General features: G+C 62.6%; 47 protein-coding genes, 1 pseudogene and 1 riboswitch. Of the genes and pseudogenes, 20 read left to right on the top strand and 28 right to left on the bottom strand.

Annotation, left to right across the window (positions count from 1 at the left end; translation table 11 throughout):
* Positions 1 to 277, bottom strand: a 277-nt coding sequence (locus OCL88_RS15940) for a hypothetical protein (RefSeq protein ID WP_264963131.1), incomplete at its 3' end; no start/stop codon positions are given.
* Between the two features lie 149 nt (positions 278 to 426).
* Positions 427 to 526: riboswitch (glycine riboswitch) on the bottom strand.
* An 87-nt stretch (positions 527 to 613) separates the two neighbouring features.
* Entirely contained in the window at positions 614 to 2,107 is a 1,494-nt protein-coding gene (locus OCL88_RS15935) for a PucR family transcriptional regulator (RefSeq protein WP_264963130.1), read from the bottom strand.
* 177 nt (positions 2,108 to 2,284) lie between these two features.
* Between OCL88_RS15935 and speB the strand changes: the two genes are divergently transcribed.
* The 7 genes and pseudogenes from speB to OCL88_RS15900 form a co-directional block, all read left to right on the top strand.
* Complete coding sequence (gene speB, locus OCL88_RS15930; protein WP_264963129.1) at positions 2,285 to 3,283, top strand: agmatinase; 999 nt, start codon at positions 2,285 to 2,287, stop codon at positions 3,281 to 3,283.
* The gene (locus tag OCL88_RS15925; protein ID WP_264963128.1) at positions 3,280 to 4,719 is read left to right on the top strand and encodes a purine-cytosine permease family protein; all 1,440 of its coding nucleotides are present in this window, start codon (positions 3,280 to 3,282) and stop codon (positions 4,717 to 4,719) included. The genes speB and OCL88_RS15925 overlap by 4 nt, the downstream gene beginning before the upstream one ends.
* A 12-nt stretch (positions 4,720 to 4,731) precedes the next feature.
* The gene (locus tag OCL88_RS15920; RefSeq protein ID WP_264963127.1) at positions 4,732 to 6,240 is read left to right on the top strand and encodes an aldehyde dehydrogenase family protein; all 1,509 of its coding nucleotides are present in this window, start codon (positions 4,732 to 4,734) and stop codon (positions 6,238 to 6,240) included.
* 32 nt (positions 6,241 to 6,272) lie between these two features.
* Positions 6,273 to 7,556 (top strand): D-arabinono-1,4-lactone oxidase, encoded by a 1,284-nt coding sequence (locus OCL88_RS15915; RefSeq protein ID WP_264963126.1) that lies wholly within the window; start codon positions 6,273 to 6,275, stop codon positions 7,554 to 7,556.
* 242 nt (positions 7,557 to 7,798) lie between these two features.
* Positions 7,799 to 10,378 carry an AMP-binding protein gene (locus OCL88_RS15910; protein WP_264963125.1) on the top strand — a complete coding sequence of 860 codons (2,580 nt, stop codon included), beginning with the start codon at positions 7,799 to 7,801 and terminating at the stop codon, positions 10,376 to 10,378.
* 76 nt (positions 10,379 to 10,454) lie between these two features.
* Positions 10,455 to 10,913, top strand: a complete 459-nt coding sequence (mscL, locus tag OCL88_RS15905) for a large conductance mechanosensitive channel protein MscL (protein ID WP_264963124.1) — start codon at positions 10,455 to 10,457, stop codon at positions 10,911 to 10,913.
* Positions 10,914 to 10,981: 68 nt separating this feature from the next.
* Positions 10,982 to 11,698: pseudogene (locus tag OCL88_RS15900) on the top strand (hypothetical protein); the annotation flags it as partial.
* On the opposite strand, the gene OCL88_RS15895 reads toward OCL88_RS15900, so the two are convergent.
* Positions 11,646 to 12,290 (bottom strand): PIN domain-containing protein, encoded by a 645-nt coding sequence (locus OCL88_RS15895; RefSeq protein ID WP_264963123.1) that lies wholly within the window; start codon positions 12,288 to 12,290, stop codon positions 11,646 to 11,648. The pseudogene OCL88_RS15900 and the gene OCL88_RS15895 sit on opposite strands and share 53 nt — an antisense overlap.
* A gap of 37 nt (positions 12,291 to 12,327) precedes the next feature.
* A complete protein-coding gene (locus OCL88_RS15890) occupies positions 12,328 to 12,786 on the bottom strand; it encodes a helix-turn-helix domain-containing protein (protein ID WP_264963122.1) in 459 nt (152 codons plus the stop codon).
* 914 nt (positions 12,787 to 13,700) lie between these two features.
* Here OCL88_RS15890 and OCL88_RS15885 point away from each other — a divergent pair.
* The 5 genes from OCL88_RS15885 (at position 13,701) to OCL88_RS15865 (ending at position 18,823) form a co-directional block, all read left to right on the top strand.
* Positions 13,701 to 15,041 carry an MFS transporter gene (locus tag OCL88_RS15885; RefSeq protein WP_236593384.1) on the top strand — a complete coding sequence of 447 codons (1,341 nt, stop codon included), beginning with the start codon at positions 13,701 to 13,703 and terminating at the stop codon, positions 15,039 to 15,041.
* Positions 15,042 to 15,141: 100 nt separating this feature from the next.
* On the top strand, positions 15,142 to 15,831 hold the full coding sequence (locus OCL88_RS15880; protein ID WP_193592566.1) for a GntR family transcriptional regulator: 690 nt from the start codon (positions 15,142 to 15,144) through the stop codon (positions 15,829 to 15,831).
* Positions 15,828 to 16,637, top strand: coding sequence for an aspartate/glutamate racemase family protein (locus OCL88_RS15875; RefSeq protein ID WP_264963121.1), 810 nt, complete (start codon positions 15,828 to 15,830; stop codon positions 16,635 to 16,637). The genes OCL88_RS15880 and OCL88_RS15875 overlap by 4 nt, the downstream gene beginning before the upstream one ends.
* Before the next feature lie 26 nt (positions 16,638 to 16,663).
* Positions 16,664 to 18,085: an amidohydrolase family protein gene (locus OCL88_RS15870; RefSeq protein ID WP_264963120.1), complete on the top strand. Its 1,422-nt coding sequence runs from the start codon at positions 16,664 to 16,666 to the stop codon at positions 18,083 to 18,085.
* A gap of 9 nt (positions 18,086 to 18,094) precedes the next feature.
* Entirely contained in the window at positions 18,095 to 18,823 is a 729-nt protein-coding gene (locus OCL88_RS15865) for an aspartate/glutamate racemase family protein (protein ID WP_264963119.1), read from the top strand.
* A gap of 108 nt (positions 18,824 to 18,931) precedes the next feature.
* On the opposite strand, the gene OCL88_RS15860 is transcribed toward OCL88_RS15865, so the two are convergent.
* Positions 18,932 to 19,276: a hypothetical protein gene (locus tag OCL88_RS15860; protein ID WP_264963118.1), complete on the bottom strand. Its 345-nt coding sequence runs from the start codon at positions 19,274 to 19,276 to the stop codon at positions 18,932 to 18,934.
* Between the two features lie 288 nt (positions 19,277 to 19,564).
* On the opposite strand from OCL88_RS15860, the gene OCL88_RS15855 reads away from it, so the two are divergent.
* A complete protein-coding gene (locus OCL88_RS15855; protein WP_264963117.1) occupies positions 19,565 to 20,791 on the top strand; it encodes a hypothetical protein in 1,227 nt (408 codons plus the stop codon).
* Between the two features lie 181 nt (positions 20,792 to 20,972).
* Here the strand turns inward: OCL88_RS15855 and OCL88_RS15850 are convergent, their stop codons facing one another.
* The gene (locus OCL88_RS15850) at positions 20,973 to 22,139 is read right to left on the bottom strand and encodes a protein kinase family protein (RefSeq protein ID WP_264963116.1); all 1,167 of its coding nucleotides are present in this window, start codon (positions 22,137 to 22,139) and stop codon (positions 20,973 to 20,975) included.
* A gap of 245 nt (positions 22,140 to 22,384) precedes the next feature.
* On the opposite strand from OCL88_RS15850, the gene OCL88_RS15845 reads away from it, so the two are divergent.
* Together OCL88_RS15845 and OCL88_RS15840 are read left to right on the top strand one after the other, a co-directional pair.
* Positions 22,385 to 23,503 carry a hypothetical protein gene (locus tag OCL88_RS15845; RefSeq protein WP_264963115.1) on the top strand — a complete coding sequence of 373 codons (1,119 nt, stop codon included), beginning with the start codon at positions 22,385 to 22,387 and terminating at the stop codon, positions 23,501 to 23,503.
* A 225-nt stretch (positions 23,504 to 23,728) separates the two neighbouring features.
* The gene (locus OCL88_RS15840; protein WP_264963114.1) at positions 23,729 to 24,214 is read left to right on the top strand and encodes an SRPBCC family protein; all 486 of its coding nucleotides are present in this window, start codon (positions 23,729 to 23,731) and stop codon (positions 24,212 to 24,214) included.
* Positions 24,215 to 24,343: 129 nt separating this feature from the next.
* Here the strand turns inward: OCL88_RS15840 and OCL88_RS15835 are convergent, their stop codons facing one another.
* Complete coding sequence (locus OCL88_RS15835) at positions 24,344 to 24,838, bottom strand: hypothetical protein (RefSeq protein WP_264963113.1); 495 nt, start codon at positions 24,836 to 24,838, stop codon at positions 24,344 to 24,346.
* A 213-nt stretch (positions 24,839 to 25,051) separates the two neighbouring features.
* Between OCL88_RS15835 and OCL88_RS15830 the strand changes: the two genes are divergently transcribed.
* Entirely contained in the window at positions 25,052 to 25,438 is a 387-nt protein-coding gene (locus OCL88_RS15830; RefSeq protein WP_264963112.1) for a 2-phosphosulfolactate phosphatase, read from the top strand.
* 528 nt (positions 25,439 to 25,966) lie between these two features.
* Here OCL88_RS15830 and OCL88_RS15825 read toward each other — a convergent pair.
* The 7 genes from OCL88_RS15825 to OCL88_RS15795 form a co-directional block, all read right to left on the bottom strand.
* Positions 25,967 to 26,185: a hypothetical protein gene (locus OCL88_RS15825; protein WP_264963111.1), complete on the bottom strand. Its 219-nt coding sequence runs from the start codon at positions 26,183 to 26,185 to the stop codon at positions 25,967 to 25,969.
* Positions 26,186 to 26,298: 113 nt separating this feature from the next.
* Positions 26,299 to 26,802, bottom strand: a complete 504-nt coding sequence (locus OCL88_RS15820) for a hypothetical protein (protein ID WP_264963110.1) — start codon at positions 26,800 to 26,802, stop codon at positions 26,299 to 26,301.
* Positions 26,803 to 27,102: 300 nt separating this feature from the next.
* Entirely contained in the window at positions 27,103 to 28,272 is a 1,170-nt protein-coding gene (locus tag OCL88_RS15815) for a hypothetical protein (protein WP_264963109.1), read from the bottom strand.
* Between the two features lie 415 nt (positions 28,273 to 28,687).
* Entirely contained in the window at positions 28,688 to 29,035 is a 348-nt protein-coding gene (locus tag OCL88_RS15810) for a hypothetical protein (protein ID WP_264963108.1), read from the bottom strand.
* Between the two features lie 32 nt (positions 29,036 to 29,067).
* Complete coding sequence (locus OCL88_RS15805) at positions 29,068 to 30,441, bottom strand: NAD(P)(+) transhydrogenase (Re/Si-specific) subunit beta (protein ID WP_264963107.1); 1,374 nt, start codon at positions 30,439 to 30,441, stop codon at positions 29,068 to 29,070.
* Positions 30,438 to 30,767 carry an NAD(P) transhydrogenase subunit alpha gene (locus tag OCL88_RS15800; RefSeq protein WP_179012981.1) on the bottom strand — a complete coding sequence of 110 codons (330 nt, stop codon included), beginning with the start codon at positions 30,765 to 30,767 and terminating at the stop codon, positions 30,438 to 30,440. Before OCL88_RS15800 ends, OCL88_RS15805 begins: the two co-directional genes overlap by 4 nt.
* Positions 30,767 to 31,927 (bottom strand): Re/Si-specific NAD(P)(+) transhydrogenase subunit alpha, encoded by a 1,161-nt coding sequence (locus OCL88_RS15795; protein ID WP_264963106.1) that lies wholly within the window; start codon positions 31,925 to 31,927, stop codon positions 30,767 to 30,769. Before OCL88_RS15795 ends, OCL88_RS15800 begins: the two co-directional genes overlap by 1 nt.
* 184 nt (positions 31,928 to 32,111) lie before the next feature.
* Here OCL88_RS15795 and OCL88_RS15790 point away from each other — a divergent pair, with 184 nt between their 5' ends.
* Both OCL88_RS15790 and OCL88_RS15785 read left to right on the top strand, forming a co-directional pair.
* On the top strand, positions 32,112 to 32,723 hold the full coding sequence (locus tag OCL88_RS15790; protein WP_193592556.1) for an NADPH-dependent FMN reductase: 612 nt from the start codon (positions 32,112 to 32,114) through the stop codon (positions 32,721 to 32,723).
* Positions 32,724 to 32,833: 110 nt separating this feature from the next.
* Positions 32,834 to 33,238 carry a hypothetical protein gene (locus tag OCL88_RS15785; protein ID WP_201433847.1) on the top strand — a complete coding sequence of 135 codons (405 nt, stop codon included), beginning with the start codon at positions 32,834 to 32,836 and terminating at the stop codon, positions 33,236 to 33,238.
* On the opposite strand, the gene OCL88_RS15780 is transcribed toward OCL88_RS15785, so the two are convergent.
* Positions 33,235 to 33,912, bottom strand: a complete 678-nt coding sequence (locus tag OCL88_RS15780; RefSeq protein WP_201433848.1) for an HAD family hydrolase — start codon at positions 33,910 to 33,912, stop codon at positions 33,235 to 33,237. The genes OCL88_RS15785 and OCL88_RS15780 overlap by 4 nt on opposite strands.
* Before the next feature lies 1 nt (position 33,913).
* The gene (locus OCL88_RS15775) at positions 33,914 to 34,180 is read right to left on the bottom strand and encodes a hypothetical protein (RefSeq protein ID WP_236593385.1); all 267 of its coding nucleotides are present in this window, start codon (positions 34,178 to 34,180) and stop codon (positions 33,914 to 33,916) included.
* A gap of 302 nt (positions 34,181 to 34,482) precedes the next feature.
* On the opposite strand from OCL88_RS15775, the gene OCL88_RS15770 reads away from it, so the two are divergent.
* Positions 34,483 to 35,265, top strand: a complete 783-nt coding sequence (locus tag OCL88_RS15770; RefSeq protein WP_264963105.1) for a VOC family protein — start codon at positions 34,483 to 34,485, stop codon at positions 35,263 to 35,265.
* Between the two features lie 91 nt (positions 35,266 to 35,356).
* Here the strand turns inward: OCL88_RS15770 and OCL88_RS15765 are convergent, their stop codons facing one another.
* On the bottom strand, positions 35,357 to 36,466 hold the full coding sequence (locus OCL88_RS15765; protein ID WP_264963104.1) for an EAL domain-containing protein: 1,110 nt from the start codon (positions 36,464 to 36,466) through the stop codon (positions 35,357 to 35,359).
* A 238-nt stretch (positions 36,467 to 36,704) separates the two neighbouring features.
* On the opposite strand from OCL88_RS15765, the gene OCL88_RS15760 reads away from it, so the two are divergent.
* The gene (locus OCL88_RS15760) at positions 36,705 to 37,049 is read left to right on the top strand and encodes an iron chaperone (RefSeq protein WP_166186765.1); all 345 of its coding nucleotides are present in this window, start codon (positions 36,705 to 36,707) and stop codon (positions 37,047 to 37,049) included.
* A 4-nt stretch (positions 37,050 to 37,053) separates the two neighbouring features.
* On the opposite strand, the gene OCL88_RS15755 is transcribed toward OCL88_RS15760, so the two are convergent.
* The 11 genes from OCL88_RS15755 to OCL88_RS15705 form a co-directional block, all read right to left on the bottom strand.
* Entirely contained in the window at positions 37,054 to 37,857 is an 804-nt protein-coding gene (locus tag OCL88_RS15755; RefSeq protein WP_264963103.1) for an IclR family transcriptional regulator C-terminal domain-containing protein, read from the bottom strand.
* 33 nt (positions 37,858 to 37,890) lie between these two features.
* Positions 37,891 to 38,559: a 3-oxoacid CoA-transferase subunit B gene (locus tag OCL88_RS15750; protein ID WP_264963102.1), complete on the bottom strand. Its 669-nt coding sequence runs from the start codon at positions 38,557 to 38,559 to the stop codon at positions 37,891 to 37,893.
* Positions 38,560 to 38,561: 2 nt separating this feature from the next.
* Positions 38,562 to 39,248 carry a 3-oxoacid CoA-transferase subunit A gene (locus tag OCL88_RS15745; protein WP_264963101.1) on the bottom strand — a complete coding sequence of 229 codons (687 nt, stop codon included), beginning with the start codon at positions 39,246 to 39,248 and terminating at the stop codon, positions 38,562 to 38,564.
* A 5-nt stretch (positions 39,249 to 39,253) separates the two neighbouring features.
* A complete protein-coding gene (locus OCL88_RS15740) occupies positions 39,254 to 40,483 on the bottom strand; it encodes a thiolase family protein (RefSeq protein WP_264963100.1) in 1,230 nt (409 codons plus the stop codon).
* Positions 40,484 to 40,601: 118 nt separating this feature from the next.
* A complete protein-coding gene (gene pcaC, locus OCL88_RS15735) occupies positions 40,602 to 41,069 on the bottom strand; it encodes a 4-carboxymuconolactone decarboxylase (RefSeq protein WP_370583556.1) in 468 nt (155 codons plus the stop codon).
* Complete coding sequence (locus OCL88_RS15730) at positions 41,066 to 41,869, bottom strand: alpha/beta fold hydrolase (RefSeq protein WP_201433851.1); 804 nt, start codon at positions 41,867 to 41,869, stop codon at positions 41,066 to 41,068. The genes pcaC and OCL88_RS15730 overlap by 4 nt, the downstream gene beginning before the upstream one ends.
* Positions 41,862 to 43,280: an adenylosuccinate lyase family protein gene (locus tag OCL88_RS15725; RefSeq protein WP_264963099.1), complete on the bottom strand. Its 1,419-nt coding sequence runs from the start codon at positions 43,278 to 43,280 to the stop codon at positions 41,862 to 41,864. Before OCL88_RS15725 ends, OCL88_RS15730 begins: the two co-directional genes overlap by 8 nt.
* On the bottom strand, positions 43,277 to 43,891 hold the full coding sequence (gene pcaG / locus OCL88_RS15720; protein ID WP_264963098.1) for a protocatechuate 3,4-dioxygenase subunit alpha: 615 nt from the start codon (positions 43,889 to 43,891) through the stop codon (positions 43,277 to 43,279). The genes OCL88_RS15725 and pcaG overlap by 4 nt, the downstream gene beginning before the upstream one ends.
* A gap of 4 nt (positions 43,892 to 43,895) precedes the next feature.
* Positions 43,896 to 44,765: a protocatechuate 3,4-dioxygenase subunit beta gene (gene pcaH, locus OCL88_RS15715; RefSeq protein ID WP_062098587.1), complete on the bottom strand. Its 870-nt coding sequence runs from the start codon at positions 44,763 to 44,765 to the stop codon at positions 43,896 to 43,898.
* 54 nt (positions 44,766 to 44,819) lie between these two features.
* Entirely contained in the window at positions 44,820 to 46,688 is a 1,869-nt protein-coding gene (locus OCL88_RS15710; RefSeq protein ID WP_264963097.1) for a bifunctional sugar phosphate isomerase/epimerase/4-hydroxyphenylpyruvate dioxygenase family protein, read from the bottom strand.
* On the bottom strand, positions 46,688 to 47,584 hold the full coding sequence (locus tag OCL88_RS15705) for a shikimate dehydrogenase (RefSeq protein ID WP_264963096.1): 897 nt from the start codon (positions 47,582 to 47,584) through the stop codon (positions 46,688 to 46,690). The genes OCL88_RS15710 and OCL88_RS15705 overlap by 1 nt, the downstream gene beginning before the upstream one ends.
* Positions 47,585 to 47,772 lie beyond the last annotated feature (188 nt).

The raw sequence follows: 47,772 nt of genomic DNA, 5'->3' as shown, positions 1-47,772 counted from the left end.
GGGGCGTGATGGTGTCGTAGTAGCCCTGGCCGATCATCTGGACGGCAGTCTTGTTTTTGGCCGCGAGCTTGCGGAGTTCGGCCAGGACCTGGGTTTCGCTGAGGGCCTTTTGCAGGGTCAGCGGCGAGGACTGGCGGATGGAATCGGGGACCGCAACGTCAACCAGGCCATCAACGGAGTCGTAGCCGATGGCCTTGAGCATGGTGTCGATATCGGCCTGGCGGCGGGCGCCGATATGCCGGTCCGCGAACGCGGTTGGGGAGGATTGAACAGTCAAGAGGAACTCCAGGATTCAGGCGCCCGCTGAGCGCCGTGGTGAATATGGGTTCCTCCCCGCTCTGTATTGGACCTGAGAGATTCCGTGGACTTGGTTGTCCACTTGCACCGTCGGTGAGCCCGGTTGCCCGGACTGCTTTCCAGAGTTGCCTCGCCGCGGCGGTACATGGGCCTGAGAGATTCCTGGGGAGGATTTGCTCCTACGGCGCCTGACTGGATGTACCCGGCAGGACTCTCCCGCCGCAGATCAAAAGCGTGTGCGCCACCTCGGTGACACGCTTCACACCATAGCGGGTGATCGCGAAGAAAGGCAAGACGCGCAGGTCAGGGCGGCGTACTAGCCTTGCATAGCCTCATGGATCTGCAGAGCCAGCCACAGCTGGGCCAGGGTCGATGTTTCACCCATGTCCAGGCCCGTCAACTCGCCGATTTTGCGGATCCTGTAGATGATGGTCTGCCGGTGCGTAAAGAGCGCGGAGGCAGTCTTTTGCCACGACCTTTGCGAGTCCAAATACGTCTTCAGCGTGACTATCAAATCGCCGTCCATTCGCTGCTCATAGTCGAAGACCGGGCCCAGAAGACGCCGCACCAAGGCAGTACCTTCCTCGTATCCGGTCAGCCCAAGCCAGCTCGGCCCTTCTGCATACCGGGCCAAGCCGAGCCTGTTTGCGTTGGCCGAACCCAGCGCCCACAAAGATTCCTGCAGGGCCTGCTGAAGTCCGGCGACCGAAGCCTGCGAACTCACCCCGATACCCGACTCAGGCCCGGCGCAGTGAACCAGCAATCCGTCCTCCACGTCGGCGGCCAACACCACATGCAGGCGATTGTTTCGACGCAAAGATGCTGCGGGAACTCCGTGCCGCCATAGTTCAACGTGCACGTTCGCCAGCCTGTCGCCGTCGTCCGCGGACAACGAGGCGACCACAAACTCCTGGGGAGGCACCCCAAAAGCCGTCAGACGCCGCTCGATCTCCCCGGTTCCGAGCCGGCCGTCCAGCGCCTGCAGAAGGAATTCACCGGCCAGGCGGTGGCGCCCTTCCAACGAGAGGACGATGCGTGCCAATTGCAGTCCCAGGACGGTTGCGGCATGCAAAAGTACGACGGCGTCAGGGTGCGGTTCGCTGCCGGGCAGCACCACCAGGAGCGCATTCGCGTGCGTGGGAACGTCCATGGTGAGCACATGCCGCCCGCGGATCCGGTGCCACTGAAAGTTCTTCCCTGCCACGGATACTCGCCCCGGGTGCGGTGACCACTCCTCCACAAGGAAGTCCGGCAAGGGCTGGCCCTCTGGATGCCACGGATCCAGGCAGCGCCGATCCACCACGAACAACTCCGAATCCAGTTCCGTAGCGAGCCGCAGAACGAGGCTTTGCCAGTGGTCCTCCGATGCTCCGGCTGTACGAAGCAGATCGTAAACCCGGGCTGTTTGCCTGAGGCGACGGGACTCCTCGAGCAGCGAGGACTCGGCGACAGACCTCGCGATGGCGATAAACGGGAGCGGGTACGGGATGTTGATGAGGGGCAGGGCAAGCCGATCACAGGCCTGCAGGAATTCCGGTTGAAGCTCCGGTGCATGCATCTTTTCGCCGATCGCCAGCGCACTTGCCCCGGAATCAACCAGCGCCTCGGCGAGTGCCACCTGGCCCGGCGCATCCGCGGGGATGGACATCCCGTTGGTCATCATGAGCTCTCCACCGGTGATCCACTCCCACAGCCTGGGCAGGTCCGAGGTGTGCGCCCACGTGATGCGGTTGTCCCGTCCCGTGGCACCTGCCAGAAGGGTGAGTCCGAGTTGCGGCTCGGCCACGAGTTCGGCGACGGTGATGGCCATTATTCGATTCCTTTGGGGCGTGAACGTCGGTCCATTCGAGGTGTTTAGACGTTTGTCTAAACACCTCGACCATTTGTAGTCAATGTACCGCTATCCGCCGTGATCCGCGTCACCAAGAATTGAGTTATGCACTTCCCGCTCAAAGGCGAGCGCCCCAGCAACCCGAAGGATCAAGCCATGACAACGCACCAGCCCATTGGCCCCGTGGACGCTACCAAGGTTCCCCGCTACGCAGGCCTGGGCACCTTCGCCCGGCTCCCCCAAATCGACCGTGTCCCGGACTACGACATCGCCATTGTGGGCGTGCCGTTCGACGGCGGAACTTCCTTCCGGCCCGGCGCACGTTTTGGTCCTGCCGCGGTCCGTGAAGCATCGCGGCTCCTGCGCCCGGGCTACCATCCCGAGCTCGACGTCGAGCCCGTGTACGAAGCCCAGGTTGTGGACGCCGGCGACATCGCCTGCACGCCCTACGACATCACCCGCGCTGTCCGCGAAATCGAAGAACAGGCCCTCCCCCTCATCAGTGAATCGAAGCGGCTCGTGTCCATCGGCGGCGACCACACCATAGCCCTTCCGATGCTGCGGGCCTTGAATAAGGTCCACGGGCCGGTGGCACTGCTGCATTTCGATGCCCACCTGGACACGTGGGACACCTACTTCGACCAGCCCGTCACCCACGGCACCATCTTCCGCAGGGCCTTCGAAGAGGGCCTGCTGGTGGAGGACAAGTCCATGCATGTGGGCATCCGCGGACCGGTGTACGATCGCAACGATTTCATCCGCGATCACGAGTTCGGTTTCCAGATCATCCGTTGCTCCGACCTGGACGTCATCGGAGTTCCGGCCGCGATCTCCCGCGTCAAGGAGCGCCTCGGGGATACCCCCGTGTACGTTTCCATCGACATCGACGTGCTGGATCCGTCTTACGCTCCCGGCACCGGCACCCCTGAGATGGGCGGCCTGCATTCGCGCGAACTCCTGGCCCTGCTGCGGGGACTCGACGGCATCAACATTGTCGGAGCGGACGTGGTGGAGGTCGCTCCGGCGTATGACCATGCGGACATCACCACAGTGGCCGCGGCAACGCTGGTCTTCGACTTGCTGGCTTTGATGGTCAACCGGAGCAAGTCCACGGAACTTCGCGAACTCGAGACGGCTTCACGGAGCGCATCATGAACACCCCGGCACCGGCAGAAGTTCCACGGCTGGAGGACAAGACCATCCAGCCGATCCCGCTGAACGAACGTCATGGCAAAGCCAGGGACCTGTTCACCATCTGGTTCGGCTCCAACATCATGATCATGACCATCGTGACCGGCGGCTTGGCCACAACGGTGTTCGGCCTGAGCTTTGTTCCGGCGGTAGTTGCGATCATCATCGGCAACCTGCTGGGCGGCATCTTCATGGCGCTGCACTCAGCACAGGGACCCCAACTCGGAGTCGCGCAGATGATCCAGACCCGGGGGCAATTCGGGTCGTTTGGTGCCTTGTTGATCGTGGTCATCGTTGTGATCATGTACGTGGGATTCTTCGCGGCCAACCTCGTCTTTGGGGGCGAAGCCATGGCGGCCGTTAGCCCGGGCATCAGCGTCGACGGGGGCATCGTCATCATCGGCGTCGTCAGCGTCATCGCTACGATTTTTGGCTACCGGCTCATTCACGCCTACGCCCGCGTCCTGAGCGTCGCGGCCGGCCTCGCCCTTCTGCTGTCCTTTGGCTGGATTCTGCTGGTCCACGGGCTGCCAAGCAACTTCCTGGAGCAGGGGAACTTCAACTGGGTGGGTTTCATGGGCACTATTTCGGTCTCGGCCCTGTGGCAACTCGCGTACGCCCCGTACGTCTCGGACTACTCCCGCTACATGCCGCAAGGCACAGGATCCGCTCCGGCCTTTTGGGCTTCCTACTCGGGCTGCGTCCTCGGAACCCTCTTCCCCATGATTCTCGGCGCCTTGGTGGGCACACTTGCTGTGACCATGAGTGCCGGCGATGTTGAGATTGTCGGCAGCCTGGGCGCGCTGCTTCAACCGTGGACCTTGATCATCGTGGGAATCTTCTGCCTGGGCGTAGCGGCGTCCAATGCCATGAACCTCTACTGTGGCGTGCTCTGCGCCCTGACCATTTGGCAGACCTTCAAGCCAACATGGCTTCCCCGGGCGAAAACCCGCAGCGTTGCCGCCGTCGTACTCTTTACGCTGGCCGTGCTGATCGCGCTGTTTGCCCGCGACAATTTCATCCTGTTCTACACGAATTTCCTGTCCTTCCTGATGTACGTCCTGGTCCCTTGGACCGCCATCAACCTGGTGGACTATTACCTGCTGCAACACGGCGACTACCGTGTGGAGGATTTCTTCAAGCGCGACGGCGGAGTGTACGGGCGGTTCAATTGGGTCGCCATCGGTTCATACGTAGCAGGTGCCTTGATCCAGGTTCCGTTCTCTGCCACCGCCGTGTACACCGGACCTTTGGCAGCAGCGATGGGCGGCGTGGACATCTCATGGATCGTCGGCCTGGTGGTCGTGGCGCCTCTCTACTACCTCGCGGCCAGGATCTTTCCGAAGAAGACAAAAGCCGCCCCCTTTCCTTCCCCTACAGTCACCGCAGACCTCATCTGAAAGCGAATCATCATGACTACAACCCAGCCCGAAGCATTCACTGTTCACCGCGCCGAGAACAACACCTCCGATGTCTCAGCCATCTTGCCTCCGGCGGGTCACTTCATTGCCGGCACCTTCGTCCCCGGTGCTGCTTCCACAGCCCCGATCGATGTAGTGAATCCCGCCACCGAAGAAGTCATCGCGTCTGTTCACGCCGGTACCGCCGCGGATGTTGACGCTGCGGTCGCGGCCGCCGTCTCGGCGCAGCGGACCTGGGGCAACACCACTCCGAAGGAACGGGCAGATGTCCTGAACCTGATCGCCAACATCATCGAGGCCAACCGGGCAGCGTTCGAGGCCATCGAGTCCGCGAACACCGGCAAACCCGCTGCTGTGGTGGAAGACGACGTCACCAGCACCATAGATACGTTCCGTTTCATGGCCGGGGCGTCCCGAACGCTGACCTCCATGGCAGGCGGCGATTACGCTACAGACCACACCTCGGTGATCCTTCGGGAACCGGTGGGCGTCGTGGGAGTCATCACGCCGTGGAACTACCCGCTTCTCATGGCGGCGTGGAAGATTGCGCCCATCCTCGCAGCAGGCAACAGCCTCGTCCTGAAGCCTTCGGAACAGACGCCGCTCTCCACTTTGAAGCTGGCGGAGGTCTTGGCCGGGCGCATCCCGAACGGCATCCTCAATGTTGTGACAGGCCAAGGCCGCACTGTTGGGCAACGAATCTCCGAGCACCCGGACATCGCTTTGGTGGCCCTCACGGGAAGCGTCGTGAGCGGACAATCCGTGGCAGAGACCGCGGCACGTTCGGTCAAGCGCGTGCACCTTGAACTAGGCGGCAAGGCTCCCGTGGTCGTCTTCCCCGACGCCGATCTCCGGGCCGCTGCTGCCGGGGTTCGGAACGCGGGCTTCTGGAACGCCGGGCAGGACTGTGGTGCGGCCTGCCGCGTGCTGGTGCATGAGTCGGTGGCCGAGGAGTTCACACGAAACCTGGTCAGTGAAGTCAGCACCTTGGTGGTGGGAGCACCCGAGGCGGGTGACGACGTCGAGATTGGACCGATGATCTCCCGCCCGCACTTTGAACGGGTAAAGGCGGCCTTGTCCGAAGCCCGGGCCGCCGGGCTGACCATGGCTGTTGGCGGTTCCGCGCTCGACGGAACGGGTTACTTCATTGAGCCGACCGTCATCACGGATGTTCCCGCAGGTGCAGCCATCGCCACGCACGAGATCTTTGGTCCCGTGGTCACCGTTGAGACCTTCTCTTCCGAGGAAGAGGCAGTCGCCCGGGCCAATGAAAGTCCCTACGGCCTGTCTGCCTCGGTGTGGACGCGCGATTCGAGCCTGTCCCTCCGGATACCCAAGCAACTCGACTTCGGCACTGTATGGGTGAACGCACACCTGGTGTTGGCCTGCGAGGTACCGTGGGGCGGCTTCAAGGGATCCGGCTACGGACGTGACCTTTCGCTCTACGCACTGGATGATTACTCCCGGACCAAGCACGTCATGATCAACCACGGCGCGTGAACAATACACCCCATAAGCAACGGAGCTTAGCTATGACCACAGTGAACCCGGTCGCACCTGCCGCGGCCATCCCCTCGGCACCCTTCCGGACGGAGGTGCCGTGGACCAATTGGGGAGGCAACCAAACTGCTACCCCGGCTTTCACAGTCCAACCACGCAATGAAGAAGAAGCCCTCGACGCCGTACGTTTCGCCATCCGTGAGGGTCTGCCGGTCCGGGCAGTCGGCTCTGGGCACTCGTCCTCGCCTTTGGTCCAAACAGGCGGCGTGTTGATGGACATGTCCCGGCTCTCGGCCATCACGGGCACTGATCAGTCAAGGCGTCGTGCGAGGGCACTGGCCGGGACCACGATCAACGCCTTTGGGGACGCACTCTGGGAGCAGGGACTGGCCCTGAGCAACCAGGGGGACATCGACAAGCAACAGATCGCCGGAGCCTTGGCCACCAGCACCCACGGTTCGGGTAAGGACCTTGGCAGCTTCTCCTCCAAGCTCCGCTGGGTGAAGCTCATCAACGGTTTCGGCGAAATCGTGGAAATCGGCGAGGGCCAACTTCGTGAACTCCGTGCAGCCCAGGTCGCTTTGGGTACGTTGGGGGTGTTCCTGGAAGTCGAACTCGAGGTGGACGACAGTTACTACCTCCAAGAGCAGATCACCTACCCTACGTGGGAAGAGACCGTCTCCACGTGGCAGGACGACATCGATTCGAACCGCCACTATTCGTTCCTCTGGTGCCCCGAAGCCGACTCCTGCGAACTGCTGGACCTGCCCGGCTCCCCGGAACACAACATGGCTAACCGGAGCTACACCAAGCGGTACAACGCTGTTTCCGTGCCGGACGAACCGGCCATTTCGACGCGCGAAGGGGCCAGGCTGGACCGCTCTTACCGGATCTACCCTGGTGGCTTCACCACGCAGTTCCACGAGCTCGAGTACTTTGTCCGGAGCGAAGACGGGCTTGCGGCTACCGAGGCCATCCAAGACCTGATCCGCACCAAGCATCCGGACCAGAAGTACCCTGTGGAAGTCCGCTGGGTGAAGGCCGATGACGCCTACATGTCCCAATTCCAAGGGCGTGACAGCACCGTCATCACACTCACCACCAAGCCAGGAACGGACTACTGGCAGTTCTTCCGGGACGCAGACGCAGTGCTGCAGGAGTTCGAGCCGCGTGCGCATTGGGGAAAGATCCACTTCATGACCCGCAGCCGCCTGGAGCGCCTGTACCCGGAGCTCGACACCTTCCTGCAAATCAGGCGCGAGTTCGACCCCCGCGGTCTCTTCCTCAACGATCACACGAGGGCGCTATTCGGCTAGGCCACAACGGGAAGTGATAGAGCATCCGCGCTGGGGCGGCGGGAAGTGATAGAGCGTCCGTCAGTCCGTTGCTCTATCACTTCCCCTCCCCTTTTCCGGCTTGCTCTATCACTTCCCCTCCCCTTTCCCGGGTTGCTCTATCACTTCCCCTCCCCTTCCCCGGCTTGCTCCAAGGCTTCACATTCCGGAACCGCACGCAAATCCATTTGAGTTAGGTTAGGCATACCTTCTATCTTGCCTTGGTGAGTATTCAGCCGAATTTGGCCGGAGTCTCCTTTGCCGCACACTTGGCATCGTTTGGAGACCGGCCCGCAGTACACCTCGGAACAGACACAGTGAGCTACGCCCAACTGGCCTGCCGAGTCCAGGAGATGGCGGCGTCGTTTGGCACCGCCCGACGCTTGGTCGCCCTCGAAGCCGACAACACACTGTCGTCGTTGACGGTGTACCTGGCAGCCCTCTCGTCAGGTCATCCGTTGCTCATCCTCCCCTCCGGCGGAGGCCCTGCCGTTGAGTCGCTGCTGGCGGCTTACGAGCCGGATCTCATTGCGCGCTCCGTCGACGGCGGGACAATCCTTGAAGAACGCCGCTCCGGCAGCAAGCACGATCTCCATCCCGAACTCGCCCTGCTCTTGAGCACGTCCGGCTCAACCGGATCACCCAAACTGGTCCGCATCTCCGCAGCATCGGTGCAGGCGAATGCGCAGGCCATTGCGCAATACCTGCACCTCCGCCCGGAGGACACGGCGGCCACCACGCTTCCCCTGTCCTACTGCTACGGCATGAGCGTCGTGAACAGCCACCTCCTGGTGGGTGCCTCGATTGCCCTCACGGATCTGTCCGTGGTTGATCCGTGCTTCTGGGAGCTGATGCGGTCGCGGTCTGTCACGTCTTTCGCCGCGGTTCCCTACACCTTCGACCTGCTCGAACGCGTGGGCTTCGAAACCATGGAGCTACCCAGCCTTCGGTACATCACCCAGGCGGGCGGACGCCTGGACCCTGCTCGCGTGCGCCGTTATGCGCAGCTCGGCCAGGAGCGCGGCTGGGACCTCTTTGTGATGTACGGCCAGACTGAAGCGACCGCACGGATGGCGTATCTCCCACCGGATGAGGCCGCAGATAACCCCCACGCCATAGGGGTCCCCATTCCCGGAGGATCCTTCCGGCTGGAGCCCGTGCCCGGCCTGGATGAGAGTGAGCTCGTCTACTCAGGGCCGAACGTGATGCTGGGTTACGCCGAGCAGCCATCGGACCTCGCCCGGGGACGGGACATCACCGAGCTCCGCACGGGCGACCTCGCACGCAGGGGGCCGGGAGGCTTGTACCAGATCGTCGGGCGGCGGAGTCGCTTCGTGAAGATCGTGGGGTTGCGCGTTGACCTGGGACGGGTCGAAAAGATCCTGGCTGATTACGGCGTCACGGCAGCAGTTGCCGGGTCCGACAGTGGCCTCGTGGCCGCGGTCGAAGGTAAGCATGAGCTCTCCATTCTCGCGAAGACCGTGGCACAGGACCTTGGCATACCCCGGGCGGCGTTGACCCTCTGCTCCGTCGACTCGATTCCACGGCTGGTCAACGGAAAGACGGATTACCCTGCCGTCCTCGCCCTTGCATCGCAGGAGCCGCAAAGAAACCCACCCGCAAAAGCCTGCAATGACCCCAAGACCATCTTTGCCGATGTTCTTGAGCGGACCGACGTCAAGGAAACGGACACGTTCGTCTCATTGGGCGGCGATTCGCTCTCCTACGTAGCTGCGTCGGTCCGCCTGGAAAGTGCCTTGGGCTACCTTCCCGACGGGTGGCACCTGATGCCGGTGTGCGAACTGACTCCCAAAGAACCGGAAGCGAAGCCAGCAGGGCCCAACAAGGCGGCACACAACCCACAGCCGGGGACGGCACCGCAGCGTCGCAGGTTGATTGCGCGCATGGAGACCGGGATCGTCCTGCGGGCAGTGGCCATCATCTTCATCGTTTCCACCCATGTGGGCCTCTTCGACTGGGAAGGGACGGCCCACGTCCTGATAGCGGTGGCTGGATACAACTTTGCCCGGTTCCAGCTGTCGGGCCCACGCCGGGCACGGCTCAAGCGGCAACTGAAGGCGGCGGCACGGATCGCCCTGCCGAGCATGGCGGTGATCGGCGTGGCCTTCGCCATCACGGACGACTACGGTTGGCACAACATTTTCCTGCTCAACACGCTGGTGGGTCCCCAAGGCTGGACCGACATGTCGCGCTTCTGGTTCATTGAGATCCTGGTGCATATCCTGGTGGGCCTGGCGGCTCTGCTGGCCATCCCCGCCCTGGACAGGGCACAGCGCAGGTGGCCGTGGCTGCTTCCGCTCAGCCTCGCAGCGATTGACCTGCTACAACGCTTCGACGTGATCGAACTCCCCTACCCCGGGCAGGGGCCCGTACTGTGGCTCTTCGCCTTCGGCTGGGCCGCCGCTTTGTCCAAGACGTGGTGGCAACGCTCGGCCATGACCCTCGTGGCACTGCTGACCATTCCCGGATCGTTCTCCAGCGAACCCCGCAGCGCCACGGTCCTGGTGGGGTTCCTCATCCTGCTCTGGATAACTACCCTGCCCGTGCCTCGCGGCCTTCACCGGATCACTGCGCTGCTGGCCACGTCTTCCATGTACATCTACGTGACGCATTGGCTTGTTTATCCACTGTTCGCCGAGGCCAGCCTCGGCCTGGCAGTTGCGGCATCGCTAGCAGGTGGCATCGCCTACTGGGCGTTTGCCACGAGGGCCATGGGTGCCGCCGAAAGGTGGCTTGGCCGCCGTCGACCTTCACGTGCCTCCACCGCGGAGGCCGTCGCGTGACATCGCCCTGATACTTGCGGGTGGTAGTTTGTTCTCTGCTTTGAGCGATGAGCACCGACTGATCAGAGGACATGACATGTTTAAGGGTTTCAAGGACTTCATTCTCCGCGGCAACGTGATCGAGCTGGCGATCGCCGTCGTCATTGGCAGCGCCTTCACCGCACTGGTGGGCGCGTTCACCAACAACATCATCAACCCGGTGATCGCAGCGGCCGGCGGCGTCAATGCCGATGGCCTGGGCTTCCGGATCTGGCCTGACAACGAGGCCACCTTCGTGAACCTGGGGGCGGTCCTGACCGCTCTGGTGACGTTCCTGATCACCGCTGCCGTGGTCTATTTCATCTTTGTGGCGCCCATGAACAAGATCAACTCCATGGTCAAGGACCGCCTGTCCACCGAGGAGCCCGAGGAAGAGCCGTTGCCTGCCGACACTGCCCTGCTGGCCGAGATCCGCGACCTCCTCAAGGACGCCGCCGCCGTCCGCAACACCAACCCCGACCTGGACGACGATTTCGACACGGACCGCATCCGCTAGGACCGCCCGCGAAAGCTGCCGCCAGACCGTGACGCGGCAGCAACGCCTACGAACTACCCGGACGGCAGTCGGCCGCAAAGGTCTTGCGGCGGTGGTTGCACGCCCCGGCACTCAAGCATCGGCGCCGCTTGAACTCTACCCCGTCACTGTGGCGTGCCCGTACCCTGCTCCTTGACCAGCCCGGATCCCTGCAAAAGATCACGCAGCCCCTAGCGAAGCTGGAGACCAACATCCTTAGCATCCACGACCACCTCATGGATGGCTCGGGCCTGCAAGACACAGTGATGGACGAGTTTGTACTGTCCGCACCGGGGAACCGCGCCGAGCAAGAGCTGCTTCAGGCAATGCCCGACGGCGGCGGGCATGAGTCCCACGTTTGGCCCACCACCGCGCTGGCCATGGCAGACGGCCAAACCGATGCACTGAGCCTTGCGGCCCGGATTGCAGGGAACCCCACTAAACTTCCCTTGGCCGTTGCCGAACTGTTGTCCGCCAAAGTGGTACCGGCGGATCCGGAACGTCCGGCACCCGAGGCGGGTACCGCTGTCGCACCTTCCGCTGACGTTCTCAAGATCCCCACCGCGTGGCACGGGCCCTTGGTGTTTATCCGACCGAGTGAGCCTTTTACGCCGGAGACCGACGGACCTTTCTGCTGCGCCTGGATCCCGCATCAGAGGAGTGGCTGCTGGAATCCATCAGCTAGTGACGGACCTGAATCGCTCCCGGGCCTAGCTAGGTTGAAACCTGGACCTCATCTTCCTGAGACTCGACCGGTTTTTGTGTAGTCAGGATTTTCATATCCACGTGCTGCAAGTGACCCCGGACTCTGGCAGCAAACTGTGGAGCTCCGCCCTTCTTGAGCCGAAGCGGAAGGTCGACCCCCTCATCAGAGGAGCACTTCTGGTGAAAATAGCACAGCTGTGATTCAGTCACAGCCTGAACTGCCTGCGGAGCCGCGTCATCGACGAGGAGCAGGAAGTCGTCAGGCTCATATATCTCGTACGTAAGATCGTCGCTGTACGGAAAGTCTTTGCCGTTCTTCGTGACAATTATGTCCACGGCGCCATGGACGGCTGCGGCATGGATATGGGCGTCCCCAATGTCGGGATACTGCCTGGTCTCATCGATTTGGTAGCCAGTGATCTGCCCTCCAGTGAACGCCTTCTCGAATCGCCGGCGAAGACCGCCGATCTGTTCTTCAGACCAGAGCGGGTGTTTCTTACGGAGGTGATACAGGGTTTCCACCATGATGTCTTCTGTCCACACCACGGTGAACAGATCTGGTGCCTCGCACTGCAAAAGGCCAATCCAATCTCGAAGCGTTCGCGAGTAGAGGATGTTGGCGTCCACTAGGACAACGGTGACCGCCGAGCTCATAGACTGCACTTTACAGCTTCGGCGGTCACCACTCGTGTTAGTCCTCGGCTCCCAATTCGTCCTCGAACGCGCGGAGTTCATCCAGGCCCTGACGCCGCATTACTGCCCTGGCGTCCCTGTAGTTGTGGACGTCCTGGGTGAAGACGCGAGTATGCGATCCAACCTTGTGCGCGGGTAACTCATTTTTGGCGATCAGCTGCATCAGGGTCGGGCGGGAAATTCCAAGCATCTTTGCGGCCGTCGTTGTGGTCAGCTCTTTAGGAAGGGTCCCGATCGTTATAGTCGCGCCCCGGCCCATCGCCTCCACAACCTTGCCAAGGAGGGCGGTCAGCTCCGCCGGCACTTCCACAGTTTCTCCCGAGCCGTTCTTTAGTGCCAGGGATAGAGAGTCGTTGGTCTTTTCACGCAGCCGTGCAACCAGCGCTCGAGCTTGAGCATTCTCCTGATCGGTTGTGGCGACTACTGTCTTTTCAGTTCTGTCCAATAGCGCGGACATGGTTCGCCTCCCTCGGCGTACTTTCCTTAACGTTCCATCACACTATGGCACTTGCACTTATAAGTGCAAGTGGATGTGAGTAACAGAACAACGGCAGTCCACGCGACTGTCGCCTGGCGAGCACCCGGCCGGCTTCGACGAGCTCATGCCAAAAACCCTGGCCACAGCCATCTTTGACAGGCTCCCGCGCCACACCCACGCCTGCCAAACCAGCGGCGACGTTGGAGCGGCGCCTTTCTCGTAGACCGCACCGCCAAGCAGCAACCCTGACGCGGCCCAAATCCGCGCACGAGAACGATGAGCCCAAACGGCCCGCTGACCCCGTCAGCCGTCACCATGCTGGCTCGATTCGCAGATTGGGCCCGACGCCGCCGAGGCGCAAACTCAGAACTACAAGAACACAGAGCCTAAAGCCGATGCACAAGACGAGGAAAATACCAGCCAAGCCAGCATGGCCCACAAGTGACTGAACTGGTGGAGATTCTGGCATACAGCCCGGCCGCACACTTCATCCCTTCAAGTGAGCGGTATCCCAAGCGACTGCGATCGCATTGCCGCAGTATCTACTTATAATCCGGTGAATCCACCAAGGTTCGCCGGGTTTTCGCATGTCGGAAGCGGAGCGGCAGCGATTGATAACCACTGAGCCATCCACCGAAAAAAACCGTCGGTCACAATTCGTCGGAAGACTAGGTATACCAAACCCCTTGACAGTGGCCCCCGCCACACCTAACTTTGATTTTGGGATCCCAAAACGGGATCCCAAAAGATCCACCACCGGCTGCGGGCACGTTCCACCGAAGAGCAGGCACCGCAACAGTTGCCGCCGGTAAGGGTCACGCCGCAGCGATATCCCGCACCGGCTCACCCCAAAGACATTCCCCATCCCGTCGACTCCTACTGAAGGAGAAGCTGTGTCTACCGAAAACGCCCAACTGGCAACCCAGGACACCGACCAAAAGCCCGGCAAGGACGGCGTGCAGCGACGCACGAACGTCCGCTGGAAGCTCTTTATCCTCTTGTTGGTCCTGGTTGCGGTCAATTACATCGACCGTGGTTCCATCTCCGTAGCCCTCCCCATCATCCAAAAAGAATTCAACCTCGCCCCTGAACTCGTGGGCCTGCTGCTGTCAGCGTTCTTCTGGACGTACGCCCTCATGCAAATCCCCGTGGGCTGGCTGATTGACAGGTTCGGCCCCCGCAAAGTTGTCACCGCATCATGCGTCGGCTGGGGTGCTGCCACGGCCGCATCCGGCCTTGCCGGCGGATTCCTCAGCATGTTCATCGCCCGTTTGGGTATTGGCGTCACCGAGGCGGGCGTCATGCCTGCCGGGGGCAAGCTCAATGCCATCTGGATGCACAGGAAAGAACGTGGCCGCGGCGCCACCATCCTCGACGCCGGCGCTCCCCTGGGTGCCGGTCTGGGCGGCATCCTCATCACCTGGCTGATTGCGTCCACCGGAAGCTGGCGGATGGCATTCATCATCGCCGGTGCTGCCACCATCCTCATGGGCCTGGCCGTCTGGTGGTACATCCGTGACAACCCCCGCCAGCACAAGGGCGTGAACGATGCCGAAGCCAGCTACATCGAGGAATCCCACGCCGAGGAAGACGCCGAGGCCGCCCGTGAAGGGGCACAGGGCAAGCGCGCCCTCCTGCCTTACCTGAAGTTCCGTTCCTTCTGGGCCATGTGCTTCGGCTGGCTCGGCTTCAACGGAGTGTTCTACGGCCTGCTGACGTGGGGTCCGCTGTACCTGGCACAGGCAAAGGGCTTTGACCTGAAGACCATCGGCTGGTCCACGTTCGTGATCTTCGGCGCCGGCTTCGTCGGCGAGATCCTCGGCGGCGCCATTGCGGACAAGTGGCGGGCCTCCGGCGCTTCGGCCAACAAAGTCATGCGCACCCTGCTGGGTATCTCCAGCCTCGTCGTAGTCGGCGGCCTGGTTGGCGTGACGATCGTCCCGGACCCGATCACCGCCGTCGTCCTCCTCTCCGCAGTCCTGTTCTTCCTCCGCTGGGTAGGCCTCTTCTGGTCCATCCCGTCCATCCTTGGCGGCCGTACCAACGCCGGTGTGCTGGGTGGAGCGATGAACTTCAGCGGCAACATTGCCGGGTTCGTCACGCCGATTGTGGTAGGCCTGATTGTCGGGGCCACCGGCTCCTACACCTGGGCACTGCTGTACTTCGTTGGATCCGCTGTGGTCATGGGCATCTCCGTCCTGGCCCTCGATTACAACAAGCGGCTCCCGGTCTGACTCGCACTCACCGGGCCGGCCGGAGGGTCCTGAACCACCCAATGGCCGGGCACCGCCGGGACCGGGCGCATTGCCTTACACATCACGAAATGGAGCTCACATGCTGACCGCAGAAGACACGAACAACACGGACCGCCCCCTCCGGGAATCCGTGCGTGACACGCTCCGTTCCAGGATTTTCGAAGGGCATTATGCGCCCGGTACCCGGCTGGTGGAGCGGGACCTAGCTGCCGAGTTCAACGTTTCCCGGCTCCCCATCCGCGAGGCGCTCCGGATGCTCCGTCAAGAAGGCCTGATCCGCGACCGTGCTGGGCGCGGTTCGGAGGTCAGCGGCTTGAGCGCCAAGGACGTGGAAGACCTCTTCGACGTCCGGCAGTCACTCGAAGTCCTCGCCTGCCGGCTGGCCGCCAAGCGCGCCACCGCAGAAGACCTCCGCCACCTCGAGAGCCTCCTCGACCAAGCCGAAAAGTTCCTCGCGAAAGGCTCCATCCTGGAAGCCCACCGCGCCAACAGCGAATTCCACGATGCCATCACCCGCATCGCCAACAACGACTTTCTCCGCTCCGCACTGGAACCCCTCCAAGGCCGCATGCACTGGCTGTTCCGCCACGTCAGCGACCTGCCCGAACTCATCCGCGAGCACCGCGAACTCTACGCAGCCATCGCCAGCGGCGACCCTGACCGCGCGGCCCACCAGTCGGCGTCGCACGTCAGCAAGTACCGCGACCAGTTCCCGGAGGAAACCGGCGCGGGCGTGCCCGAACCCAGAAAACTAAGAAAGAAACCATGAAACTCTTGGTCATCAACCCCAACATCAGCGACGACGTCACGGCGCTCATCGAGGCAGAAGCCCTGCGTTCAGCCGGCGAGGGTACCAAGCTGGTAGTCCGGACCGCCGGGCACGGCGTCGAGTACATCGAGACGCGCTTTGAATCCCTGATTGCCGCCGGCGCGGTTGCAGAGCTGATTGCCGAATACACGCACGACGACGGCACTTCAGCTTCGGACGCAGGCGCAGGTTCCGCCATTGACGGCGTCGTCGTGGCCGCGTTCGGCGATCCCGGCATGCCGGCCCTGAAGGAACTGGTGGACATCCCCGTCATCGGGATCACGGAAGCGGCCCTGTGCGCCGCAGCCCTGCAAGGCCAGCGCTTCTCCATCATCGCTATCTCCGACCGCATCCAGGCCTGGTACCGCGACTGCGTGGAACGCTTCGGTTTCGGCGGCCGCCTCGCGTCCATCCGTTCCATCAACCAATCCCTCAATTCCATCGGCTCGGTCCAGGCAGACTTCAAAGAAACTTTGCTGGCACTGAGCCGGCAGGCCGTCGCCGAGGACGGAGCCGACGTCGTGATCCTCGCCGGCGCCCCGCTCGCCGGGCTGGCCCGCGACCTGGAAGGCCAAATCCCCGTCCCGGTGGTAGACGGCATCTCGGCAGGCATCCGCATGGCCGAGGCCGTGATCTCACTCAAGTCCGGCACCCACCGGGGTGGCTCCTTCGCGGCTCCACCTGTCAAAGCGCGCCGCGGCCTCTCCCCTCACCTCGACGCCGCCATGACCGCCGCGCAAGCAGCGCACCTCTCGGCCACGTCCTAAGAACCCTTCAGAACAGGAGGACGAAGATGTCCCAACTCCCAGACCTCGTGATCGCCAACGGCACGGTGGTGAACAGTTTCGGGCGGCAGTCCGCCCACGTCATCGTCGACGGCGGAAAAGTCACCGCGCTGCTCGACGCCACGGAACCCGTACCCGCAGCGGCCCGTACCGTGGATGCTGCAGGCATGCTGGTGATTCCCGGCGGCGTGGACGGTCACTGCCATGTTGCACAGGTCACCGGCCGTTTCCGGACGCTGGACGACTACGCCACCACCTCCACCGCAGCACTGTGGGGCGGAACCACCACCATCATCGATTTCGGCATCCCCCGCGACGCCCAGGAAACACCACTGGAGGCAGTGCTCAACAAGAAACGCCTCGCTCAGGAGTCCCGCTGCGACGTTGCCCTGCACGGCTCAGTGATCGCCTGGGACGAGACCGTACCCTGGCAGCTCGAACAACTCGCCGCCGAGGGCGTCCGGTCAGTGAAGATGTACACCACCAACCGCGGCACCACCATGGCTGACAACGACACCATCCTGAAGGTCATGCGGGAAATGGTGCGCCTGGACGGTCTCACCTACATCCACGCTGAACACGATGCCATCATTGCGGATTGCACCGAGCAGCACGCCTCCGATGGCCTGATCGGAATCGAACACCTGCACCGCACGCGGCCCGAACTCGCCGAGGAAGTCTCCGTCAAGGAAACACTGGCCATGGCCGAATACACCGGAGCCCCCGTCTACTTCGTCCACCAGTCCACGCCCGGCGCAGTGGACCTGGTGACCGCCGCCCGCGAGCGCGGCCAGGAGGCCTACTCGGAGACGTGCCCGCACTACGTCACACTGGATGAGAGCGTGTACGGATCCACGTTCCCCGAGTGGTACGCCTGCTGCCCGCCGATGCGCAACGCCGAAACCGTTGCTGCCCTGAAGGAACGCCTCGCCTCCGGTGCCATCCATACGGTCTCCTCGGACCACTCCTGCTACGACCTCTCCCAAAAACGCGAGCGCACGGACGATATCCGTTTCATGCCTCACGGCTTGCCCGGCGTCGAGACCCGGATGCCCGTTGCCTTCACGGCCATGGTCACCGAGTCAGGCGGCTCCGTGGAGGACTTCGTGGAGGTCTTCTCCGCCGGCCCCGCGCGCATCAACGCGCTCCCTCGAAAAGGCGCCATCGTTGAAGGCTTCGACGCCGACCTGGTGATCTTCGATCCCGCCGCACAGCGAACCGTCGACGGCGGAGCGCTGCACATGGGGACCGACTTCTCGCCTTTCGAGGGGAAGACGCTGAACGGCTGGCCCGCCGTCGTGGTTTCTGCCGGTCGCGTGGTCCTGGACGCCGCCGGCTTCCACGACCCCGGAGCCGCGGGCCGCTTCATCGCCCGCAACGGCTTCACCGAACACCGTTCCCTTTCTGCACCTGTTTCCGCTTCCGCCTAGGAGACCCCCATGCCTTCACTTGACCGCCCCACCCGCATCGGCATGATTGTGCCGTCCTCCAACACGTGCCTGGAACCCCAGACCTACCGGATTCTCGGCGACCGCCGGGACGTGACCATCCATTCCACCCGGATCCCTGTTACCCGCATTGCGCTGGATGATTCCTCGGACAAGCAGTTCGATTCGTCCGTGATGAGGGCTGCCGCCGAATTGCTGGCCACGGCGAACGTTGATGTCATCGCTTGGAACGGGACGTCGGGATCGTGGCTCGGCGCCGCGCATGACCACGCCATGGTCCGGGAGATCACCGAAGCCACCGGCATCCCGGCCACGACCTCGACGCTGGCCTACCTCTCCGCGTTTTCCGAATTCGGGACCGAGCGGATCGGGCTGTTCACGCCCTACACCCCGGATGTAAATGATGCAGTCATCGCTTCCTACGCCCGCGAGGGGATCAAGACCATCGACCACCGACACCTGGACCTGAGCGACAACGAATCGTTCGCACGGGTGACGGACGACGAGATGCTGCCGGGTTCGCTTGAGCTCGCAGCATCCCATCCTGATGCGTTGGTGTACCTCTGCACCAACCTGTACGGCGCCAACATCACGGCGGAGGTGGAGGCACGCACCGGAGTACCCGTTCTCGATTCCGTGGCGGTTACCCTCTGGCACGCTTTGAAGCTGGCCGGGGCGCCGCTCCTGGACCCCAAGTGGGGGAAGATGCTGGCGGGCTGACGCCCTCGGGGGCGGCGTTCCGCACGCTCATCGAGAGCACTGGCCGTTCCAGCCTGCCCGGTGAAGGATCCTTTACCGGGCAGGCTGTCTTCTATGAGGGCTTGGGTGTTAGGTCAGCCGCACCCTGAGGGCAAGGGCCACCTCATCAGCGGGACCACATATCTCGGGCGTAGACAGCTGGAATAGTGCATCCGCCAAGAAATCGCGATCCTCGGGCTTCAGTGCAATATCTTCTCGGCCCTGCAGTTCCTCAGCCCACACACAAAGATCATCTGCGCTAATCTTCCCGGCCCAAAATTCATCAAGTGCATGGCCGATATCCCGAGCAAAGGCAGTGGCGAGCTCTTCCTGCGATGGCCATTCAAAAGTCGACAATCGAGCCAAGGCCTCCTGCAACGGGCACCGCAACTGGATGAGGTCATATACTGCCTCTCGTCTTTGTACCTGCGACACTAAGTAAGTTCCTCCTTCAGTCCAGCAATCGCGGAAACTAATCCGAACTGGCTAGAAGTCTGTCACGCTATCCGACGTCTGCTTGAGGATCCCTGACCGAACGAGTTGACCGTGAGTGAACGGCGCCTCAGAAGTAGCCTTGGCTGGAGCCGTTACCGCATGTTGAAGCCACTGCAGCGACCCGAGGGCACCAGGGTACAGACCATGGTGATTCGACGGGAGTTGGTGGAAAATGCGGTCGCCACTTCCGTGGGAACGGCTCTGTTCAGGATGACAGGGGATGGATGCATGAAGGCTGTAGATGAATCCGCACGATGGCGCGTGCTCCTCTTGGCGGGCAGTGGAACTGAGCTTCTGCCCGGCCATCACTTTGCGCTTAAGGGACTGCCGTCCGAACCGGCGCCTGTGGATGTCGAACTCTGGACGCGCTTCGAGGACCAAGGACTAACGGATCTGATCCCCCGGGAACTCATTTTTCAGATCGATCTGACATCTGACGGAATCGATGAAGCGTTGGCTTATGCAGGGGCGGCGGCGAGCGGACTCGCAGCAGTCTTGTCCTCGGCCGTCAATGCTTTCGTTCCAGTACCGGAGCCATTCCTGGCCTTTCAGTCGGGGGCTGAGCTGACGACCCGGGAATTCTGGCAACGAGAAGTTGGCCTGCAGGAGGGAATTCCGAAGATCGGCAGAAGGCTCGATGAAGGGCTTCTCGGCCAGTTGCTCCAATCCTTCCTAGCCTCCCCAGAGTCGGCCCGTCTCAGCCGAGCGATCGGACAGTACCACGCTGCGCTCCAATACTGGAACACCAGGGGCCAAGCTTTCGCACTAGCCCACGCCTACATGGCTCTCGAGGCTCTTGCGCCTGCCGCCGAGCGGGCCCAACGGGAGGCGCTCGGCTTCGAGTCTCGCGAGGACCATGCGCAGCACAGAGGGATCGATGTGACGCGTTCGAACTGGATCGAGATGCTCCTAGCGAGAGTGCGACGAGACGTCATCTGCCAAGGAGATATAGACACTTACGATGCGGCACGAAGGGCAAGCGACGGACTAGAGCACGGGAGCATAGCACTGTCAGAGTACCGAGCGAATGCCAATCTCCACGCCCGAAAGCTCCTTGATTATGTTCGAGCAGGGGTACTGAACCTTCTCGTTCTTGAAGCAGAAACGCGCGCTGGGCTGTTGTCCAAGAAACTGGTCGACACAAGCCCGCTTTGGATTGAGATGAGGGGACATCTCATAGGCCAAGTGATGGACCCAGAGGGGATGGGAGAACCACCGAATTCGTTCCCCTTTATGGAATGGCGAGTGTCTCTCGATGACGTCAAACGCGTCGAAGACGACCGTTTAGAGGTAAGTCCGCGGATCGAACTGACGATGCATTTTGCGGAAGGTGTTCAGTTTGTGCCAGCCGAGCATAGGCTCGGTTTCGGACTGAATAGTGCTGCCGCCTTCAATGTTCGCTGGGGGATGCAGGACACGGCCGAGGAGAGCGAAGACCCGTCGGGACGGGACTGACACACGAAACGTGGCGTCCTGCCATCGGTTTTTGCACGGCCAGAAGCCTCGAGGCATTTTCGTCCAGTTTGAGGATCCTTTACCGGGCATTCACTCGGTTAGGGTAAGCAGGCCGCCGGCAATTTTGGCCACTAGGAGAACCAAAGGGAGAGTGTGCTCGGCCGAGGTGTCAGAGGCCAGCTCATGCCAGAAAGGTGTCTTTGTCCAGAGCGGCCACTGCATCGATTATCTCTTGAATTCCCTTGTAACGCTTCTCAGTGGTCAGGTCTGTGCATTTTCGGACAAGAGCCCCGAGGTTGGCGCCGGCCACGTATGGGGCTTCCTTTCCGGTGAAAATGAAGGAGAGGATGAATCCCACCGAGTAGATCTCGTTGCTAAGCGTGTAGTCCTTGAAGCTGGTGAGAGTTGGGTCGAGGATGGTCCCTTTCATCTCGGTCCCTGTCCGGGTGAGTAAGGAACTTTGAGTTTTGTGTAGACCAAAGTCTGAGAGCTTCACCTGGACTACTCCTGCGTCGTAGGTCTTGACGAGTACGTTCGTGTAGCTCAGGTCTCTGTGGAGGACGTTTTTGTATGCGAGATAGCTGATGCCGTAAAGGAACTGCTGTGCGATACGTTGCCGCTTGCTGAAGTCGAACTTCGGGTTGCCATTATTAATGGAGATGTATTTTCCGAGGGTGTAGTCGCAAAACTCCATGGCATAGCTGATCCTGGTTTCGTTGTACCCGTAGACCGCCAACACGTAAGGGGAGCTCAGGTCAGCTAGAACGTCATATTCAGCCCTGAACCTATCCAGCTCGTTCTGAGCCAGGTTCTTCTTCGCCACCTTCACGGCAACGGGCATCTTGTACTCAAGATCCTTGTACTTATAGACAAGCGCGTAGGAACCCTCTCCAAGGGGTTTCAGCGGATAGTCTTTGCCGGACTTTTCGATGCGAACGATGTCTGCCGCGACGGTAATAATGGCCTCGTAGTCCTCAAGAGGTATCTCTTCGAAATCTGGGGGCATGGCGCTTCCCCCACTAGGGGACAAAAAGGTACGGCAGCGTTCGAGCGCATCTTGATAGGACTTTCTCAGGCTTACCTCAACATCAATCCTCTTGAGGTTCGTCCTGAGCTGTCCCAGCTCACGCATGACCTCAAGAAGGTCCCGGCTCTGTTCGGCGTTGTAGTGCCCTCCTCGCTCCCGTTTGTGGTTCATGTAGCCAAGCAGCGAGTTGAGCTTGTCGTGGAAGTAGGCAAAGGCAGGTCGGAGTGCCTGCCTTTGATCTTGGTAATAGCGGGCGTACCGGTCATCGTACGGATAGGCAGAGTATTTGTTCTCTATGTCCTGAAAGACGTCTGCTGGCACTACCAAAGGTTTCCCCCAACGATGAGATGGCTATCTATCTATTCTCGGGCAATTGGGCCGACGCTTCCGACACTGCACTGACGGAGGGTTGATAGACAAACCGGTGGCTCTCCGGACGTGGTGCGATCAGGTAGATCAGTAAGCGTTGCGTGTGGCTCTCTAGCCCAGCTTGCGTCGTTCTCTCTTTGGCTCACGATTGTCGACCTACTATTGCTCAAGACGGCCATTGAAAGCGGGAGGTAACCGTGGGAACCATCGCGTGGAAAAATTGGCGTGCCGCCAGGGGACGGAAACAGCAGGGAGCACCGCAATACGAGGTGCTCCTGTATTCCGACGCCTCAGTAAGGGGCGGCCCACTGGTTCTCGGCCCTTACTCAATCCTGAATACCTTGGCAGATCCATCGCCCATGATGCCGGCAATGGCCATGCGCGGGGAGCACCTTGTCAAAATGCCCGACTTAGTGGATCCGCAAACGAAGGAGCTTCTCCCAACAAATTCCAAGGCTTACCACGGCGGCACTGCAGCTGACGAGATGGCAGCACTCCTCTCGTTGAGCTGCGGCGTCCGCTGCCGCGTAGGCGGCACTTCCCGCGACTGGACCATCAATGGCAACGATCCCTACGGACAGCCTGTCTTCTGGGATATGCACCCACTCCGAAGGCCAGGTTCTTCAGGACAGGAGCTCCTGCCCAGGATCACTACACGGAAGGTAGACCTAAATGGCATCCAAGACTTGCTTCTCACATTCCCAGAAATCGCGGAAAGTAAGGCAATCGCCTTAGTCCGAGCCGCCCGCATGTATTCAAACGCTTTGTGGTGGTCTAATGAGGATCCTAACTTTGCCTGGATCCAGTTCGTCGGTGCTATCGAGACCGCAGCTAACACCCGCAGGTCAGGCCTTCAGGGCGGCGCCGCAATAAAAGCCCTCGAAGAACTTGAACCCAAACTCTGGGCGGCCCTCGAAGCGGCCGATGGCTCCACGAAACAGGATGTCGCCGAGATCATGGTCCCTAACCTCAAGGCACAAAAGAAGTTCGTTAGCTTTGTCGCGGACTATAACCAAGGTCCTCCCGAAACACGACCGGCGGAATTTCAGCAACTCGATTGGCTCAAGCTGGACTCCCACATGCAGGTCATCTACGGACACAGAAGTAACGCCTTGCATGACGGAACACCGTTCCCGGCGCCGATGCTGCAGAAACCATATGGCACTTACGAGGAGGGGTGGAGCGAAAGGCCTCTTGGGATCACTGCGTCAAGCGGCGGTTCCTCGTGGGATGCCCACGAGTATCCGATGACCCTACAAACTTTCGAGGAGCTCGTTCGCGGCTGCCTCGTTGAATGGTGGAAACGTCTGTCTTAGGGTCCGTCAGTTCGGACCGGGAATTCGGCAGGGCTTTCCCCAAAGCCCAGCTAGCTGACACGATTTCCTTTAACTTGGACCCACCCTAAAGGCCGTGCCCGTAAGCCGGTGGGTCAACGGACGCCTGACCTGCCCGGTAAGGATCGTTGACCGGATTAGAGGATTCGCTCTGGAGAACCTGAGATGACCACCCACCGGCTCACTGTGACGAGATACACTCGCGCCATGAGTCCCTGGTTCAAGAAAACACCAGCAACGTCGCCCCTAGCCGAGGCGCCCGTGTATCACGTCTCGGCGTCCACCAGTATCAAGGCTTCACCCCAAATGGTCTGGGACCTCATCAAACCTGCGGAGAAAGCACCACTCCTTTCGCCGGAAACTGTCTGTGGTTTTCGTGCTCCTGACGTGGAGGGCCTCGGCGAGATCCAGGTATTTATTTCGGTGGTTGCCGGTGTTGAGCACGTGACTGCTGTGGAAGTTATGGAGGAGATTCCTGGGGAAATGGCAATTACCCGCACCATAGGGGACGAAGATCCAGCAGCCCGAATGCGCTTTACCATGCACAGCGCGGACGACGGCACATCAGTTTTGGAAATCGGGAAGTATTTCACGCTGCCGCCCGACGAATCCGAGAATCTAGCCAAGTATGAGAGGAACTACGGACTCCTGAGCCAACAGTACGTCGACCGAGTGAAGACGCTCCTCGAGTAGCCCAGTCGTCCGCTAGCGGACGGTTCTCCGGACGCTTTGCACATGCGAACGTTGGGTAGGGCTGGATGGTCTTCCGCGGCGCCCACGCATCGACTGTCAACTGGACGCGGAAACCTGGGGTACAACCGCTCAGGAATGGACAACAACGTCGACTGGACCAGTACCAGGTTGGGCCCAGGCTAATCGGCCAGCCGTCTCCATGAACTCATTGGCACCTGCCAAAGCACCTTTCAGGTGATCGCCCTTCTCCTCTATCGCAACAATGAAAGGGACTTGCTGGGTGCGCCACCGATCGAGAATATTTGGAAACAATGACACGAAGTCACCCGCGATGGGTGAGGAGTCATCAGCTCCGCGGACGAGTACTAGGTGCCCCCGCGTGTTCCCGAACCATTCAAGGTCCGAAATAAGCGATATCGCGGCGTCAAGTCCCCGTGTCGGGAAGGGGTACATGAACTTCCGAGCGAGGTATTGGCAGAGCGCTGTTTGGTCGGTGATTCCTGTTAGGTCCAGTTCAAAAACCATCATCCCGTGCAGCCGGGCATCAGCTTTAAGCTGCTCGCGGACCGAGCCGGAGACGCCCAAGTGAACGGCGAACTGTTTGCCAATCTCGTCGACTTTCATCGGTTTCCCCTTTCCACACTGATGGGTACAACTTGGAGTCTGGCACACGTAGCATGAGGCAGCCCAAGGAACCGGGACCCCGGGGCCGGAAGAGCACGGTTTCAATCCATCTCGCACCGATGTCTCGGTGAAGGATCCCTATGCGGACGGGAGGCCGTCAAGGCTCCTGGCGATGGGGAAAACGGCTCGCAGCGTCCGTGCAATCATGATCCTGTGATGAACCAGCTGCGTATTCGCGCCGAGACTACTTCGAACGGTGCAGGTGCACTCACACCTGAGGTCGACGGAATCTCACTCGTAACCCTCGTGGGCTCTTACGAAGCCACACGCGGCTACGACCCCGCAGGTGAATACGACGGTCTTGTCCCGGAACATTTCGATTTCGGCAATCTCTTGCGCTATTGCCTCGGGACCAAGGCCAACCAATGGCCAAAGCCCGGCGAAGCATGGGTGTTGGGGTGTCAATGCGGAGAAGTTGGTTGCTGGCCACTCGCAGTCAGGATAACCGTCGACAGCAGCAACGTGATTTGGTCCAACTTCGCACAGCCCCATCGATCGGGCTGGGACTACGGAACCTTCGGCCCCTTCAAATTCGACTGACGACAATACGAGAAAGCCGTAGCCGACGGAGTCGCCAGGCTGAGGGACGCAACCTAGCCTTTCTCTTAATCCGTTAGCGGATGTCTGTAAAGCAGTGGGCGGGTTGACATGAATCGAACGGCATTCGGTAAGGGTAGCTCACCACGTAACGAGGACCCAGTCCCCAGGGAGATCTCCATGGCTGAGAGCGTCCAGTGCAAGGCTACGGGCTTCTTCCGTGTCGGACCCTGAGTAGGACCACCAGGGCACCTCGAGGAGCATGCCGTCACTTTGGTAGTCCCTGATATCCAGTCCGAGAACCAGCCGACCTGAGTCGGCAAGTGCTTCAATGGCGGCTGAAGCTTGGGATATTGGCCAACTCACTTCACCGTTAGGGTCGCACCGTGCTCCACGTTGAAGGTCTTCCGTAAGGAACGAGAGGTCTTGGAAAGTCATAGCTGGATCATAGGGCCCGTTCCCATCGGCGTCCCTCTGGAGCGCCCGTTAGCCGATCCCTTACCGGACATCCCAGTTCAAAGAAGTAAGTGGCTATTTGCCGGCTCCTGCAACGCGGTTACGCGCTTGTGCGAGCAACTCGTTGTAATTTGCTTCGAAGGGCGCGACAAGAACTGACTCAAGGTCAGATTGCATGTCCCATAGGATGCGCTGCTCGGCCTCATGAGTAACAACTGGGGCCTGACTGTCGTTCAAACGACATAGCCAATCGAACAACACCAGTGCTTGATCTTCATCGAGTTCGATTTTCACTGGCTCCGACATGCCTACATCGTCCCTTTCCCGACACAACCTCGGGCCGTTAGCTTATCGCTGCGGGCCCACCGCCCGGCGTGAAGCCGGCAGAGGATCGGCCTGCACGCGGGTCATGAGGCGGCATCTGCTAGTCCGCGCCCATGTTCACGCAAAAGGGCCAAGTGATCATCTGAGATCGCCCGGATCGGTTGGTCTGGGTCCAGCGGACAGAAAAATTCGCCTGCTGAAGTTAGAGCGGCGAGAACACTTCCCGACATGCTCTCAGCCAGAAACAGATGCGGAGGGTCTGCGAATGGATAGCCCTCGCTGCTTATCCAAGCCACTCTGCAGCCGGCATCGATGACCGTTTGCAAGGTCGCGTGAACCGCTTCAGTCCATTCTGGCTCATACGGAAACTCGGAGATTTTTACGTCCCACAGCTTCACTTCCCAAGACTCGCCGTGAAGGCGAGACTCTGCCACTTCAGTTCCGGCAGGCCAGATATCGACAGGGAAGGACTTTCCAAGCCAGCGCTCGGGATCGACGAGCCCGAAAACGACGAATCCTCGCTTTTCTTCCTGCCCGTCTTCGACATTCCAGAACACGGTCATCGTCGCACGTGCAGGGATCGTCATCGAGCTAAACCCGCTTTATCGAGTTGGTTCGTTGGAAGTGCTCTGAAGATGCGCATTCCTGGATTCTCGCGTTTCTTTGGGTGTGATGACGGCTGCGTGACGTCTCGGAACCTTATCGAGGGACAATGAGACAGCTCGCCCAGTGTATTCAGGCCGGCCAGGGCGTCCGGTAAGGGATGCCTCGCCGTACGCGCGCGTCTGAGCTGCCTTACGGTCTAGCTTGCTGGACCGTGCCGGTTCTGCGTCTGAATCGCAGTTGGCCGGCTCATGGCGCCCTTAGTGGCGGCGGTATGGTGGCAGCTACCGGCTGCTGGGGTAGGCAAAAATCATAGGGTGCGGTGAGGTCATCGGGCAACCAACTGGAGGTCGGCCCTGGGAGTAGGGCCATGATTTCATCGCGGTTGAGGGGTTTGTCGCCGTAGCTGTGAAACATCGCCCGTCCGCCTCCTCGACGTTGCCCGTCAGGTGAGGCCTTACAAGTTCAGAGTAGAGGGGACCGAAATAGCTCCACCAGACGGGGTGCGCAGGAAGGCCACGCCACATGCCCCGAGTCCATTGGTTCGACGCCTCCTCGGTCTGCTTTACTTTTTCGGTGGTCACGTGGCTTCGCGTGATTTCGGCGCTTGCAAAGAAGGCCCCTAAGCGTTCTGAAAGTGCCAGGAAGAACGGTCTCAGCCTGCGCACTGTCCCTTCATGCTTACTTGCATAAGCTGACAGGCTCAGAGAGATGGCTCCCACGTGCAGTGCTGATGAATCCACATCGTCGACGAGCTTCGAGAATCCGAGGTTCTGCACAAAGGCCGAGCCAGTCGCTTGCAGCCACGGCATCTTATTGGACTGCAGCGCCTCCAGGAACGACGCGTCGTCGTCCGGGCGCTCCAAGGACCTGCGCCCCATGCTCAGTTGGTAATTTCCGGGCAGGGCCTGGGGAAGGTGCTCCCTGCACACATCGAGGTATTTCTGTCCCAGAGTGACTGGGTCCTCATCCTGGATGAAGTACCACTGCGCGGTGACATGTTTGATGGACTCCCCGGGGGACAGATGCTTGTAGTATTCCTCGTAAGCGGTGAGCGGGGGCGTCTTTGGCTCTGGCCACGTCCTGTCGGTCTGTGCATCTATGGCCACCCCGCTGACAGCCCTGGCCAGCTTTTTCGCGAAAGCCCAGGCGTGGGGGATTTCAGCTGCAGGACCGCCGCCCTCGACGCTGATGTCGTACCGGTACTTGATGCCGTGGATTACGACGCTTGCTTGGCGTTCGTCAATGTCCTCCCCAGTGTCAGGGTAAGGACCTTCGACTGTGAAACTGTAGTTCTGTTGAGTGCCACGGTGGATCAAAAAGCCCCAGGTCTGTGCATCCGAAGGCCCGCTTTCAGCGGGGTCGAAGCTAAGCCCGCGAATGTTGCTCATGCGCGTAGCGACGTCGTCGTGGCTGAGCGCCTCTGAACCGTAAACAAAGAAATCGTAGGACACCGGCTCAGCCTAGCTTGCTGCACGTGGGAGGTCTGGCTGTCCCACATCCTTGGTTTTGAACACTCTTGGTCAGACACTTCCCCCGGATCCGTATGTCGCCTACGAAGTCGGCTGCAAGGGGCGCCCGTAAGCCGGTCGTTCACCGGCCGCTCCGTCACCGCCCTTCGGCTCTCCGAGCTTCCAGGTGTTTCCGCCATTCTCGGATTCCCGTATCCCCTGCCCGATTTACTGCCCGGTGAAGGGGCCCTAAACGCTACAGTCCGAGGCTCGCACCGGAGTACCCGTTCTCGATTCCGTGGCGGTTACCCTCTGGCACGCCCTGAAGCTGGCCGGGGCTCCACTCCTGGACCCCCAAGTGGGGGAAGTTGCTGGCGGGCTGACACCCTCCACTGCGTAACATCCGGGGCGCCCGGGCTCAGTCCTTGTCGATCAGGTCCAAGAGCTTGCCCAGGGCGTCCCGGATGTCGTCGTAATCATTCTGGCCGGCACGGCTTTCGGCTGAGATGACACCGCAGCGATGGATCTTCTTGAAGTCGCCGATGGGGAACTTGTAATGCCCCTTCTGGTCGTCCGGATGGTCGTCGTCCACGCCGAGGTACCACTTGCCGTACTCAGCGAAGTCGTGCTTTTCGAGGAACGCGTTTTCTTCCTTGGTTGAGGGCGCGTGCTCGCTCCAGTCGTCCCGCTCGTCCTTGGCCATTTTGCCGTCCTTGATCAACTTCTTGGCGTGGTCCAAGGCTTTCTTGTTGAGTTTCACTGCCATCGTCCGGGCTCCTTATCAGTACGCGGTTTTGTTTACAGCGCTTTCACGGCGCCGAGCACTTTGGTCAGGGAATCCTTGGCGTCCCCGAACAGCAGGGTGGTTTGTGGCTCGTACAGGAGATCGTTCTCGATGCCCGCGAAGCCGGGCCGCATGGACCGCTTCAGGAACACCACTTGCCGGGCATCGGCGACTTCCAGGATGGGCATCCCATAGATTGGTGAGCCGGCGGTGGTCTTGGCTGCGGGATTAACCACGTCATTGGCTCCGACCACCAAGGCCACGTCCGCGGTCTTGAATTCCGAGTTTATGTCTCCCATTTCCTTCAGGGACTCGTAGGGCACATTCGCCTCCGCGAGCAGCACGTTCATGTGCCCGGGCATGCGACCGGCCACGGGATGGATCGCGAAGTCAACCTCCGTCCCGCGGGATTCCAGGGCGGAGGCAAGCTCTGCCGCCGTGTGTTGGCCCTGGGCTACGGCCAAACCGTAGCCAGGCACGATGATCACCCGTTGCGCATAGCCGAGGAGCACAGCCACGTCTTCTGCGCTGGAAGAACGCACCGGCCGTTCGCTCACGGCCGTGGACCCCGCCGTCGAGCCTCCCTTGAAAGCGCCAAACATGATGCCTGCCACGCTGCGTCCCATGGCCGCGGCCATGGCGCGGGTCAGGATGGTGCCGGATGCCCCCACCAACGTGCCCGCCACCAGGAGCAACACGTTTCCCAGGACCAGGCCGGAGGCCGCAACCGCCAGGCCGGTGAAGGCGTTCAGGAGCGAAATGACGATCGGAACATCGGCGCCGCCAACCGGAAGGACCAGCAGCACGCCCGCAACCAGCCCCAGCACCAGGAGCACCACGGCCAAGCCAATGGAACCGCCAAGGATCACCACTACGCCGACGGCTACGGCAGCCAACAACACCAGAGCCATCAACACCGGCAGGCCGGGGAACGTGACCGGCCGCGTGGTCATGAGTCCCTGCAGCTTCGCGAAGGTCACGGCCGAACCGGCAAACGACACCGCCCCCACCAACAACGTGAACACAATCGCCAAGCGCACCCACGGATCATCCGTGTGCGGCAGCTCCAGCAATGCCACCAGGGCTGCCGCGCCGCCGCCCACGCCGTTGAACAGAGCCACGAGTTGCGGCATCTGGGTCATCTGGACGCGCCGGGCAACCGGCGCTGCGATGCCGGCACCCACCACGATCGCGCCCAAAATCCACGGGATGTTGTCCAGCTTCACCGATAGGAACACCGTCACTACTGCCAGCAGGGCGCCGAAAGCGCCGATGAGGTTGCCGCGACGGGCCGTCTTGGGCGAGCTCAATCCCTTCAGCGCGAGGATGAAACAGGCAGCCGCAGCAAGGTACAGGAGGGCAGTCCAGGTGGGGTCGAGGAGCGTCATGGCCGCCGCTCCCCTGCGCTGCCGGCAGCGTCAGTGCCCGACGGCGGACGCTGCCTTCCGCGGAACATCTCCAGCATGCGGTCGGTCACCACGAAGCCGCCCACGAGGTTGGCCGTGGCGAGCACAACCGCCAGGAGGGCAACCGCCAAGACCCACGGGTCTGAAGCCTGCCCGGCCACGATGATGGCTCCCACCAGGATGATGCCGTGGATGGCGTTGGCCCCGGACATCAACGGGGTATGCAGGGTGCTGGAAACCTTGGATACCACCTCGAAACCGACGAACACCGCCAGCACGGTGATCGTCAGCAGGCTCATACCGTCCATCAACGCGCTCCTTCTGTTCCCAATGCAGCGAGGGCCTCCGCCGTTGGACCGTGCCGGATGGCGCCGTCGTGGGTCAGGCAGGTTCCGGCCACCACTTCGTCGTCGAAGTCCGGGGCCACCGATCCTTCGCGGGTCATGAGGGCCAGAAGGTTGGCCACGTTCTTGGCGTAGAGCCGCGAAGCGTCCGCCGGCATGGCTGAGGCGGCGTCCTTCATGCCTACCAGTGTGACCTCGCCCTGCCCGTCGGCGGTGGGAATGTGGATGTCCTGGCCGGGAATCACGCCCTCCACGTTGCCTCCGGACTCCGCGGCCAAGTCCACCACCACGGACCCCGGGCGCATGCCTTGGACCATCTCGCGGGTTACCAGCATGGGCGCGCGCCTCCCGGGCACCGCAGCTGTGGTGATGAGGACATCGGCTTGCGCCACGTGCGGGGCCAGCAAAGCCCTCTGTAAAGCACCCCGATCAGCGCTGAGCTCACGCGCGTAGCCGCCGGACGCCTCCGCAGTTTCGAGGTCCAGTTTGATGAACGTTCCACCCATGGAAGCCACCTCATCGGCCGAGGCGGGCCGGATGTCGTTGGCCGAGACCCGTGCTCCCAACCTCTTTGCCGTGCCAATGGCCTGCAACCCGGCCACACCCGCCCCCAACACCAGCACGCGGGCAGGCGGGATGGTCCCTGCAGCAGTCATATAGAGGGGAAAGAAGCGCGGCAAACGCATCGCAGCTTCGAGCACGCAGCGGTATCCGGCAACCAGCGCCTGGGATGTCAGTGCATCCATGGACTGGGCCCGGGAGATGCGTGGAACCAGTTCCAGGGCGAAGGAGGTGATGCCGCCGGCGGCGAGCGCGCGAACGGTAGGCAACTCCGACGACGGCGACCCCAGCCCCACGGTGACGGCGCCACGACGGAGGGCTCCCGCCGTCGTCGGGTCCATGGGACGCACGTGGCAGTAGACATCGATCGTGCTGAGGTCCAAGGAAGGAACGACGGCGGCACCCGCCGCCTGGTAGTCGGCGTCGCTGTGGCCGGAGGCGACGCCGGCATCTGACTCGATCTCGACGTCGAGTCCCAGCCCTTTCAGCTGCTTGACGGTTTCCGGGGTGGCCGCCACCCGCCGCTCGCCGTCGAGCGTTTCGCGTGCAATGCCTGCTCTCACCGCCACCCCTCTCCGGAGCTGTCCAGACCATGATTGCCACGAGTCTATGACCGCAAAGCCTCTGGCGGGAGTAGGGGGCTGCGCTATGTGCGCAACTCAACTAGGGTCGGACGTGAGCTGGGGCAACCAGCCTCCGCACGTCGACGAGCCGGTTCCGGCCGTGCCGTCGGAAAGGAACGCCGCCGTGGATTCATTCAAGATCGGCTATTTCGTCGGAAGCCTCTCAAGTACCTCCATCAACCGGACCCTCTCCAAGGCCCTGATCAGGGTCTCACCGCCTGAACTCGAGTTCCACGAGATCGCCATCAAAGACCTCCCGCTGTACAGCTCTGACTACGACAACGACTTTCCGCCTGCAGGCCGCGCGCTTAAGGACGCAATCGCGGCGTCGGACGGCATCCTCTTCATTTCCCCCGAATACAACCGCTCCATTCCCGGGGCTTTGAAGAACGCTATCGACTGGGGTTCGCGGCCTTGGGGGACCAACTCGTTCGCCCGCAAGCCCACGGGCATCATCGGTGCTTCGCCGGGCGGCATCGGCACCGCGGTAATGCAGTCGTCCATGCGAAGCGTCCTCAGCTTCCTGGACGCACCGCAGTTGAACGCACCTGAGGCGTACATACGGTTTGTGGCAGACGCGTACGACGACGATGGCACGGTGAGGGACGAAGGTACCGCCTCGCTTTTGCGCCACTACATGGAGGAGTACAGCGCGTTCGTCCAGCGTGTCCTGGCCGCCAACGCCCCCGGCCACATCGGCGACCGCGAGCCCGATGCTGACAAGCTGAACCGCTAGGGAAGGAAAAGGGCCGCACATCTCCCGGGTGTGCGGCCCACTTCTTGCGATTTAGTCAGTATGCTTATTACTGTGAAGGTCCTCGGACACGCCCCTACCCAGGAGAAACGATGCTTCGCAGAATAACGTCAACCGCATTCGCCCTGACCCTGCTGTTCGGCTCCGTGCTGTCGGCCGGCGCCGCCAACGCCGCCGGACCCGTTACAGGGCATGTCGGCAACAACGTTGCCGCAACCACCCCGAGCCCCTCCCCCGAGGCCACCAACCCGTCAGGCCCGTCAACCCAGACGCCGACCAATCCCGGACCGTCGCAGGGCGCATCCGAAACCCCGAACCCGGCCAGCAGCGGTCCGGCCAATCCCGGCACGGGCGAATCGGATCCGCAGGAAGAGAACCGCACCAGCGTCATTCCGTGGATCCTTGGAGCCGCAGCCCTGGTCATCATCATCCTGGTGATTGTGTGGGCCATCCGCGGACGCGGCCGGAACAAGGAAGTACGGGACGATCAGCGCTAACGGGCCAGTTTCCCGATCGCACTGCTTTCGAGATTTTCCAGAAGGTGCCGCGGGTTGTCGTAGACTTCCGCGGCACCTGCGTCCCGCAGTTCCGCCTCGCTGATGCCGCCGCACGTCAGCCCGATGGCAGGAACGCCGATACTCCCGGCGGCCTTCACATCCCATACGGCGTCACCGACGAACACCACGTCCTGGGGCTTGAGCCCCAGCTTGTCCAAACAGGCAAGGAGAATATCCGGATCCGGCTTGCTCGCCTCGGCATCATTGGAACTCGTCCAAGCGTCGATCGACGTTCCCGCGTCCAGCACCTTACGGCTCACGTCCAAATCGCGCTGCTGCGCCGAGGAAGCCAGACCCACGGCCAGGCCGGCGTCGGAACAGGCCGCCAAGAGGTCCCGTGCCGCGTCGAAGGCGCGCAGGGATGGCCAGAACGTCGAGAACACGGCGCTGTGCGCCGACTTCAGTTCCTCTTCCAACTCTTCCGTGCAGTCCGGGACCAAGTGCCGGACCAGCTTGTCTCCGCCCATGCCGACGCAGCGGTGAATGTCGGAGAGCTGCACATCCAAGCCCTCGCGCCGGAAGGCCTGCCACCACGCCAAGGCGTGGAAATAGCTGGAGTCGATCAGCGTCCCGTCGACGTCGAACAGGACACCCTTCTTCTTGGACCCGGCCACGTCAGACCACCTCGACCTGCGCAGGAGCGGGGCCGGCGAGCGCCCGGTCCATCATGAATTCTTCCGACTCAAGGAGCGCGTAGCGATCCGCCGAACCCTGCCGCAGCAGGCCGGTGCCGGCTACTTCCCGGAGTGCTTCCACAGCCCTCACGGCTTCTTTCTTTGAGGAGTAACGCTTGGACAGCCCCATTAAGGTGTCCTCGCCGTCCACCATCAGCACGCGGTAGCCCCCATCGGGAGCATCAACCAATTCCAGATGTCCTGCCAACCCAAACCTCCTCGTTCTGATGCCTCCGCTTAGTAAGTTTACTTAGTATATCGCGGCTCGCGCAGTCCCATGACATGCACGACGGCGGGCGGCAGCGTGCGCTTGCCCGCTTCCGTGCCGGCGGCGAGACCAAGCATTGCGGTCGCCGGGCCCGACGACATGGAAAATCCGACGACATGGAAAATCCGTGTCACGAATCCGGTTGCGCCCACACAAGGAGATTGGCTGCTTCCCCGGAACACCCGCGCATGGTGTTCCAGGGAGGCAGCTGACCTGTTTGCAGCGCATACCGAGGAGTCAGCATGTCCACCAAGATTTCCAAATGGCCCGCCGGGACGCCCATGTGGGTAGACCTGTCAGTCGACGATGTGGAGGCTGCCAAAACCTTCTACACCGGCCTGTTCGGGTGGGAGTACCTTTCGGCGGACGATGAGGCAGGGTATCTCCTGGCTCAGCTCAATGGCCATGCCATTGCGGGCCTCGGCCCCAAGGATGATCCGGCCATGCCTTCCGCATGGACCACTTTCATGGCCTCCGACGACGTCAATGCCACCGCTGAGCGGATCCGTGAGTCCGGCGGCCAGGTGCTGATGGCGCCGTTCGACGTCATGGATTCCGGCAGGATGGCCATCGCCGCGGACGCCACCGGAGCCGTCTTCGGCGTATGGCAGGCCGGAAACCACATCGGCGCTGAACGCGTGAATGAACACGGCTCATTGTGCTGGAACGAACTCCACACCTCCGACTACGCGGAGGCCCGGGCCTTCTACGCGGGGGTCTTCGGTTTCACTTACCACGAGGTCACGGGAGCGGACATGGTTTACGCCACCTGCCTCCGGGACTCCGACCGCCGGGAAGTGGCCGGTATTCACCACGACACCCAAATCCCGCAGAGCGACCCCGCGTACTGGCTCACCTGGTTCGCCAGCGATGACGTCGCACTGACGGCCGCGCGGGCACAAGAACTCGGTGCAACGCTGCTGGTCCCCGTGTCCGATACACCCTTTGGCCGGATGGTCATTGTTGAAGCGCCGCAAGGGGACGTCTTCGGAGTTATCGCCGTGGCGCCGGCCACGACTGAGTGACAGCACGCGGTGGCCGGGATGGGCCGTGACCACCGCATGACATGAAAAGCCCGACGGCGGCAGCACCGCCGTCGGGCTTTTTACAAGGCTGCTAGCCGACCGACTGGGCTTCCGCTTGGGAGTGCAGGGACCAGGATGACCAGTCGAGGGGGTGCACCGACGGGCGGCCGAGCAGGTAGCCCTGAGCCGCGGCAACGTTGAGGGCGGTTGCTTCCTGCAGCTCCCCGGCCGTTTCGATGCCTTGGGCCACCACGGAGGACCCCAGTTCCCGGGCAAGCGCAACAACCGCACGGGCGCGGATGCGTTGCCCTTCAGAGTTGTCGATGCCCTCGATCAGGTGGCGGTCCAGTTTGAGGATGTCCGGACGAAGTTCCTCGATCTTGTCCATGGAAACAAAACCCGCACCGGATGCGCTGACCGCAAGGCGCAGTCCACGGCGGCGCAACGGACCCAATCCATGGTCATCGTCCCAGCCGTCGGCCAACTCCAGGCTGCCCGTCAGCTCAATAACGATCCTGTCCGGCGCCAAGCCGGCCCCTTCCAGGAGCTTCCGCACCCGCGGGTCCGCTGCCGTTTCCGGGCTGAGGTTGAAAGCCACGAACATGGTGTCCGGGAAATCCTCCGCAGCCGCCAAGGAGCAGGAGAGCGCCGCGATTTCCAGATCCGTTCCGAGGCCCGCCTCCGACGCTTCACGGAACCACACATCGGCCGCCGCACCATCCTGCTCCACGAACCGGATCAGCGCTTCAACGCCGATCACGTCCCCGGAAAGCAAACCGTGTATGGGCTGGAAGGCCGTGAGCAGCAGCTTGTCCCGCAGCACAGACTGGATGCGCTTGCGCACCTCGGTGTCAATCGGAATGGTGACTGTCTGGGGAGCTTCCGCAGTTTCACGGTTCAGGCTCATCGAGTCTTGGTGAACAACGGGAACCGCGCCGGTCGCCGGCTGGGTACGCGTCACGATCAAGTGCTCAAGGAGGACGCTCTTGGGATCGTCGGGATGTTGCCTGAACCGCTCTTGGAGGTTGCTCCGGCTCTGCTGGCTCCGGGGATCCGTCTCAGCGAGGATGGACTCGATGATTTCCAGGGCCTGCTGCCGGACGCGGGTGTCGTCCACGGCAGGGACCGCGCTGACCGCGCGTTCGTTCGGCGGGCCTTCCAAGGCACCGCCAGGGGGAAGAGAGAGCCCACTTCTAGACATCGACTTTTCCTTCAATGTTAATTTGTGCCGACTGCGCCCAGTACACAACCGGCTCAGCTCCGTCCACGGGCACCTCCCAGCGGCGCACGGAACAAAGCAGCCCAGTCGTGCGTCAGCGCAACCAGGCTTGTGAGGAATCCTACAAGAGACCCATGGCAACCATGAAGACCGTTTGCAGGGTTGTTACCTAACTGAGTGCTGTCTGTTGAATTCCCGCCTGAAGAGGGAGCATGGCCCTATGGGAACCGTCACCGAATATCTGCAGACCGTCACCGACCCTCACCGCTCCCTGCTGCAGCGGATCGTGGAAATTGCCCGTGAACTGGCGCCCGACGCGGAGGAAGGCACAAGCTACGGCATGCCTGCTCTTATGGTGGACGGCAAGGGCTTTGTCAGCGTCCTGGAAACCAAGAAGCACCTTGCGCTTTACCCGTTCAGCGGCCAGATCCTGCCGGAAATGTCCGAGGAACTCGGCGGATACTCCTGGTCTCCCGGGACCCTGCGCTTCTCGGAGGACAATCCCCTCCCCGATTCCCTGGTGCGGCGGATCCTGGAAACCCGGCTGGCGGCGATCCGGAAGTAGGGCGTCAGTGCTTCGCCGACACATCCTGGGAGATCACCTTGGCGGTGGCAACCACGGCTTCCCGGACTGAATCCAAGTACGCCTCCGGGTCAGGCTGGGACGCAACCGCCTGCGCTTGCAAGGACACGTTGATGGCCGCCACGTTGTCGCCGTTGTTGTGGTTCCACACCGGGGCCGCGATGGACATCAGCCCGATTTCGAGTTCCTGGTCAAGCAGGCACCAGCCTTGCTGGCGGACGCGCTCGACGGCGGCCCTCAAGTCAGCCGCATCGGTGATGGTTAGCGCCGTGAGCGGCTTGAGCTCCGCCGTCGAAAGGTATGCCTCAAATTTGGCCTGCGGAAGCCCGGCCAGAAGGACCCGGCCCATCGACGTCGCATAGGCCGGAAAGCGGGTGCCCACCGTGATTCCGACATTCATGATGCGCTTGGTGGCCACGCGGGCAACATAGAAGATGTCGTGGCCATCAAGGACGGCGGCCGACGTGGACTCCCCCAGTTTCACACTGAGTTGCTCCAAATGCGGCTGCGCCAACTGCGGCAAAGACAACGCCGACAGGTAGGAGTACCCCAGTTGCAAAACCTTGGCTGTCAGAGCGAACGTCTTGCCGTTGGTGCGGACGTAGCCGAGCTCCACCAGGGTGTAGAGGAACCGCCGCGCCGTCGCACGGGTCAGGTCGGTACGCGCCGCGACTTCGCTCAGAGTCATGACCGGGTTGTTGGCGTCGAACGCCCTGATAACAGCGAGCCCGCGGGCCAGCGACTGGACGTACTGGTCGCTGGCTTGCGGGGCAACTGCGGAGTCGGTCATGGTCATCAATCCTAGTGGCGCTGAAGCCGGGGCCTACTCAGCCCTTTTCAGGGGCAGCGGTACCAGTTCCTGGATTTCTTCGAAGGTGCAGCCGAAGGTTTCGCGGACGGTGACGCCGTCGGGTCCGGTGAGGAACACTGCCTTGTCGGTGTACACGCGGGTGACGCAGCCGACGCCCGTGAGGGGGTAGGTGCACTGCTCCACCAGCTTTGAGGCACCGTCGCGGGTCAGGAGCGTCATCATCACGAACACGTCCTTGGCGCCGGTGGCCAGGTCCATGGCACCTCCGACGGCGGGGATCGCGTCGGGTGCGCCGGTGTGCCAGTTGGCCAGGTCACCGGTGGCGGAGACCTGGAAGGCGCCCAGGACGCAGATGTCCAGATGGCCACCGCGCATGATCGCGAACGAATCGGCGTGGTGGAAGTACGAGGCTCCGGCCAGTTCCGTGACGGGGATCTTGCCGGCGTTGATCAAGTCACCATCGATCTCGTCCCCAACCGCCACAGGGCCCATGCCCAGCATCCCGTTCTCCGTGTGGAGCGTGATGTTCTGGTCCTCGGTGAGGTAGTTGGAGACGAGCGTGGGCTGGCCGATGCCCAGGTTCACGAACGAGCCCGGGGTGATGTCGCGGGCCACCAACTGGGCGAGCTCGTCACGGCCGAGGGGCTTTTCGGAGGTTTGGATGCTTGTTTGCGTGCCCATGCTCAGGCCACCTTTCCGTTCGATGCTGCAGAGTCAACGCGGACCACGCTGTTGACGTAGATCCCCGGGGTCACCACGTTTTCCGGGTCCAGCGAACCCGTGGGCACAATCTCGGAGACCTGAACGATGGTGTGCTTGGCCGCGGCTGCCATGATCGGGCCGAAGTTCCGGGCCGTCTTGCGGTACACGAGGTTGCCCTTGCCGTCAGCCTTCAACGCCTTGATCAGCGCCACATCGGCGTGGATCGGCGTCTCAAACACCTGCCATTTGCCGTCCAGGAACCTGGTTTCCTTGCCCTCGGCCAGCATGGTGCCATACCCGGTAGGTGTGAAGAACCCGCCGATCCCGGCCCCGGCGGCGCGGATACGTTCGGCCAGGTTGCCCTGCGGAACCAGCTCCAGCTCGATCTCACCGGCGTGGTACTTCGCGTCGAAATGCCACGAATCGGACTGCCGCGGGAAGGAGCAGATCATCTTCCGCACCCGTCCTTCCTTAATCAGCAACGCCAAGCCCTGGTCTCCCTGGCCGGCGTTGTTGTTCACCACGGTCAGGTCCTTCGCGCCGCAGTCCATGAGCGCATCGATCAGTTCGAACGGCTGCCCGGCGTTGCCGAACCCGCCAATCATCACCGTGGAACCGTCCTTGATCCCGGCCACGGCCTCGCCAACAGTGTCAATGAAATTCAACATCGCCCTTAACCCTTTACTGGTTGTGCCGACGGGGCGGCAGTGACGTTTTCGAGCACCACGGCCAGGCCCTGGCCCACACCGATGCAGATCGCCGCGACGCCCCACCGCTGCCCGGAGGCCTGCAGCGACCGCGCCAAAGTACCCAGGATGCGGGTACCGGAAGCACCCAGCGGGTGGCCCATCGCGATCGCGCCGCCGTGACGGTTCACGATCGAGGGGTCGATCCCCCACGCGTCCACGCACGCCAGCGACTGCGCGGCGAACGCTTCATTGAGTTCGACGGCGCCAACCTGGTCCCAGCCGATGCCGGCCTTCGCGAGGGCCTTGTTCGCCGCCTCCACCGGGGCGTACCCGAAGAACTGGGGATTGTTGCCGTGGGCACCGCGGCCGGCAATGCGGGCCAGCGGCTCCAGCCCAAGAATGCCGGCAGCGTTCTCGGAACCGATCCACGCCGCTGAAGCACCATCAGACAAAGGCGAGGCGTTCCCGGCGGTGACCGTGCCGCCGTCGGGCCCTGAACCTTCGGGACGGAACACCGTCTTCAACCCCGCCAGCTTCTCCGCCGAAGAACCTGCACGGATTCCCTCGTCCCGGACCAGGTCCGTGCCCGGAACCGCGGTGACAAGGTTGTCGTAGAAGCCTTCGTTCCACGCGGCGTCGGCCTGGTTGTGCGAGTCAGCAGCGAACTGGTCCTGCCGTTCGCGCGTGATCCCGTACTTCTCGCGCAGCCGTTCGGTGGCCTCGCCCAGGGAAATGGTCCAGTCCTTGTTCATCGCGGGGTTCACCAAACGCCAACCCAACGTGGTGGATGCCAGGGTCATGTCCCCGGCCGGATAGGGCTTGGACGTCTTCGGCAAAACCCACGGCGCACGGGACATGGACTCCGCGCCGCCCACGAGGACGACGTCGGCGTCCCCGGCGTTGATCTGCCGCGATGCGATGATCGCCGCGTCCAACGACGAGCCACAGAGCCGGTTCACCGTGGTGCCCGGGATGGAGACCGGCAGCCCGGCCAGCAGCGTAGCCATGCGGGCAACGTTGCGGTTTTCCTCACCCGCGCCGTTCGCGTTGCCGAACACCACCTCGTCGATCCGCTCCGGATCCAGCCCCGGCGCCCGCTTCACGGACTCCCGGACCACGTGCGCAGCCAAATCATCAGGACGGACGGCAGCAAGACCGGAGCCGAACTTGCCAAACGGCGTGCGCACGGCATCGTACACAAAAGCCTGGTTCATAAGATTTCCTTCATTTCGTGGTACCCAACTGGGTCGCATTTGTGCGCGTTTTGAGGGGTCTAAACGCGCACTAATGCGACCTGGTTGGGTGCGGGGGCGCTAGTTGGGTGCGGGGGCGCTAGTTGGGGGCTGGGGCGGCGTCGATGTCCGCGAAGACCTTCTGGGCCGTCTTGAACGCCGAGTTGGCCGACGGGACGCTGCAATAGATGGCCGTCTGGAGCAGGATTTCCTTGATCTCGTCCCTGCTCAGGCCGTTGTTGAGGGCTGCCCGGATGTGCATGGCCAGTTCCTCCCAGTGACCGTGCGCCACCAAGGCCGTGAGGGTGACGGCCGAACGCATTTCCCGGCTCAATCCCGGCCGCGTCCAAATGCCACCCCAGGCGATCCTGGTGATCATGTCCTGGTAGTCCTCGGTAAAGGAGTCGATGCCGGCGTTCGCCCGGTCCACGTGCGCGTCACCCAGCACTTCGCGCCTGACTACCATGCCGGCGTCGTAGATTTCCTGGCCCGTGGCCTCCGGCTGCACTGCGCCGTAGCGGGACGCGTCGCCGCTCCGCTGCGGGTTTCCCGCAGAAATGCTATTCACAGTCCGTTCTCCTTCATGAAGTTCCGCATCAAACCAGCCACAACGTCGGGTGCTTCGGCCGGCGCCAGGTGTGCGACGCCGTCGAGCGCTTCCGCCACCGCAAAAGTGCCACCCGCCTTGATCCCGGCCACCACTTCCTCCGCGAACGACGGCGGCGCCACGGAATCCTCGACGCCGGCAATCGCCTGCGTGGGGACAGTGATGCTGCCAAGCTGCTCGCGGACGTCGAAGGCGGCAAGCGCTTCGCAGCAGAACGCGTAGCCGAAGCGGTCGGCGTCGCGGAGGGCGTGCAGGAGGCGGCTGCTGACATCCGTGCGTCGATCCATGAAACCAGCGGCGAACCAGCGCTCGGCCGAACCCTGGATCATCACCGGCGTGCCCAGGGACCGCACCGTTTCCGCGCGTTCCAGCCAACCCTCAGGGGTGCCCAGCTTGGCGCCGCTGCACTGGACCGAGAGGCTCCGCAGGCGGTCGCCGTGCTTGATGCCCAGCTGCAGGCCCGTTGCCCCGCCCAGCGAGACGCCCGCGTAGTGGAACCGGACGCCAGGAGAAACAGAGTCAACAAGGTCGACGACGGCGTCAGCCAGTTCCGCAACGCCGAAACCTTCGGTGGCGGTCGGCGACATGCCGTGGCCGGGGAGGTCCCAGCCGATGACGTCGTACTCGTCGCCGAGCAGCGCGGCGGCCTCGGTCCACAGCACGGTGGAGGTACCCAGCGACGGACCCACCACCAGGAGCGGCTTGGATCCCGGCTCGCGCTGTGGGGAGAGCAGCACGGCCTTGACGATTGGCTTAGCCACGGGTGGTTCCCTTCGTTGAAGCAGTGAATTCGGGGTAGGCGGCGAGGATGCGGCGGCTGATCTCCGCTGCCTCGCCGAGGTAGCTCGCGGGATCCAGCAAGGCATCCAGCTCCGCGTCGGGCAGCGTTGCCGGCGGGACCGCCTCGCGCAGGAGCTTGCGGTACGTGTCTGCTTGCTGCGAAGCCGGCGCCTGGAGTGTTTGATCGACGACGGCCTGCAGCTTCTGCTTTCCGTCCTCGCCGAGCAGAGGTGCGACGGCGGCAGTCACGCCTTCGCTGAGGAGCAGCGGGCCTGAGATCTCCAGGTTCCTGCGCATGGCCTCGGGGAACACCCGCAGGCCTTCCGTCAGCTCCCGAAGGTGTCCGGCGGCACCCAGCGCCAGCGCGAGCAAACGACGCAGGGCCGGCCATTCCGTATGCCAGGCACCGTCCGGCCGCTCGTCATTGAAGGTTGCGGCAGCCGCATGAAGTTGTGAAGCCAGTGCCGGAGCCTGCAATGCCGCGCTGCGGATCAGGACGGAGAGGACGGGGTTCTGTTTCTGCGGCATGGCCGAGGAAACGCCACGTCCGGCGGCCAGGGGTTCGCCCAACTCCCCTACCTCGGGGCGGCTCAGGAACACGAGGTCCGCTGCGATCTTGCCGAATGAATCGAGCAACGAAGCCAGCGAATGCCCCAGGCCCGTGACGGCCAGGCGGTTGGTGTGCCAGGGTGCGGCGGCCGGGGCCAGGCCGAGCTTGGCGGCGACGGAATCGGCAAGCGTGAACGGCGTCTCCGAAGAGCCTGCCGTCAGTTTGGTGCCCGAAGCCAGTGTTCCGCCGGCGCCGCCGAACTGCACCGGCAACTCCAGAGAGGCCAGTCGAGATCCGGCAGCGGCCACCCCTTGGAACCACTGTGCGGCCTTGAGCCCGAACGTGTACGGGAGCGCATGCTGCGTCAGGCTCCTGCCCACGCACAGCGTGTCCGCATGCTGTGCCGCCAAGGTGGCGAGCGCCGTCGTCGTGCCCTTGACCTCAACCAGCAGCGCCGAAACGGTGCGGCTGGCCAGCAGCATGAGTGCGGTGTCGAGCACGTCCTGGCTGGTCAGCGAGGTGTGGACGGCCTTGGCTGCGCCGACGCCGTCAGTGTCCATGCTGCGCACGCGTGCACGGAGTTCGCCGAGCAGCGGGATCACCGGGTTGCCGCCGCCTTGGGCACGTTCTGCGATGGCGGCGATGTCATAGTGACGTGGATCGGCGGCCTCGGCCACCACAGCTGCCGACCCTTCCGGGGCCAGCCCGGACTCCTCAAGAACGGCTGCCCAGGCAGCTTCGACGTCGAGGATCGCCGCGATCACGGCGCGGTCGCCCGTCAGTGCCGTCACCGCAGGCGAGGCCGTGACGGGGCTGAGGAGGCCGAAGTCGCCGTCGGTCATGAGGTTGCCAAATCCCCGGAAGCCAAATCCCCGCTTGCCAAATCCAGCGAACCGTCCTGCTGGAAGTCCAGGAACACGGTCTCGCCCTCGCCCTGCAACCTGATGTCCCAGGTGAGTCCGCCGTCGGGGTCACGGCGGGCGATGAGGGTCTTGCGGCGTTCAGGTTCCAGGGAGCTCAACAGGGGATCGTTGGCCAGCGCTTCCTCGCTGTCGGGAAGGTAGACGCGGGTGAAGAGGCGGTTCATGAGGCCGCGGGCGAACACTGCCACGGAGATGAACGGTGCCGCTCCCGCCTTCAGCGGCCCGGGGTTGACGGTGGTGAAGGTGTAGACGCCGGAGTTGCCTACCGCACCGCGGCCCCAGCCGGTGAACGTGTAGCCGTCGCGGATCAGGGAGCCCGTGCGCTGGACGATGTTGCCCGCGGAGTCCGGCTGCCAGATTTCGAGGATGGCGTCCGGGATGGTGTTGCCCGCGCCGTCGTACACGGTGCCTTGGAGCCGGATGCTGCCTGGGCTGCCCGGCGCAAGGAGCTCGTTGTCTTTGTTGAAGGGCAGGGCGTAGCCGTAGAAGGGTCCCACCGTCTGGCCCGGTGTGGGTGTCAGCTTGCTCATGTGCTTACTCCTCGTCGCCGGCGTCGCCGTATGCTTCGTTTTCGGTCCAGGTCCGCTTGGAACCGGTCAGGATGATGTCCCACTTGTAGCCGAGTGCCCATTCGGGGCTGGTCAGCTCGTGGTCGTACGTCGCCACCAGGCGGTCCCGTGCATCCTGGTCCACGATCGACTGGTAAATGGGGTCCAACGGGAACAGCTGGTCGCCCGGGAAGTACATCTGGGTAACGATGCGCTGCGTGAACTCCGAGCCGAACATGGAAAAGTGGATGTGGGCCGGGCGCCATGCGTTGAGGTGGTTCTTCCACGGGTACGCCCCGGGCTTGATGGTGGTGAAGGAGTAGGAGCCGTCGGCACCGGTGATGCAACGTCCGACGCCGGTGAAGTTCGGGTCGAGCGGGGCGGGGTGCTGGTCACGCTTGTGGATGTAGCGGCCGGCGGCGTTGGCCTGCCAGATTTCCACGAGCTGCCCCGCAACCGGGCGACCGTCGCCGTCGAGGACGCGGCCGGAGACGATGATGCGCTCACCCTGGGGTTCGCCGTTGTGCTGGATGGTCAGGTCCGACTCCAGCGCGTGCACGTCCTGGTGACCGAAGGCGGGCGAGTAGAGCTCGATCGTTTCCGGGTCGGCATGGTGCAGGCTCTTGGTGGGGTGGCGCAGGATGCTGCTGCGGTAAGGCGCATAGTCCAGGCGCGGCATGGTTTCAGGAGCCTTGCCGTTCTTCAGGGCCTGGGCGTACTTGTCGCCGATCGCCTTGATCTCGGCACTGAGGTCCGCCTGCGTCTCCACCTTTCCGGCGTCGTGGGCGGCGTGTGGCTCGGCCGGCGGCACGAGTTCCTCTGATTCAAGGGCTTGCGCGGTGTTGTCTTGCGGCACAACCGGCTCCTTTCTGTGGCTTCGTTATCAACTTCGTTGTCAGGGTGCAGGCAGCTATGCCCGGTGGAGTGAGTCGTATTGGACGGCGTGGCGGACTGGCGCGTTCGGGGCTCCGTAACCGTCGTAGTTGCCCCGGCGCTCCACCATTTCGAAGAACACGCTGCCCACGGTGGCGGTGTAGAAGTGGAGGAATTCCCCGTTGGCGTCCCGGTCATACAGGAGGTTGAGCTCCTTGAGGGTGGCCAGGAAACCCGGTTCAAGATCGAACCGCGCGTCCAGGTCCTCGTAGTAGTTGGCCGGAATCTGCAGGAACTCAAGGCCGCGTTCCCGTGCTGACCGGGCTGTTGCCACGAGGTCATCCACGGCGAAGGCGATGTGTTCCTGATAAGTCTTTGGCGCCGAGGCCTGCTGCACGGGCGCAAGGTTAAGCACCAGCCGGACCGCGCCGTTGCTGGCCTGCATCACTTGCGAGCGCACCAAGCCGCTGGGGCTGGGCACCTCGGCGAACGGCTGCGGTTCCAGGGCGAGGGCGCTGGTGTAGAAAAGGACAGCTTCATCAAAGTGCTGCCAAGGCTGGGCGAGGTTTACATGGTCAATGACCGCTGTCTGGGCTGCCCGCGGGTGCTCCAGCCCTTCGCCGAATTCCTGCGTCCACGCCGCTGTGCCGTCGGGGCTGCCTTGGCACAGAAAGATCTCCGTGGAGTCCGGGGCGGAGATGCCTTGGAACACTTCCTCGTCAGCCTGGACCTTGCGGGCCACCACAGGGGCCTTGAGCTGCTGGGCGCGGGCGGAGGCAATCACTGGAGAGTCGACGTCGAACCCCAAAGCGGCGATAGCCGGTTCCGTGTGCAAGGCGGCCTGCTCGTTGATGATCACGCGGGCCTGGCCCATGGTCCAGAGTTGGACGTCCTTGGTGCGGTGCCGGCCCTCGAACTCGAAGCCAAGCTGGCCCAGGAGTTTTTCCAGCTGCGCGGTGTCGTCGGCCTTGACCTCGGCGAAGTTGAACCCGGCGGGCTCGTTCACCTTGGGCAGGGTGGCCAGTTCCATGGGATAACGACGGCGGCCGGCGGCTTTTTGTTCGGATGCCCCGGCGGCGGCGTTGCCCGACAGCCACTTGGCGCTCTGTTCCTCCAACCAGATGAGTGAGCGCATGGCATCCACGGCCGTGCGCTCCACGTCCGACTGGCGGAACACGTCATTGAACACCTCCAGGGATACCGGGCCGGTGTAGCCGGCCCGGACCACGTGGCCCATGAACTTGGCGAGTTCGAACTGGCCCTCCCCTGGGAAAACCCGGTAGTGGCGGCTCCAGGACAGCACGTCCATGGAGAGCTTGGGGGCGTCGGCCACCTGGACAAAGAAAATCTTGTCCGCGTTGATGTCCTCGATGGGCGCGGTGTCCCAATCGCGGGAAAGGATGTGGAACGAGTCCAGGCACGTGCCCAGGTTGGGGTGGTCCACTGCCTCCACCAGGCGGTAGGCGTGCTCGTAGTCGTTGACGTGCTTGCCCCATGCCAGGGCCTCGTAGGCCACCTTGACGCCGTGCTCCCCCGCCAGCGCGGCAAGCTGCGCGAGCTGTTCTGCCCGCAGTTGGTCATCGTCGATCGTGGCCGTAGCCACGTTGGAGCAGACCAGGATGGTGTCCATGCCAAGGCGCGCCATGAGCCTGAACTTGGCCTCGGCCCGCTTGAGGTTGGCTTTCAGCAGGTCCGGAGTGACGCCGTCGAAATCGCGGAACGGCTGGTAGAGGTCCAGGCCCAAGCCGAGGTCGGCGGCCATCTTGCGGATATCTTCAGGACTGAGTGGCGACGTGACCAAGTCCTGCTCAAAGATCTCGATGCCGTCGAAGCCCGCAATGGCGCAGGCCTGCATCTTCTCTTTCAGTGTGCCGGAGAGGCAGACGGTGGCGATCCCGGTGCGCATCAGTGGGCCGCCTTCACGAGTGCCGATTCTTCGGTGGCGATGAGCTCAAGGAAGTGATCACGCATGCGGTCGCGGTCGGCGTCTTTTCCGGTGAAGAGCTTGAAGGCGTCCGCCGCCTGACCGACCGCCATGCGGCCGCCGTCGAGCACGTCGCAACCCTTGGCGCGCGCTTCGCGGACCAGCTGCGTTTCGATAGGGCGATAGACGATGTCCGCCACCCAGTGGCGGGGTTCCAGCAGCTCGATGTCGAGCGGCAGTCCGGGATGGGCAGCCATGCCGATCGGGGTGCAGTGGACCAGGCCGTCGGCGAGGGGCATGACGTTTTTCAAGTCGGCCGGCGTGTGCGCGGTGATGTTCGCGACCGGGAAAAGTCCACTGAGCTCAGTGGCACGCTCGGCCGCGCGGCTGGCGTCCATGTCCACAAGGTCCAGATGCTTGACGCCGGCTTTGAGGAGCGCATAGGCGACCGCGGACCCGGCACCTCCCGCGCCCAACTGGACGACGCGGTCCAGCTTGGCTGCGGACAGCCCGTCGGTGAGTGCCGAACCGAAGCCGGAGAAGTCCGTGTTGTGGCCGATGAACCGGCCATCCCGGATCAGGACGGTGTTGACGGCGCCCAGGCGATCGGCGTCGTCGGACACTTCATCAAGGTGCTGCAGCACCAGCTGCTTGCACGGGTGCGTGATGTTGAGGCCGTTGAAGCCCATGCGGCCGGCGGCTGTGAGGAGATCCCCGACGGCGGTTGCCGGCAACGCGAGATCCAGAAGGTCGATGGGGCGGTACAGCAAGCGAAGGCCCTGCACATCGGCCTCGCGTTCATGCATGGGCGGAGTCAGCGACGGCATGACGCCTTCGCCTATCAGGCCCACCAAAACGGATTCGGCTCGGTTGCTCATCCTCAAGCTCCTTTTACTTCGGCACCGCGGACTTTGGATTTTCTGGGTCCACGGGGCCGGGTGATATCGAGATTACTACAAATGTTCATATTCCGCACGCATGTTCTTATAGCGAACATTTCCAGCGTGCGCACCCAACTAATACGAAAGTAGGGGTGGGTTAGGCTGCGGTGACCGGGGTGATCGTG

Origin of the sequence: Paenarthrobacter sp. PAE-2, from assembly GCF_026013155.1 — a bacterium.
Taxonomy (GTDB): Bacteria; Actinomycetota; Actinomycetes; order Actinomycetales; family Micrococcaceae; genus Arthrobacter; species Arthrobacter ureafaciens.
This window is presented reverse-complemented; position numbering and strand designations above follow the sequence as displayed.

Coding starts and splice junctions, on each gene's coding strand:
- OCL88_RS15935 (WP_264963130.1), bottom strand. CDS start 2,107: ATGGCCATCACCGTCGCCGAACTCGTGGCCGAGCCGCAACTCGGACTC.
- speB (WP_264963129.1), top strand. CDS start 2,285: ATGACAACGCACCAGCCCATTGGCCCCGTGGACGCTACCAAGGTTCCC.
- OCL88_RS15925 (WP_264963128.1), top strand. CDS start 3,280: ATGAACACCCCGGCACCGGCAGAAGTTCCACGGCTGGAGGACAAGACC.
- OCL88_RS15920 (WP_264963127.1), top strand. CDS start 4,732: ATGACTACAACCCAGCCCGAAGCATTCACTGTTCACCGCGCCGAGAAC.
- OCL88_RS15915 (WP_264963126.1), top strand. CDS start 6,273: ATGACCACAGTGAACCCGGTCGCACCTGCCGCGGCCATCCCCTCGGCA.
- mscL (WP_264963124.1), top strand. CDS start 10,455: ATGTTTAAGGGTTTCAAGGACTTCATTCTCCGCGGCAACGTGATCGAG.
- OCL88_RS15895 (WP_264963123.1), bottom strand. CDS start 12,290: ATGAGCTCGGCGGTCACCGTTGTCCTAGTGGACGCCAACATCCTCTAC.
- OCL88_RS15890 (WP_264963122.1), bottom strand. CDS start 12,786: ATGTCCGCGCTATTGGACAGAACTGAAAAGACAGTAGTCGCCACAACC.
- OCL88_RS15880 (WP_193592566.1), top strand. CDS start 15,142: ATGCTGACCGCAGAAGACACGAACAACACGGACCGCCCCCTCCGGGAA.
- OCL88_RS15875 (WP_264963121.1), top strand. CDS start 15,828: ATGAAACTCTTGGTCATCAACCCCAACATCAGCGACGACGTCACGGCG.
- OCL88_RS15870 (WP_264963120.1), top strand. CDS start 16,664: ATGTCCCAACTCCCAGACCTCGTGATCGCCAACGGCACGGTGGTGAAC.
- OCL88_RS15865 (WP_264963119.1), top strand. CDS start 18,095: ATGCCTTCACTTGACCGCCCCACCCGCATCGGCATGATTGTGCCGTCC.
- OCL88_RS15855 (WP_264963117.1), top strand. CDS start 19,565: ATGAAGGCTGTAGATGAATCCGCACGATGGCGCGTGCTCCTCTTGGCG.
- OCL88_RS15840 (WP_264963114.1), top strand. CDS start 23,729: ATGAGTCCCTGGTTCAAGAAAACACCAGCAACGTCGCCCCTAGCCGAG.
- OCL88_RS15835 (WP_264963113.1), bottom strand. CDS start 24,838: ATGAAAGTCGACGAGATTGGCAAACAGTTCGCCGTTCACTTGGGCGTC.
- OCL88_RS15820 (WP_264963110.1), bottom strand. CDS start 26,802: ATGACGATCCCTGCACGTGCGACGATGACCGTGTTCTGGAATGTCGAA.
- OCL88_RS15810 (WP_264963108.1), bottom strand. CDS start 29,035: ATGGCAGTGAAACTCAACAAGAAAGCCTTGGACCACGCCAAGAAGTTG.
- OCL88_RS15805 (WP_264963107.1), bottom strand. CDS start 30,441: ATGACGCTCCTCGACCCCACCTGGACTGCCCTCCTGTACCTTGCTGCG.
- OCL88_RS15800 (WP_179012981.1), bottom strand. CDS start 30,767: ATGGACGGTATGAGCCTGCTGACGATCACCGTGCTGGCGGTGTTCGTC.
- OCL88_RS15785 (WP_201433847.1), top strand. CDS start 32,834: ATGCTTCGCAGAATAACGTCAACCGCATTCGCCCTGACCCTGCTGTTC.
- OCL88_RS15770 (WP_264963105.1), top strand. CDS start 34,483: ATGTCCACCAAGATTTCCAAATGGCCCGCCGGGACGCCCATGTGGGTA.
- OCL88_RS15765 (WP_264963104.1), bottom strand. CDS start 36,466: ATGTCTAGAAGTGGGCTCTCTCTTCCCCCTGGCGGTGCCTTGGAAGGC.
- OCL88_RS15760 (WP_166186765.1), top strand. CDS start 36,705: ATGGGAACCGTCACCGAATATCTGCAGACCGTCACCGACCCTCACCGC.
- OCL88_RS15755 (WP_264963103.1), bottom strand. CDS start 37,857: ATGACCGACTCCGCAGTTGCCCCGCAAGCCAGCGACCAGTACGTCCAG.
- OCL88_RS15750 (WP_264963102.1), bottom strand. CDS start 38,559: ATGGGCACGCAAACAAGCATCCAAACCTCCGAAAAGCCCCTCGGCCGT.
- OCL88_RS15745 (WP_264963101.1), bottom strand. CDS start 39,248: ATGTTGAATTTCATTGACACTGTTGGCGAGGCCGTGGCCGGGATCAAG.
- OCL88_RS15740 (WP_264963100.1), bottom strand. CDS start 40,483: ATGAACCAGGCTTTTGTGTACGATGCCGTGCGCACGCCGTTTGGCAAG.
- OCL88_RS15725 (WP_264963099.1), bottom strand. CDS start 43,280: ATGACCGACGGCGACTTCGGCCTCCTCAGCCCCGTCACGGCCTCGCCT.
- pcaG (WP_264963098.1), bottom strand. CDS start 43,891: ATGAGCAAGCTGACACCCACACCGGGCCAGACGGTGGGACCCTTCTAC.
- OCL88_RS15710 (WP_264963097.1), bottom strand. CDS start 46,688: ATGCGCACCGGGATCGCCACCGTCTGCCTCTCCGGCACACTGAAAGAG.
- OCL88_RS15705 (WP_264963096.1), bottom strand. CDS start 47,584: ATGAGCAACCGAGCCGAATCCGTTTTGGTGGGCCTGATAGGCGAAGGC.